Annotated in this window: 55 protein-coding genes (1 of these 55 running past the window's edge); 27 read left to right on the top strand and 28 right to left on the bottom strand. The window is 35.7% G+C overall.

Going from position 1 to position 57,671, the window contains the following annotated elements; translation table 11 throughout:
- Window positions 1–456: 456 nt before the first annotated feature.
- The 4 genes from GQN54_RS11310 to GQN54_RS11325 all read right to left on the bottom strand — a co-directional run bounded on the left by GQN54_RS11310 (window position 457) and on the right by GQN54_RS11325 (window position 6,054).
- The gene (locus tag GQN54_RS11310; RefSeq protein ID WP_160633662.1) at window positions 457–1,167 is read right to left on the bottom strand and encodes an SDR family NAD(P)-dependent oxidoreductase; all 711 of its coding nucleotides are present in this window, start codon (window positions 1,165–1,167) and stop codon (window positions 457–459) included.
- A complete protein-coding gene (locus tag GQN54_RS11315) occupies window positions 1,167–2,924 on the bottom strand; it encodes an aromatic amino acid hydroxylase (RefSeq protein ID WP_160633663.1) in 1,758 nt (585 codons plus the stop codon). The genes GQN54_RS11310 and GQN54_RS11315 overlap by 1 nt, the downstream gene beginning before the upstream one ends.
- 389 nt (window positions 2,925–3,313) lie before the next feature.
- A complete protein-coding gene (locus tag GQN54_RS11320; RefSeq protein ID WP_160633664.1) occupies window positions 3,314–3,949 on the bottom strand; it encodes an NUDIX hydrolase in 636 nt (211 codons plus the stop codon).
- A complete protein-coding gene (locus tag GQN54_RS11325) occupies window positions 3,940–6,054 on the bottom strand; it encodes a WG repeat-containing protein (RefSeq protein WP_160633665.1) in 2,115 nt (704 codons plus the stop codon). Before GQN54_RS11325 ends, GQN54_RS11320 begins: the two co-directional genes overlap by 10 nt.
- A 70-nt stretch (window positions 6,055–6,124) precedes the next feature.
- Between GQN54_RS11325 and GQN54_RS11330 the strand changes: the two genes are divergently transcribed.
- The 4 genes from GQN54_RS11330 (at window position 6,125) to meaB (ending at window position 10,748) form a co-directional block, all read left to right on the top strand.
- Window positions 6,125–7,582: an MltF family protein gene (locus GQN54_RS11330; RefSeq protein WP_160633666.1), complete on the top strand. Its 1,458-nt coding sequence runs from the start codon at window positions 6,125–6,127 to the stop codon at window positions 7,580–7,582.
- Between the two features lie 269 nt (window positions 7,583–7,851).
- Complete coding sequence (locus GQN54_RS11335; protein ID WP_160633667.1) at window positions 7,852–9,081, top strand: M16 family metallopeptidase; 1,230 nt, start codon at window positions 7,852–7,854, stop codon at window positions 9,079–9,081.
- 2 nt (window positions 9,082–9,083) lie between these two features.
- Complete coding sequence (locus tag GQN54_RS11340; RefSeq protein WP_160633668.1) at window positions 9,084–9,725, top strand: O-methyltransferase; 642 nt, start codon at window positions 9,084–9,086, stop codon at window positions 9,723–9,725.
- 3 nt (window positions 9,726–9,728) lie between these two features.
- A complete protein-coding gene (meaB, locus tag GQN54_RS11345; RefSeq protein WP_160633669.1) occupies window positions 9,729–10,748 on the top strand; it encodes a methylmalonyl Co-A mutase-associated GTPase MeaB in 1,020 nt (339 codons plus the stop codon).
- Between the two features lie 91 nt (window positions 10,749–10,839).
- Here the strand turns inward: meaB and nqrF are convergent, their stop codons facing one another.
- From nqrF to GQN54_RS11375, 6 genes are read right to left on the bottom strand one after another with little or no spacing between them, the layout of a single operon-like run.
- Window positions 10,840–12,150 carry an NADH:ubiquinone reductase (Na(+)-transporting) subunit F gene (gene nqrF, locus GQN54_RS11350; RefSeq protein WP_160633670.1) on the bottom strand — a complete coding sequence of 437 codons (1,311 nt, stop codon included), beginning with the start codon at window positions 12,148–12,150 and terminating at the stop codon, window positions 10,840–10,842.
- Window positions 12,151–12,176: 26 nt separating this feature from the next.
- Window positions 12,177–12,791: an NADH:ubiquinone reductase (Na(+)-transporting) subunit E gene (gene nqrE / locus GQN54_RS11355; RefSeq protein ID WP_160633671.1), complete on the bottom strand. Its 615-nt coding sequence runs from the start codon at window positions 12,789–12,791 to the stop codon at window positions 12,177–12,179.
- 14 nt (window positions 12,792–12,805) lie between these two features.
- The gene (locus GQN54_RS11360; RefSeq protein WP_160633672.1) at window positions 12,806–13,468 is read right to left on the bottom strand and encodes an NADH:ubiquinone reductase (Na(+)-transporting) subunit D; all 663 of its coding nucleotides are present in this window, start codon (window positions 13,466–13,468) and stop codon (window positions 12,806–12,808) included.
- A 23-nt stretch (window positions 13,469–13,491) separates the two neighbouring features.
- Window positions 13,492–14,214: an NADH:ubiquinone reductase (Na(+)-transporting) subunit C gene (gene nqrC / locus GQN54_RS11365; protein ID WP_160633673.1), complete on the bottom strand. Its 723-nt coding sequence runs from the start codon at window positions 14,212–14,214 to the stop codon at window positions 13,492–13,494.
- Between the two features lie 20 nt (window positions 14,215–14,234).
- Window positions 14,235–15,425: an NADH:ubiquinone reductase (Na(+)-transporting) subunit B gene (locus GQN54_RS11370; protein ID WP_160633674.1), complete on the bottom strand. Its 1,191-nt coding sequence runs from the start codon at window positions 15,423–15,425 to the stop codon at window positions 14,235–14,237.
- A 24-nt stretch (window positions 15,426–15,449) separates the two neighbouring features.
- Entirely contained in the window at window positions 15,450–16,796 is a 1,347-nt protein-coding gene (locus tag GQN54_RS11375; protein WP_160633675.1) for a Na(+)-translocating NADH-quinone reductase subunit A, read from the bottom strand.
- Window positions 16,797–17,010: 214 nt separating this feature from the next.
- Here GQN54_RS11375 and GQN54_RS11380 point away from each other — a divergent pair, with 214 nt between their 5' ends.
- Window positions 17,011–18,351: a type IX secretion system plug protein gene (locus GQN54_RS11380; protein ID WP_160633676.1), complete on the top strand. Its 1,341-nt coding sequence runs from the start codon at window positions 17,011–17,013 to the stop codon at window positions 18,349–18,351.
- A gap of 43 nt (window positions 18,352–18,394) precedes the next feature.
- Window positions 18,395–18,781 carry a Co2+/Mg2+ efflux protein ApaG gene (apaG, locus tag GQN54_RS11385; protein WP_160633677.1) on the top strand — a complete coding sequence of 129 codons (387 nt, stop codon included), beginning with the start codon at window positions 18,395–18,397 and terminating at the stop codon, window positions 18,779–18,781.
- Window positions 18,782–18,861: 80 nt separating this feature from the next.
- Here the strand turns inward: apaG and GQN54_RS11390 are convergent, their stop codons facing one another.
- From GQN54_RS11390 to GQN54_RS11420, 7 genes are all read right to left on the bottom strand, one after another.
- Entirely contained in the window at window positions 18,862–20,391 is a 1,530-nt protein-coding gene (locus GQN54_RS11390; RefSeq protein WP_160633678.1) for a T9SS type A sorting domain-containing protein, read from the bottom strand.
- Window positions 20,392–20,403: 12 nt separating this feature from the next.
- The gene (locus tag GQN54_RS11395) at window positions 20,404–21,471 is read right to left on the bottom strand and encodes a hypothetical protein (protein WP_160633679.1); all 1,068 of its coding nucleotides are present in this window, start codon (window positions 21,469–21,471) and stop codon (window positions 20,404–20,406) included.
- Window positions 21,472–21,777: 306 nt separating this feature from the next.
- Window positions 21,778–21,945 carry a type II toxin-antitoxin system RelE/ParE family toxin gene (locus GQN54_RS15485; RefSeq protein WP_235933068.1) on the bottom strand — a complete coding sequence of 56 codons (168 nt, stop codon included), beginning with the start codon at window positions 21,943–21,945 and terminating at the stop codon, window positions 21,778–21,780.
- Between the two features lie 151 nt (window positions 21,946–22,096).
- Complete coding sequence (locus tag GQN54_RS11405) at window positions 22,097–22,315, bottom strand: hypothetical protein (RefSeq protein ID WP_160633680.1); 219 nt, start codon at window positions 22,313–22,315, stop codon at window positions 22,097–22,099.
- A gap of 241 nt (window positions 22,316–22,556) precedes the next feature.
- Window positions 22,557–23,966 (bottom strand): phosphohexomutase domain-containing protein, encoded by a 1,410-nt coding sequence (locus GQN54_RS11410; RefSeq protein WP_160633681.1) that lies wholly within the window; start codon window positions 23,964–23,966, stop codon window positions 22,557–22,559.
- Between the two features lie 61 nt (window positions 23,967–24,027).
- Window positions 24,028–25,080 carry an endolytic transglycosylase MltG gene (mltG, locus tag GQN54_RS11415; RefSeq protein WP_160633682.1) on the bottom strand — a complete coding sequence of 351 codons (1,053 nt, stop codon included), beginning with the start codon at window positions 25,078–25,080 and terminating at the stop codon, window positions 24,028–24,030.
- On the bottom strand, window positions 25,077–25,592 hold the full coding sequence (locus tag GQN54_RS11420; protein ID WP_160633683.1) for a GNAT family N-acetyltransferase: 516 nt from the start codon (window positions 25,590–25,592) through the stop codon (window positions 25,077–25,079). The genes mltG and GQN54_RS11420 overlap by 4 nt, the downstream gene beginning before the upstream one ends.
- Window positions 25,593–25,879: 287 nt before the next feature.
- Between GQN54_RS11420 and trmD the strand changes: the two genes are divergently transcribed.
- The 4 genes from trmD (at window position 25,880) to GQN54_RS11440 (ending at window position 30,386) form a co-directional block, all read left to right on the top strand.
- The gene (trmD, locus tag GQN54_RS11425; RefSeq protein WP_160633684.1) at window positions 25,880–26,569 is read left to right on the top strand and encodes a tRNA (guanosine(37)-N1)-methyltransferase TrmD; all 690 of its coding nucleotides are present in this window, start codon (window positions 25,880–25,882) and stop codon (window positions 26,567–26,569) included.
- 66 nt (window positions 26,570–26,635) lie between these two features.
- A complete protein-coding gene (gene rplS, locus GQN54_RS11430) occupies window positions 26,636–26,992 on the top strand; it encodes a 50S ribosomal protein L19 (RefSeq protein ID WP_160633685.1) in 357 nt (118 codons plus the stop codon).
- 163 nt (window positions 26,993–27,155) lie between these two features.
- Window positions 27,156–29,504 carry a TonB-dependent receptor gene (locus GQN54_RS11435; RefSeq protein WP_160633686.1) on the top strand — a complete coding sequence of 783 codons (2,349 nt, stop codon included), beginning with the start codon at window positions 27,156–27,158 and terminating at the stop codon, window positions 29,502–29,504.
- 3 nt (window positions 29,505–29,507) lie between these two features.
- On the top strand, window positions 29,508–30,386 hold the full coding sequence (locus tag GQN54_RS11440) for a DUF4249 domain-containing protein (RefSeq protein ID WP_160633687.1): 879 nt from the start codon (window positions 29,508–29,510) through the stop codon (window positions 30,384–30,386).
- 11 nt (window positions 30,387–30,397) lie between these two features.
- Here GQN54_RS11440 and GQN54_RS11445 read toward each other — a convergent pair whose 3' ends face one another.
- Genes GQN54_RS11445 through GQN54_RS11455 form a run of 3 tightly spaced genes read right to left on the bottom strand, consistent with a single transcriptional unit; the run spans window position 30,398 to window position 33,084 of the window.
- The gene (locus GQN54_RS11445; RefSeq protein ID WP_160633688.1) at window positions 30,398–30,862 is read right to left on the bottom strand and encodes a peroxiredoxin; all 465 of its coding nucleotides are present in this window, start codon (window positions 30,860–30,862) and stop codon (window positions 30,398–30,400) included.
- Between the two features lie 12 nt (window positions 30,863–30,874).
- On the bottom strand, window positions 30,875–32,125 hold the full coding sequence (locus GQN54_RS11450) for a competence/damage-inducible protein A (RefSeq protein ID WP_160633689.1): 1,251 nt from the start codon (window positions 32,123–32,125) through the stop codon (window positions 30,875–30,877).
- Window positions 32,126–32,175: 50 nt separating this feature from the next.
- The gene (locus tag GQN54_RS11455) at window positions 32,176–33,084 is read right to left on the bottom strand and encodes a universal stress protein (protein WP_160633690.1); all 909 of its coding nucleotides are present in this window, start codon (window positions 33,082–33,084) and stop codon (window positions 32,176–32,178) included.
- A gap of 117 nt (window positions 33,085–33,201) precedes the next feature.
- Between GQN54_RS11455 and GQN54_RS11460 the strand changes: the two genes are divergently transcribed.
- Together GQN54_RS11460 and GQN54_RS11465 are read left to right on the top strand one after the other, a co-directional pair.
- On the top strand, window positions 33,202–34,080 hold the full coding sequence (locus GQN54_RS11460) for a nucleoside phosphorylase (protein WP_160633691.1): 879 nt from the start codon (window positions 33,202–33,204) through the stop codon (window positions 34,078–34,080).
- Window positions 34,081–34,134: 54 nt separating this feature from the next.
- A complete protein-coding gene (locus GQN54_RS11465) occupies window positions 34,135–35,004 on the top strand; it encodes a transglutaminase-like domain-containing protein (protein WP_160633692.1) in 870 nt (289 codons plus the stop codon).
- On the opposite strand, the gene GQN54_RS11470 is transcribed toward GQN54_RS11465, so the two are convergent.
- Both GQN54_RS11470 and GQN54_RS11475 read right to left on the bottom strand, forming a co-directional pair.
- Window positions 35,001–35,663, bottom strand: a complete 663-nt coding sequence (locus GQN54_RS11470) for a response regulator (RefSeq protein WP_160633693.1) — start codon at window positions 35,661–35,663, stop codon at window positions 35,001–35,003. The genes GQN54_RS11465 and GQN54_RS11470 overlap by 4 nt on opposite strands.
- Window positions 35,647–37,383 (bottom strand): PAS domain-containing sensor histidine kinase, encoded by a 1,737-nt coding sequence (locus GQN54_RS11475; RefSeq protein ID WP_160633694.1) that lies wholly within the window; start codon window positions 37,381–37,383, stop codon window positions 35,647–35,649. The genes GQN54_RS11470 and GQN54_RS11475 overlap by 17 nt, the downstream gene beginning before the upstream one ends.
- A gap of 120 nt (window positions 37,384–37,503) precedes the next feature.
- On the opposite strand from GQN54_RS11475, the gene GQN54_RS11480 reads away from it, so the two are divergent.
- The 7 genes from GQN54_RS11480 to GQN54_RS11510 all read left to right on the top strand — a co-directional run bounded on the left by GQN54_RS11480 (window position 37,504) and on the right by GQN54_RS11510 (window position 43,588).
- The gene (locus GQN54_RS11480; protein WP_160633695.1) at window positions 37,504–38,760 is read left to right on the top strand and encodes a DUF819 family protein; all 1,257 of its coding nucleotides are present in this window, start codon (window positions 37,504–37,506) and stop codon (window positions 38,758–38,760) included.
- A gap of 11 nt (window positions 38,761–38,771) precedes the next feature.
- A complete protein-coding gene (locus GQN54_RS11485) occupies window positions 38,772–39,116 on the top strand; it encodes a phage holin family protein (RefSeq protein ID WP_160633696.1) in 345 nt (114 codons plus the stop codon).
- Window positions 39,117–39,118: 2 nt separating this feature from the next.
- Window positions 39,119–39,991, top strand: coding sequence for an SDR family oxidoreductase (locus tag GQN54_RS11490; RefSeq protein ID WP_394350986.1), 873 nt, complete (start codon window positions 39,119–39,121; stop codon window positions 39,989–39,991).
- A 156-nt stretch (window positions 39,992–40,147) separates the two neighbouring features.
- Window positions 40,148–40,786, top strand: coding sequence for a MarC family protein (locus tag GQN54_RS11495; protein WP_160633697.1), 639 nt, complete (start codon window positions 40,148–40,150; stop codon window positions 40,784–40,786).
- A gap of 13 nt (window positions 40,787–40,799) precedes the next feature.
- A complete protein-coding gene (locus tag GQN54_RS11500; protein WP_160633698.1) occupies window positions 40,800–41,810 on the top strand; it encodes an aminopeptidase in 1,011 nt (336 codons plus the stop codon).
- A gap of 1 nt (window position 41,811) precedes the next feature.
- Entirely contained in the window at window positions 41,812–42,612 is an 801-nt protein-coding gene (gene murQ / locus GQN54_RS11505) for an N-acetylmuramic acid 6-phosphate etherase (RefSeq protein ID WP_160633699.1), read from the top strand.
- Window positions 42,613–43,021: 409 nt separating this feature from the next.
- A complete protein-coding gene (locus GQN54_RS11510; protein WP_160633700.1) occupies window positions 43,022–43,588 on the top strand; it encodes a hypothetical protein in 567 nt (188 codons plus the stop codon).
- Window positions 43,589–43,590: 2 nt separating this feature from the next.
- On the opposite strand, the gene GQN54_RS11515 is transcribed toward GQN54_RS11510, so the two are convergent.
- The 5 genes from GQN54_RS11515 to porX all read right to left on the bottom strand — a co-directional run bounded on the left by GQN54_RS11515 (window position 43,591) and on the right by porX (window position 48,754).
- Window positions 43,591–43,980: a hypothetical protein gene (locus GQN54_RS11515; protein WP_160633701.1), complete on the bottom strand. Its 390-nt coding sequence runs from the start codon at window positions 43,978–43,980 to the stop codon at window positions 43,591–43,593.
- A 556-nt stretch (window positions 43,981–44,536) separates the two neighbouring features.
- On the bottom strand, window positions 44,537–45,310 hold the full coding sequence (locus GQN54_RS11520; RefSeq protein ID WP_160633702.1) for a hypothetical protein: 774 nt from the start codon (window positions 45,308–45,310) through the stop codon (window positions 44,537–44,539).
- 257 nt (window positions 45,311–45,567) lie between these two features.
- Entirely contained in the window at window positions 45,568–46,785 is a 1,218-nt protein-coding gene (locus tag GQN54_RS11525; RefSeq protein ID WP_160633703.1) for an alanine dehydrogenase, read from the bottom strand.
- 2 nt (window positions 46,786–46,787) lie between these two features.
- Window positions 46,788–47,201 (bottom strand): tRNA (adenosine(37)-N6)-threonylcarbamoyltransferase complex ATPase subunit type 1 TsaE, encoded by a 414-nt coding sequence (tsaE, locus tag GQN54_RS11530; protein ID WP_160633704.1) that lies wholly within the window; start codon window positions 47,199–47,201, stop codon window positions 46,788–46,790.
- A complete protein-coding gene (gene porX / locus GQN54_RS11535) occupies window positions 47,198–48,754 on the bottom strand; it encodes a T9SS response regulator signal transducer PorX (protein WP_160633705.1) in 1,557 nt (518 codons plus the stop codon). The genes tsaE and porX overlap by 4 nt, the downstream gene beginning before the upstream one ends.
- Window positions 48,755–48,858: 104 nt before the next feature.
- Between porX and GQN54_RS11540 the strand changes: the two genes are divergently transcribed.
- The 8 genes from GQN54_RS11540 to GQN54_RS11575 are packed head-to-tail and all read left to right on the top strand — an operon-like array spanning window position 48,859 to window position 56,792.
- Complete coding sequence (locus GQN54_RS11540; RefSeq protein ID WP_160633706.1) at window positions 48,859–50,127, top strand: HD domain-containing protein; 1,269 nt, start codon at window positions 48,859–48,861, stop codon at window positions 50,125–50,127.
- Between the two features lie 30 nt (window positions 50,128–50,157).
- Window positions 50,158–51,195, top strand: a complete 1,038-nt coding sequence (gene lpxD, locus GQN54_RS11545) for a UDP-3-O-(3-hydroxymyristoyl)glucosamine N-acyltransferase (protein ID WP_160633707.1) — start codon at window positions 50,158–50,160, stop codon at window positions 51,193–51,195.
- 13 nt (window positions 51,196–51,208) lie between these two features.
- Complete coding sequence (locus GQN54_RS11550) at window positions 51,209–52,597, top strand: bifunctional UDP-3-O-[3-hydroxymyristoyl] N-acetylglucosamine deacetylase/3-hydroxyacyl-ACP dehydratase (protein WP_160633708.1); 1,389 nt, start codon at window positions 51,209–51,211, stop codon at window positions 52,595–52,597.
- A gap of 3 nt (window positions 52,598–52,600) precedes the next feature.
- Window positions 52,601–53,377: an acyl-ACP--UDP-N-acetylglucosamine O-acyltransferase gene (gene lpxA, locus GQN54_RS11555; RefSeq protein WP_160633709.1), complete on the top strand. Its 777-nt coding sequence runs from the start codon at window positions 52,601–52,603 to the stop codon at window positions 53,375–53,377.
- Window positions 53,378–53,380: 3 nt separating this feature from the next.
- Window positions 53,381–54,001, top strand: coding sequence for an ABC transporter ATP-binding protein (locus tag GQN54_RS11560; RefSeq protein ID WP_160633710.1), 621 nt, complete (start codon window positions 53,381–53,383; stop codon window positions 53,999–54,001).
- A 58-nt stretch (window positions 54,002–54,059) separates the two neighbouring features.
- Window positions 54,060–54,626 carry an elongation factor P gene (efp, locus tag GQN54_RS11565; protein WP_160633711.1) on the top strand — a complete coding sequence of 189 codons (567 nt, stop codon included), beginning with the start codon at window positions 54,060–54,062 and terminating at the stop codon, window positions 54,624–54,626.
- Between the two features lie 4 nt (window positions 54,627–54,630).
- Window positions 54,631–55,572: a UDP-3-O-(3-hydroxymyristoyl)glucosamine N-acyltransferase gene (locus GQN54_RS11570; RefSeq protein WP_160633712.1), complete on the top strand. Its 942-nt coding sequence runs from the start codon at window positions 54,631–54,633 to the stop codon at window positions 55,570–55,572.
- On the top strand, window positions 55,569–56,792 hold the full coding sequence (locus GQN54_RS11575; RefSeq protein ID WP_160633713.1) for a PP2C family protein-serine/threonine phosphatase: 1,224 nt from the start codon (window positions 55,569–55,571) through the stop codon (window positions 56,790–56,792). Before GQN54_RS11570 ends, GQN54_RS11575 begins: the two co-directional genes overlap by 4 nt.
- Here GQN54_RS11575 and GQN54_RS11580 read toward each other — a convergent pair.
- Window positions 56,769–57,671, bottom strand: the 3' portion of a protein-coding gene (locus GQN54_RS11580) for an O-antigen ligase family protein (RefSeq protein ID WP_160633714.1). 537 nt of this gene lie beyond the right edge of the window; only the last 903 of its 1,440 coding nucleotides appear in the window; its start codon lies beyond the right edge, outside the window; its stop codon occupies window positions 56,769–56,771. The genes GQN54_RS11575 and GQN54_RS11580 overlap by 24 nt on opposite strands.

Raw genomic sequence — 57,671 nt, forward strand, 5'->3', positions numbered from 1 at the left:
AAATTGACTAAAGTATTTACTATACTTTTACTTATACTTCAATATTTTCAAAGAACTTTCGTGCCGTTTCCAACACTTACATCCTATTTATCTCGTAGCTACTTAAAGCTCACTCAATCTTATTTAGAACTCCCGTTTTTAAGGGGCTGCAAATGTAATAATTCATTTTAATTACCACAAGCTTTTTTCAAAACTTTTATTCGCAACTTTTCAAACCTTTCAATTCCCGTTTTTCGGGTCGACAAAAGTAATACTATTTTTTAATTCGTAGTAGCACTTTTAAGAAAAAAATAACTTTTTTTTCAACCATAAAAACTCGAATATTAAATGAACGTTTCCTTGAACGGGAGGCCAAAATTAAAACTAAATATTGATTCTGCAAGCATTTTTTTAATTTAATTTAAAACAAATTTAAAGCTCCCTTAATATCAACTATTTAATTTTTATCAATCATTCCTATGGTGTAGAATTGGATACGGGAAGAACTTTTCCATTGTAAACACTTCCCGCATTAACTGCAAAATCACAAATATAACTTGCCATATCAGCAGGTGAATTTGGTGAAATATAACCTGGAAAAGCATTCCTTAGCATTTCAGTATTAATAGAACCAAGAGCTAACGCATTAACATTAATAGAAGTATCTAGTAGTTCTTCTGCTAGACATTCCGTTATATTGGACAATGCAGCCTTCGAAGAACTGTATAACGAAAGACCCGGAAATTTTGAACTCCCTTGAAACCCACCCATACTGCTAATATTTACAACATGTGCTCTGACTGATTTTTTAAGTAAGGGTAGTAGTGCTTGAGTCAAAAAATAAGGCGCGAGTGTGTTTACCTTATATATGGTAAGAGCATCATAGTAGGTATTTTCAGGAAATGCCTTATTGAATAAGATAGCCGAATTATTAATCAATATATCAACTGAGTCAAATTGCTTTGAAAACTTCTCCTTTATATTCAAATGGAAGTTCTCACTATTAAAATCAATTTTTTCAGTTGTTATGTCAATTCCATACTTATTCTTACAAATCGACTTTAGATTATTTAGTTTATCAACAGATCTAGCAATAGCCATCATATTCACTTCTGGGTAAAGGCTACAAAAGCGTAAAACTAACTCAAACCCGAGACCTTGACTTGCACCTGTTATTATAACATTCATTAGACTTTTGTTGGAGTTTGGTTAAGGTATGCATTCAAACCATTATTAATCAATGTAGCAATCTCAGGACGTTTATCACTTAGTTGGTATAAATGTCTTGTTATTTCATCTACAACTTCAGGACTTGATTTTTCCTTTGAAAGTAACTCAGCAATTTCTAATGGCAACAACCATTCGTTAAAATAATCTTTTTTAAGAATTGACCAAATTTCAAGCAAGGCCTCTTCAGAAAAAACATCTTCACGTATTTGCCTTACTTTACGATATAATGCATGTAACTTTTTTTCCTTATCGTTAAATATAATTTTCTGAGTTTTCTCTTCAGGAACCTTAAACTCAAGCTTAAATGCTTCCGCATCAGAAGGCCCATTGAAGACTGACTTAATTTGCGCACCAACAGCCATATCGTATAACCCCCAATCAGGACTGAAAAGAATTCGATCTCCATAGGTGACCGTACACTCTTTTAATGTCATGAGGATAACGTTTCCGTAGCGATTTTTTCTTAGCAAGTACAAATAGCCTTCTATTTTGACTCCACTTTCAAACTCCATTTTAATGGTTCGACCTGTTTCAATACCTTTTTCTTTTAATTCCGCATAAGACATTTTTTCGATGGGTTTTGTATAACCCAATAACATTCCGACGGGAGAGCCAAATCCATCACCATGCGCGTCTTTTCCATGTCCCACTAAAGCTTGATCGTAATATGCGAGCATTGTGGGACCAGTAGTTTGGACATATGCTAACTCTTCATTTTCATCAGTTATATAGTCAGTAAAAACCCCACATATCTGTAATCCTGAAGAATACTCGGCAGTAGCAACAGCCTTGGACTCAACTGCTAATTTAAGCCCATAAGCTCCTCCTCTCCTTAAGGCCATGGTATCGGCAAATTCATTCAGAACCCTAGTTAAGGTATTGAATGAGGGTGTAACATACAATTGAGGCTGAGGCTTAGTTATGTCAAAAGCCTGATCAGCCGCTGCTATTGAATATGGAATCTTCTTAACATCATCTTGCATGCAGGAATAACTCTCTCCAATAGAAGAAAGCAAACCTGCCCCATAAATCTTTGGATCTTCAAGAGTTCCTATTAAGCCATATTCAACCGTCCACCAGTGCAGATTTCTAATTCTGCTCATTTCAGAAGGCTCACCCATATTTGCAGAAATTTCGTCTACCCATTTTTCTGCTTTTACGATGTCTTCTTCTTTCGTATTTGGGTTTTCTTTAATAATAGAAAGGTGACGAATTGCCTCATATAATTCATAGTCTTTGGCTGAGGACATTGCCTTCGCTCCTATTTCTCCAAAAAATCTCAAATACTCTGCATATTGAGGATCCGCTATAATTGGAGCATGACCTGCAGATTCGTGAATAATATCTGGTGCAGGTGTATATTCAATATGATCTATAGTACGAATATCTGCAGCAATAACTAAAACTTTATAAGCTTGAAATTCCATAAATGCTGATGGAGGGATAAATCCATCTACAGCAACTGCGGCCCAACCAATTTCTTTAAGAATCCTGTTCATGCCATACATTTCAGGAATTTCTTCAATATCGATACCAGTTTTCGCTAGCCCTTCTAAGTATGATCCATGGGCCACCTTAGAAAGGTAGTTTACGTTTTGTCTCATCACATACCTCCATACAGCTTGGTCTTGCGCCGTATAATCAGCGCTACTTTGCTCCACAATAAATTGCTTCAAATGCGATGGCAATCTATCTATCAACGGGTTACTTTCCATAATCTTACTTTTACAACGATAAAATTAAGCAATTGAGTAGTCAGATTCAATAATAACCATGAAAACAAAAGCATTTTAGAAGATGAGGGTTCAATAATTTCTTAATGAATAAAAATTACATTCAACATAAATAATGAGCTAAATTACTTCTGCATTTTTAAAACTAAAATCAACACCTTTTGACTAATTTTACCGCCATTAAATAATATTCTATGTTCAGTAGTGGTCAGTTTTACTTCGCAATATTCTTTTTAGTCGCTTTTGTCATTGGAATGATTTTCGCTTACCGAAAAGATATTCAGAAAAATCCAAAGTATTTCAAAGGCTCGTTCAAAATTCTGATCAGTTTCCTTATCATATACGGAATCTATTTTATTCTCACTCGAGTGTTAGTCTAATAAATCGATTAACTCTTGCACAATCATTGCTGTTGCTCCCCAAACAATTCGGTTATTGAATTGAAAACAGGGAACTTTTAACTTTGCTCCATTTGGAAGTGATATGGTAGTAGTCGTTAAATATTCATTTCCTAAAATATCATGAATAGGCACCTCTATAATTTCTGCCACTTCATACTCATCTTTGACGAAAGTAGGTCTTGTATTTGTATAGCCGATAAAAGGCGAAATGAGAAAATTACTTGGAGGAACATACAATTCTGAAAGTTCTCCAATTATGAAGACTTCTTTATCTAATATTTTCAGTTCCTCATTAGCTTCTCTTAATGCTGTTTGGACTAAGTCTCTATCCGTTTCTTCCTTTTTCCCGCCAGGAAACCCGACTTGAGCTGAATGAACGCCATCATAACTTTGTCTCAGAATAAAAACAACATGAGGAATTTCGTTTATGGGATAGAATAAAATTAATACCGCACTTTCGCGATATGCCTTGTTCTTTTTGACTTCTGATGCCAATGGTCGATTGTAAGACATCATCTTCTGATGCGCCAAATCTCCAGGCAACTCATTATTCAAACGATTCTTTAAATCGGTAATAAAAAATTCAAATTTTGAGTTTACTTCCACACGATTTGTCCCTTTATTCTATTATAAACTTCAACTGAGTTTAATGTAGCACATTTAATTAAATTCTCGTCGATCACTTCAATAGACTGATAATATTTCGGCAAAATAGGAACGAAATCCATGGATAATAGATTCTTCTCCATACCCTTTTCAACCAAATACCCTAACTTGTCTATCCATTTTATCGAATTGTATTCAAATGGCAGCAATTGTTTACCATCTTCATTTATGATGCCGAAGCCCATATCATTTCTTACAATTGCTTTTCCATTGATAAATTCACCTGCAAATTCATAATCATAAGAAATTACCAATCTAGTTTCCGGGTTCATATATCCCCATTTACCTTTTTTCTTAACAGCAGTTAAGCCTTTTGGGAGGTAAGCTCCAATGGCGTCGAATATGGCTGGAACAACTTTCTCTCCTGTAGTATCAATTATCCCAATCTTACCCTTAGTTATTACCTTGGCAAATCCTTCTTTCGAAAATTTACTAAAACTTAGGGCTTCAGGAATAAAGTCAAAACTCATGGTTGAAATCAATTTACCTTTCTCGTTAATAAAAGAATATTTGTTAGTAGAATCGGCAACCAAAGCATATCCATTGGAAAATTCAGATATATTTTCGAATTGAAAATCTACAATCATAGAGCCATTATTGGCAAAAACTCCATATTTCGACCCAACTCTAGCCCTTGCTAAACCATCAACATTAAAAGGTTCTATCCAATCCGCAATAAAATCAATAACAGCCTCACCTTTTAAATTAATAATCCCCTTCTTACCGTTCATTTCAGCATAAGCATATCCATTTTGGAATGCCCCAGCTGATTGATAAATAAGTGGTATTTCTATCACTCCATTTTTACCAATATATCCAAAGTAATTATTTTTTGAAATTAAAGCCAAACCGTCATTAAAAATCCCAATTTCATCGTATTCTAAAGGTAAAATCAATTGATTGAGTTTGTTGATCAATCCAAATTTCCCTTGTTTGCTTACCACCGCTATTCCATTATTGAAACGCTCTATTTCTGAATATTCAAATGGAATGATTACGGTTCCTTGCTTATTAATAGCTCCTACAAAGTCATCCTTTTCAACAATAGCAATCCCTTCAGAGAAAAAATCTGCCCAATCAAACTCAAAAGGTAACATTTCAGAACCTTCTTTATCAATAAACCCATACTTATTATCTCGTTTAATGGGGTAAAATTTCTTTGCAGCTAATTCAAAATCAACCATCAACTCATCCATGAAAGGATAATTGGGGTAATCCAAACGGAACTCTGCAATTTTCTCTGCGGTATACTCACGGGTATACAATTTATAGATATTCCGCCAAGCAATATTAACATTCCTATTGGACGGATAATTTTTAACGAACTCTACATAATCTTTGACTTGCCCCTTTGCAGTTGTTCTCTTATAGATTTCATCTTGTGCCTTATTTGCAAACGGGCTTTCTGGATATTGTTCTAAAAAAGTGGAATAGCTTTCTATTGATTGACTATGTGTAATGGATTCATACAAACTTAACTCATAATTAGCTCTAGCTTCAGACAGTTGAGAAGCGTTGGGGTATCTTTCCATAAACATAAAATAAGCTTCTGGTGTACCGATTTCTTTAGTTTGCTCAAATGCTAACTCATTTCTTAAGGAAACAACCACTTCTAATTGTTTTGCATCAGAATAGTTTGAGATAAAGTGATTGTATCCCTTAATGCTATTTTTCTTAAGTACTTCTTTAAACTTTTTATGATGAATAGAATCTTTTAATAGCAAAATTGCAGTAGAATCAAATCCATACTCTTTGTACTTTTGCAACTTTCGATCGGACACATTTGGAAAGAACTGTTCAGATAATTGAATGTATTTTTTTGCAGAATCGAGGGCATAAAATGGATTATTATTTGTTGAGTAAATAATAGATAAACCATAAGCTGCAGCAGCATCATGTCGATTTACTTTTTTCTCAAAAAGCTCCTTTGCTTTAAAATAATTATAAATTTCTAATGCTTTAAAAGCACGTTCTACTTTTCCTGCGAAAGAAACTGAAGAGAAAAGTAGTATATTAGTAAATAGAAGTAGTAACTGCTTTTGCATGATTACGTATATAAATTGACTGCGAAATTAATTAAACAAAATAGATGCTACATCTCTCTTAACTTCTTATATGATTAATCGATTTTCATTTTTACTTGGCATATACTCCATTCTTTTAATAGGATTATTACTTGCCTGTGGTGACAAAAAAACACCGAAAATTGAGCAAAAAGAAGCTAAACAAAAATATGACATAGAGACCATCAAAGAAAAGGGAGTCTTACGTGCATTAATCGACTACAGCTCAACAAGCTACTTCGTTTATAAAGGCCAGCCGATGGGGTATGAATACGAGCTACTTGAGACCTTCGCTAATTATATTGATGTAGACTTAGAAGTTATTCCTGTAAAAAACTTAGACGATATTATTACTCTACTCAACACCTACCAAGGAGATGTAATTGCAGCGAATTGGACAGTAACTAAAGAGCGTGCAAAAGAAGTTAAGTTCACCCAACTAAATAATCTAACCGAACAAGTTTTGATTCAGCGAAAACCTGATGGCTATCAGAACATGAGTAAAGCTAAATTAAATTCTCTATTGTTAACTTCTGTAACAGAATTGGCAGGCAAAGAAGTCTATGTTCGTAAAAACTCCTCATTTTACTCTAGATTAGTGAACCTATCAGATGAGATTGGTGCAGAAATAGATATAAAAACCGTGGACGGTGACATTAGTACGGAAACATTAATTGAACAAGTATCTAAAGGAGAAATTGACTATACTATCGCCGATAGGAATATCGCAAGGATTAATACTTCCTTCTTTAATAATATTGATATTAGCTTATCTGTTAGTTTAAAACAACGAATTTCGTGGGCTGTACGAAAAAACTCTCCAGAATTAGCAGCTGCTATTGACGAATGGCTAACAGAGTTTAAAAAAACAGTTGAATTTAAATACCTCTATCAAAAATACTTTAAAAATATCTATTCCTACAGGAATCGTGTGATAAGTGACTTTTATAGTGCCAAAAGTGGAATCATTTCTCCATTTGACGATATTATAAAAGACAAAACCAAGGCGATCAATTGGGATTGGCGTTTAATAGCAGCTTTAATCTATCAAGAATCACAATTTGACCCATCAGTAGTTTCATGGGCTGGAGCATCAGGCCTTATGCAATTAATGCCGACTACTGCCCAACAATTTGGAATAGACAGCAACTCTACCAACGCTGATCAGATTGAAGCAGGAATTAAATATTTAAAATACTTAGACAACGAATTAAAGGAAAAGGTATTTGACCCCAATGAGAGAATTAAATTTGTTTTGGCTGCCTATAATGTGGGGTTAGGTCATATTTGGGATGCTATGCGTTTGGCAGAAAAATACGAGTTAGATCCAATGGTTTGGGATGGAAATGTGGCAGAGATGCTCAAAAATAAATCAAAACCCAAATACTATAAAGATCCAGTAGTAAGGCATGGTTACTGTCGAGGAAGAGAACCTTATTACTATGTGAAAGAAGTGATAGAAAGATTCAAGCACTATGAAAATGTAACTGATTCTATCAATTCAAAGTGAAATAGAAGTATTGAACTATAAAACTTCCATACATTATAATACATTCTCCTAGTATTTATGTTCTTTATTAATAAAATAGAAGTCAATAAATCAAACGAAGACGACTGTACAGCTATAGCTAATAAAGCAAACATTAGAATTAAAAAATTCTCCATTCCTCAATTATTCTAGAGCGCACCCTATCAATGAAATTGATGAGAATCAATTAAGCGTTAAATTTGGTTTATCTTATGAGTTGATTCCGGCGAACTAAACCATATTTTTGCAATATGGAATTTGTAATATTTGAACTAGAGAACGGGATTCGAGTAGTTCACAAACAAGTAAAATCAACAAAAGTTGCCCACCTTGGGCTTTTCATTAATGCAGGTTCAAGAGATGAGCAGGATAGTGAAAAGGGATTGGCACATTTTATAGAACACACCATTTTTAAAGGAACTAAAAAAAGGAAGTCGTTTCACATTTTGAATCGCTTGGATAGTGTAGGTGGAGAATTGGAAGCATACACCACTAAGGAAGAAACGGTGTTTCATGCTTCATTCTTAAAGGAACATTTAAATAGGGCTGCGGAACTCATCGCCGACATCACCTTCAACTCCGTTTTTCCAAAAAAAGAGATTATCAAGGAGAAAGATGTCATTATTGATGAAATTGCATCTTATTTAGATAGTCCTTATGATCAGATTTATGATGACTTCGAAGAGTTAGTTTTTGGAAAACATCCTTTAGGAAGTAATATTCTTGGAACAGAAAAGCATTTAAAATCTTTTACTCAACAAAGTATCCATAATTTTATGAATCGATTGTATGCCACTGAAGAAATGGTGATCAGTTCAGTTGGTGCTTTTTCGGAGAAGAGATTAAAGGAAACTTTGGAAAAACATTTCAATGCTCCTATACAGAGAAAAAGAAATCATCAACGTGAAACTTTTGAAACCTATCGAAAAGTAGAACAATCTATTCAAAAAGACCATTACCAAAGTCATTACATCTGCGGAAATATGGCTTATAGCACAGTCGAAGACAAAAAGAATGGGATGATTCTTTTGAATAATCTGATTGGAGGTCCTGCAATGAATAGTATACTAAACATGGAAGTTAGGGAACGATTAGGTTATACGTATAATATAGAATCCAATTATTCCATTTATTCAGATTGTGGGCTATTCTCCATTTATTTAGGGACGGATCAACAGTATTTGGATAAAACAATCGCCGTTGTGAATAAAGCATTAAAGAAATTGAGAGAAAATGAGCTAAGTGTTAGAAAGCTATCACAAGCTAAAAAGCAAATTATAGGACAAATGGCCTTAGGAAGAGAAAATAATCAAGCCTTGATGTTGTCTTATGGAAAAAGTTTGATGGTACACAATAGAATTTCTACTTTAGAGGAAATCATTGCCAAAGTAGAATCAATTACGGCACAAGAAGTATTAACGATAGCGAATGAAATTTTAAATACCAACAACTTTAGTCATTTGGCTTATATCAATAAATAAAAATGGATTTTTTACCAGAAAACATATCAAATTACTCAGACCAACACACCTCTAATGAATCCGACCTTCTGTATCGATTAAATAGAGAAACACATCTGAATGTTTTACAACCACGAATGTTGAGTGGACATCTTCAAGGAAGAACATTGAGTATGCTTTCAAAAATGATGCGTCCAAAAAATATTCTTGAAATAGGAACCTACACAGGATACTCTGCATTATGTTTAGCTGAAGGACTAGCTCCGGATGGCACTTTACACACCATCGATATCAATGAAGAGTTAGAAACAATCTCCAATAAGTACTTTAAAGATTCTCCATACTCAGATCAGATACAGCAGCACATTGGAAATGCACTAGAAATCATTCCAGGTCTTAGCGTAGATTTTGATTTAATATTCATAGATGCTGATAAAGAGAATTACCTCAATTACTATAAGCTATTGATCGAAAAAGTAAAACCAGGTACAGTTCTCATTGCAGACAATGTACTTTGGAGTGGAAAAGTAACGGAAAAAGCGAAACCAAAGGACATAGAAACTATTGCACTGCAGGAATTTAATACTGCCATTCAAAATGATGAGCGTGTAGAGAATATATTATTCCCAATTCGTGATGGCTTAATGATCATCAGAAAAATATAAGATTTGAGCATCAACAAAAACATAAGACAATTAACTAAAGTCCGTAAAGAATACTCAACTTCAGAAATACTAAAAGGGATTCTTTCAAGGGACATTACCTTCTTGAGTATAGCTATTACTTTGGTTGAAAGCAGTCGCTTTGACGATAAGCAAAAAGCTCATGAAATAATAGATGCTTGTTTGCCCTATTCTGGAAAATCTAAAAGAATCGGAATTACTGGAGTGCCAGGTGTAGGAAAAAGTACATTCATTGAAAGTTTTGGTCAGTATTTAATCAAAGAAAAAAACAAAAAAGTAGCAGTTTTAGCTGTGGACCCAAGTAGCAACCGTAATAAGGGTAGTATTCTTGGAGATAAAACCCGAATGGAAACACTTTCTAATTTGGAAGGAGCATTTATACGACCATCTCCATCAATGGGGTCATTGGGAGGAGTAAGTAAAGCCACTAGAGAAACTATCATTTTATGTGAAGCCGCAGGATTTGATACGATACTTATCGAAACTGTAGGAGTTGGGCAAAGTGAAGTTGAAGTAAAAAGCATGGTAGACTTCTTTCTATTGTTAATGTTAGCCGGTGCAGGCGATGAACTTCAAGGAATAAAAAGGGGAATTATGGAAATGGCAGACCTTTTAGTGATCAATAAGGCGGAAGGAGAAAATCTAAAACCAGCAAGAAGAGCTCGGACGGAATATAAAAATGCGTTGCATTTGTTTCCGGCTACTACTAGTGGTTGGATTCCTAAAGTAGAAACTTGTTCCGCTTTAGAAGCATCCAATATTGATTTAGTCTACAATATAACATTACAATATTTCAATTTAATCGAAAAAAACGGTTTTTTTGAAAAACAGCGAAAAGGCCAAGCTCTTGAATGGTTTCGTAAAGCATTAGAACATGAAATCATTCAACAATTCATGCAAAACGAATCCAATAAGATTCGATCTAAGGCACTAGAGAAATTAGTTATCGAAGGGAAAAGAAGTCCATTTTCTGCAGTAGACGAGTTAATCAAGAATGCAAACTAAATAGATATCTAAATTTAAAAATGGCATTAACAAAAAAGGTCTCTAGCAGAAGCTAGAGACCTTTTTATAGGTGTTAAAATCCGATTTTGGATTAACCTCCAAAATCATCAAATGATACATTTTCTTCAGGTACACCCCAGTCATCACACATTTTGATAACTGCAGCATTCATCATAGGTGGTCCACAGAAATAAAACTCTATTTCATCTGGAGCTTCATGCTTTGATAAATAATTATCAATAAATGCCTGGTGAACAAATCCTGTAAACCCATCACCTTCATCTTCCATACTGCTCTTTGCTTTCCAGTTATCTTCTGGTAGTGGCTCAGACAATACAATGTGAAATTTAAAGTTTGGGAATTCCTTTTCAATTTTTCTAAAATGATCAATGTAGAATAGCTCTCTTTTAGAACGTCCACCATACCAATACGAAACTTTTCTACCGGTTTTCAATGTATGGAATAAGTGGAAAATATGAGCTCTTAATGGAGCCATTCCAGCACCACCACCAACATACACCATTTCTGCGTCAGTTTCCTTGATAAAGAATTCTCCATAAGGACCTGACACCACTACTTTATCTCCAGGCTTTCTACTAAATACGTAAGAAGAACAAACTCCAGGATTAACATTCATCCATGCATTGTTCGCTCTATCCCATGGTGGAGTAGCGATACGAATATTCAACATGACAATATTACCTTCAGCTGGGTGGTTGGCCATTGAGTAAGCTCTAAAAATTGGCTCAGGGTTAACCATTTTTAGATCCCATAATCCAAATTTATCCCAATCCTCTTGGTACTTATTTGGACCTGCAGGATCATCTGGAAGTGGCTTAATATCGATATCTTTAAAGTCAACTGTGATAGCAGGTACATCTAGCTGAATATAACCTCCTGCTTCGAAATCCAACGTTTCTCCTTCTGGTAATTTTACAACAAACTCTTTAATAAAAGTGGCAACATTATAGTTAGAAACAACCTCACATTCCCATTTCTTAATTCCAAAAATCTCTTCAGGAATTTTAATTTCCATGTCTTGTTTTACCTTCACTTGACAACCTAATCTCCAGTTATCAGCAATTTCTTTTCTCGAGAAGTAAGGTTTTTCTGTAGGAAGGATCTCACCGCCGCCAGAAATTACTTGACACTTACACATGGCACAAGTACCACCACCACCACAAGCAGATGGAAGGAAAATCTTCTCATTACCTAATGTTGCTAGTATTGTGCTACCGGCATTCACTTCTACTGTTTTTTCTCCATTGATTACCAACTTTACAGGTCCAGAAGCTGTTAATTTTGCTTTAGCCCATAACAATAAGGAAACCAAAAGTAGAACAACAATAAATACTACGACGATTGCCGTAAAGATTGTGGTTGTATTAATCGCTAAAAACATATTTTCTGTTTTTCTTTAAATGACTATTATAATTCGATTCCCATAAACGACATGAAGGCAATACCCATCAAACCTGTTATGATAAAAGTGATTCCAAGACCTCTTAATGGAGCAGGAACATTTGAATATCTAATTTTTTCTCTAATGGCTGCAATTGCAACAATAGCTAAAAACCAACCCACTCCTGAACCTAATCCAAAAACAGTAGCTTCACCTAAACTAGAATATTGTCTTTCTTGCATAAATAAAGAACCTCCCAAGATAGAACAGTTTACAGCGATCAAAGGCAAGAAAATACCTAAAGCACCATATAATGCAGGAGCAAATTTTTCTACCACCATCTCTACTAACTGAACAATAGATGCAATAACAGCAATAAACATAATAAAACTCAAAAAGCTTAAGTCTACAGAAGCAAACTCCTCACCCATCCAAGTCATAGCACCTTCTTTCAAAATGTAATTTTCCAATAAGAAGTTGATTGGAACAGTAATTCCCAATACAAAAATAACTGCTGCTCCAAGACCTACACCTGTTTTCACTGTTTTAGAAACAGCCAAATAAGAGCACATGCCTAAGAAATAGGCGAAAATCATATTCTCAACGAATATTGATTTGACGAATATATTAATGTAATCCATGATAATATTATTTCTTAGTTAGACTCGATTAATTTTGTATTTCTTGAACGCTGAACCCAAATAATGATTCCAACTGTGATCAATGCCATTGGAGGTAAAATCATCAAACCATTATTAAAGTATCCAAAATCATAAAATGATTGAGGGATAACTTGAATTCCCCATAGTTTTCCACTTCCAAAGAACTCTCTAAAAACAGCTACAACAATTAGAATCCATCCGTAACCTGCAGCGTTACCAATCGCATCTAAAATAGATGGAAAAGGTTTATTAGCTAATGCAAATGCTTCCAAACGACCCATGATAATACAGTTGGTAATAATCAAACCAACAAATACTGAAAGTTGTTTTGAAACATCGTATACAAATGCCTTTAACACCTGGTCTACCAGAATTACTAAAGCTGCTACAATAACCAATTGTACAATAATTCGAACTCTTGAAGGAATCAAGTTTCTCATTAAAGAAACGATAAGGTTAGAAAAAATCATAACGACCAATACAGATAAAGCCATTACGAATGCTTGTTTTACTTGAACGGTAATCGCTAATGCAGAACAGATACCTAATACTTGAATAGTAATCGGGTTATCATCATTTAATGGATCTGTTAATAGCTTTTTATTTTTCTTTGAAAATAAAGGTTCTTTTACTTTCACTTCTGCAGTTTCACTCATGATACTGTATTATTAAATAATAATTATAGACTTGCTTTAGGGTTGCTTTTAAAATAAGGGACATAAACGCTGAGCGTTCTTTCCATCATTTCACCTACACCCACACTTGTGATTGTTCCTCCTGAAATACCATCCACTTTATGCGGAGAATCCCATGGTTGACCACCTTTAACGATTTCAACAGAAACAAATTCGTCGCCTTCAAAAATGGTTTTTCCAATGAATTTCTCTGTAAAGAATTTTTCTTTAATCTCAGCACCTAGACCAGGCGTTTCAGTTTTGTGATCAAATGTTGAACCTGCAATAGTATTCATATCTTCTGCAAAAGCAACATATCCCCAAATTGGCCCCCAAAGACCTTTTCCTGCCATTGGAACAATATATCTTTTTCCTTCTTCATTCTGAAAAGTGAATAGTGGATAATACTTTTCTGAATCCGATAAGTTCTTGTCTTTATATTGTTTTACTGCGTCTATATCAAATGCAGATAAACCATCTTTTTCAACCACTTTACCTTCATGGTTCAATAACTTTTGGTCCACAATGTATTGATCAAATAATTTTCCAGCTTCCTTTGGAGTTGCTTCAACACCAACAGAAGCCAAGATATTTTGCATTTTTTCTATTCTTACATTTTCAGTTTGCATCGGCTTCAAGCTCTCTGCAGCAAATGAAAGGATAGCAGCTACTACAATTACCAAAATTGCGGAGAAGCCGAAAATATAACTGTTCTTATTTACATCCATGTCTTTTATTTTTTATGAGCTTATGCAGCTACTTTAACTCTTTTTAAACGCTTGCTAACATTTCCTCTAATTACATAATGATCGATAAGCGGAGCCATTACATTCATGAATAAAATTGCTAACATTACTCCTTCTGGATACGCTGGGTTAAATACTCGAATCATAATTGCAAATATTCCAATTAGGAATCCGTAGATCCACTTCCCTCTGGTAGTCTGCGCTGCTGTAACAGGATCTGTTGCCATAAACACAATTCCAAATGCAAACCCACCAAAAACTAGTTGATTGATAGCAGGCACTTCCATGAATGGGTTTACAGCAAATGCATTAAATATTAATGACATTACTAATCCACCAATCACGCCTGACAACATAATTCTCCAACTTCCAATACCTGTGTAGATTAAAATTGCAGCACCAATTAAGATCGCTAAAACTGAAGTCTCTCCGATAGAACCGGGAATAGTCCCCATAAACGCCGCTGAGAAAACATCAGTAAATTGAACGCCGGCTGCATTTACATAGTTGGTAGCGCTCTCAGTAGACTGAGCCAATAAAGTTGCTCCTGTATAACCATCAGCTAGTGTTTCTCCAGCTGCAGTAGTGGTATCTATCCACACTTTATCTCCTGACATTAATGTTGGATAAGCGAAGAACAAAAATGCACGTGCTGTTAAAGCAACGTTCAAAATGTTCATTCCTGTTCCTCCAAAAACTTCTTTTCCAATTACAACTGCAAATAATGTAGCAACAGCAACCATCCACAATGGAATACCTACTGGCAAACATAGAGGAATTAACATACCAGTCACCAAGAAGCCCTCATTAATGCTATGACCATTTATGATACCGAATACGAATTCAACACCAAGTCCTACTGCATAAGAAACGATAACAATTGGAAGTACTTTCATAGCTCCAAAAGCAATCATGTCCATAAAGGCAGTATCAGGCTGACCCAATGCTAAAAAGTGTTGGTAACCGGTATTCCATATCCCGAATAGTAATGCAGGAATCATGGCGATCACCACAGTAATCATCGTTCTCTTCAAATCTATTGCGTCACGAATGTGAGCACCTGTATTAGCCGTATGTCCTGGAACGAACAAAAATGTTTCGAATGCATCGTATGCTGGATAAAACTTCTCCAACTTACCACCTTTCTCAAAGTTTGGCTTTACAGAATCTAATAACTTTCTAAATATATTCACTTTGTATATCTTTTAGATAATAATTTATAACGATTCAATTCTTAATTTTTCAAGACCTTTTCTTACAGTTGACTGCAACGGCAATTTAGAAGTACAAACTACTTCACATAGCGCAAAGTCCTCAGGAGCCACTTCGTATATTCCTAATTCTTCCATTGCTTCTATGTCATCTATCATTATTGATTTAATCAACTGTTGTGGGTAGATGTCGAACGGAAACACTTCTTCGTATTGCCCCGTTACAACGAACGCTCTTTCTTCGCCGTTCATTTTGGAGTCCAACTTATACTCTTTATTAGGCATTAGCCAAGAAAATAAAGCTCTTGAATTACTCCATTTACCGAAATTAGGCATGATCCAACCGAATAACTCTGGCTCATGATTTTCAGGAATAACAGTAAACTGATGATCGTAAAAACCTAAATATCCATCCATTTCAATTCTAGTTCCAGTCAATACATTTCCTGAAATGTATCTATTAGAACCTTCCTTTACATTGTTGGTAAAGATACTCTTTGCGGATGCTCCAATAACAGTTCTGTAATACTTGGCATTAGTTACCTCAGAACCAGCCAATGCAACAATTCTACTAGCGTCGTACTGCCCTGATATAAAAAACTTTCCAATTGTTACTACGTCTTGCGGATTCACAAACCAAATGGTTTCCCCTTTAGACAATGGCTCTAATTGATGAATCTGAACACCTACATTTCCAGCAGGGTGTGGTCCAACAAATTTGTTCAACTGAACACCTTTGGCCGCAGTAAAAGCTTCATCAGCTCTAGTTGCTCCGTTGATATTCAAATGCACTTTCCCAGTTGTTAACTTAGCGATAGCATCAATTCCTGCTTGAAAAGCTGCCGACTGACCATGTAATATAAAGTCGTAATCTGGAGCCAAAGGACTTGAATCAAAAGCAGAGATAAAAATTGCTTTTGGCGCTTCCTTCGGATTGGCAATTACATCGAATGGACGTTGTCTAACCATTGGCCAAAGACCTGAAGATAGCATCAATTCTTTTACTTTATCACTTGATAAGCTAGTACCTACTTCGTATTTCTCGTAAGCAATCTCTGAATCTGCAGTAATAATCACTTCTAAAATAACGCGCTTAGCACCTCTTTTAATTTCAGCAATTTTCCCACTAACTGGCGAAACGAATTTCACTTCTTCATTATTCTTATCGAAGAAAATAGGAGTTCCTGCCTTAACAACATCACCTTCTTTAACCAACATTTTAGGTCTAATTCCAATAAAATCTGAAGGTTTAAGGGCTACCGTTTCTGAACGTAAACCATTGGCGTGTATCTTCTCTGCAGAACCTACAAGCTTAATGTCTTTACCGCGTTTGATTTTTATCTCTCTTGACATAGTAATTGTTTCAATATACAAATCGGGCGCAAATTTAATTATTACTAAACTATAGGCAAGTTTTTTTGTAAAACTTTTATACAAGATTTTTAACCTAAACTTAATGTTTCATAAAAATTATTAAACTATGACATCGATGGAGTCCAATAATAAAGGAAACAAATCGTTTTCAAATTGGTTTGAATATATTTGTTTCGTACTCAAACAAGACTAAATGCGAAAAATCCAACTAAGTATATTGTGTGTAATTCTACTTGCCTGTAACCCATCAAAAAACGCAAGCAAGCCACCAAAAGAGATAACATCAAATGACAATGTTAGCAGCACAACTAACGATAATACGGATTATTACGAAGAAAATTTCTTGCGATATGAAGACCATATTTACAAGGAAAATGTCAAAACGGTAAAGTTGTTTCAGAAAGACTTTCCGATGACCTATCCTTTATTGTTTATGCGAGACAATGGCCAATTGACTTTGAGTTTTGATGTTATGGGCAAAAAGTTTGAAACGTATAATTACAGTTTCGTGCATTGCGATGCCAACTGGGAGCCATCTATTCTTATTCAACCGGAATATATGAGTGGTTTTGCTAATGGTTTTGTAGAGGATTATAAATTTTCATTCAACACCACTCAGCCTTACATTAATTACCAACTAAACTTTCCAACAAACGATTTTAAATTCATAAAGTCAGGTAATTACCTTTTGAAGGTTTACTCCAATGGTAACGAAGAAGACTTGTTACTAACCAAACAATTTTATGTTGTGGACAACAAGGTAGAAGTTGTTGCCAATGTTAAGGCTGCCACTTTAGCTCGTTACAGGGATTTTAAGCATGAAGTAGACTTTTCAATACTCCATCCGGACTACACCATCAATGACCCCTTTCAAGAGTTGAATGTTGTGATTCGTCAAAACTTTAGATGGGATAATGCCATAACGGGATTGAAACCATTATACATGAAAGGCGGAGAATTAGATTATAACTATGAGGACAAAAATCTTTTTTGGGCAGGAAATGAATTTCGAAATTTTGACATCAAAGACCTGAGATACCAATCGATGAATGTAGGGAGCATAGCCTACGAAGAAGATAATAAATACCACGTTTATTTATTCCCTGAAAACTCTAGAGCCCATATTCGTTATTTGACTCAACAAGATTTAAATGGTCAATTTTTAGTAAAAAGAGACGACAGTCGTGATAGTTTCAATGAGGCCGACTATGCCAATGTGCACTTCAACTTAAAAATGGAACAACCATTAGCAAATGGCGACTTATATGTATTTGGTCGATTGACCAATTGGGAATTTAATGAAGAGTTTAAAATGCAATACGACTATGAAAACAAAGCCTATACCGCTTCCCCCTATTTAAAACAAGGCTATTATAATTATATATATGCCTTTCTGCCAGATGGAGAAAAGGAAGGTGATTTATTCACTGTTGAAGGCTCCCATTTTGAAACACAAAACGAATATTACATATTTGTCTATCACCGGCCAATGGGCACGGTTTACGACCAATTAATTAGTGTCTCGTTTAATTAATGATTAATTCTCTATATTTGAGTGTCATCCAAAACAATGAGTTATGGTAAGCAAACTAACAAACAATATTAAAATAAGTACGATAACTAGGTTCAACTCTAGAGAATCAAAACCATTGAATGGAATCTATTATTTTGATTATTTTATTACGATAGAAAACAATTCTGACAAACCCTTTCAGCTTTTGAGGAGACACTGGGACATTTTAGATTCTATAGGGCACAAATACTCTGTGGATGGTGAAGGTGTAGTAGGTCAACAGCCCACGATTTTACCCAATGAAAAGTACGCTTATCAATCTGCTTGTCGATTAAAATCAGACATTGGTTTGATGAAAGGAAAATACCTATTCAAAAACTTAGAAGAAGAGAAACTATTTGAAGTTGACATCGATCCATTTCGATTCATAACGCCTTATCGATTGAATTGAGGAAAAAAACACATCAACACAAAAAAGCCGATGAATCATTGAAATAGATTCATCGGCTTTTTTAATATTGGTTAAACGTTCTATTGTTTTATGAACACATTAGCTCGATACGTTTGTTGTTGACTGCCCAACTGCAGAATGTAGCTTCCTTGTTTTAGAGCTGCTACATTAATCGATTTCTCATTGGTAAGAATACCTTCTTGCATCAGTTGACCTGAAATAGAAACTACTCGATAAGAATCACCGTTTTCTGCTCCATCTACTTTTAATAAATCCATTGTAGGATTTGGAAATACTCGAACAGAAGTGATTTGGGGATTATTCTCTTTAATTCCAATTAAAAACGAATTTGGAATCTTAGTGACCACTGTAAAAATGCTGTCATCAGTCCATGCGTTGGAATATTGGCTTAATGCAAAGACGTCATCATTATTGTTTACTACGACGCTGTAACCAATATGATTTTTATTACCATAAAGAATTATACTATCCCGACTTAGAGTTGTTTGCTTACATAAAAATAAACCTCTGAAATCTTGTGCGTATCTGGAAACTAGGTCAAAACTAGAAGAACCAATGTAGTAATGAGCATTGCCTTTTAAAAAATTATTAGTAATTATCTCATTAATAGTATCATTACCATACTCGCTAGTTGACAATATCGTGCCATTATAATCGAGCCTAATTGAAAACCCACCTCGATCTAATTGAAAATTAAAATCTTTCAAAAAAGGAGTTTGAAACAACTCTCCACTAATTTCATAATACAATGGAAAGAAAGTATATCTATTATTATTATGACCAGACCATTGGTTTTGGTTCGTTAATGAAATAGTTTGAGCTTGTGTTAAGCTATTTACTTTTTGGACTTGAAAATTAAATCGATTAATAAAAATAAGATTAAGAAGTGTTTCATTTCCCATTAACAATAATGAATCATTTAAAGGAGAAATAGCGAGTGGTCCTTTACTTGAGGCAAAATTTGGAAAGATAGCGTTATCAGCAAATGATCCGTTACCGACATAGCTCCCATTCACATTAACCGCTTCGAGAAAAACGGTATCATTCGCTAAGTTTAAACAGCGCAAATAAATAGTGCTATCATAAATTAGTGGATAATGTAACAATACTCGATTTTTTAGAGAGAAACTACTTACAATGCCATTTCTCAATCCTAATTGATTAATCGAATACACTTCTATGTGCAAACTTTTATCAATTTGTGAAGCGACTGCTTTAAAATTATAAAAATTGTTATTTTTTTCATCAACAGTATTGAACACAACTGGTAAATAGCTAAATGTGCTAGGAGAATCTGTCAACAATGGAACATCTACCTGATAATTATAAACAGTATCTACATACCTTGTTGTTAAGTTATTAGAATTTATAAAAACGCGAACAAGGTATTGCAAGCGATGACCAGATTGTTTAGTTCTATGATTAAAATAAACAGTTGAGTCATTCAATTCAAACAAGCGCTCAGGAATCAACCATGTTGAATCCTGAGCATTAAAACCACTTGAAAATATTCTAGTTTGTATGTTTGTTTGTGATTTTAAACTTAAAAAGCAAAAACACATATTTAGAATAAATAAAAACTCTTTCATTCCCTAGTTTTTTTATTGATCGCAGTATGCTTTCCCAAAAAAGTACCATCCTGGATGGTGAAAATTTCTCCCATTTGCATTTGCAAAGTTGTTTCCAGAACTATATGCAAATAATTGTGCGTATAGAAACTCCATATCTTGAAAGCCTGTTTGAGCAGTAAAATAACTCTTCACAGCAGGTAAATTTTGAGTTGATTTATTATACCAATTCATCCATTGTGCTTCGTTATCATATGTATCAGAATTATTCCCAATACAAGAATTGGTGTAACTTTGCCAATAGTAATTACCAATTTGGAATCCATTCCCGAAAATAGTTGTATTTTGATTAATATCTTCTAATTTCCAGGTTCCTTTTAATATTAAAGCTTTAGTCTCATTTGCATTACATACCAAATTAGCTGTTGTAGACAACCCATTTAAATAACTTGAAATAAAGTTCATTGCATCAACTCCCTGAGTATTTGAAGCGCCACACCAACCTGCTTTATTTGAACCATGAACTTCCCCTCCAGGAGTGTATGTGAAGTTCATTGAAGAGGAAGCTGCTGTACCAACACCTAACATTACATTAATTGTTGCTGAATTAGAACTCACATTTGTTAATGATAAATCAGCCAGAATAAGGTACTGATTCGAATCAACATTAATTTCAGTATCTATATTATCCAGAATTTCAGAATAAAAAGAATTATAGTCTGAAGTTTCTATGAAGTATTTGCCGTCTTCTTCAAAAATTGGAACTTCAAAAGTTGAAAAATAGCTATCTATTTCATCATTTGGATCAAGAATATGAGCATGAATTGCATTTATTGTCCCTTCATAAAAAAAGAAAATATCACCTAAAGGAATAGCCTCTCCAGATTTGTCCGTATTAAGCTGCTTATTCTCTACAAGTTGATTTTTTATCGGATTTATGACATTAAAAAAATCCTTATCAGTCATTTCTGAATACTTTGCATATGTTTCATTAACAATCCTACTTGCAAGTAATTCATTATTAAATCCATTTGAATAATTCCCAGGCATAACGGGATCTGATTCAATTGCCTCCTTTTCGCAAGCCATTAGCCCAATCATTGCAGCTGCAATTAAGTAAAAGCTAGCTTTTCTAGAGAGAGAGAGAGAGATTCTTTAAGTTTTTCATTTGTTTAAGTATTAAATTAGTAATTCCACAAACATAAATAAAAAATCAATACACAAAACGCTTTTTATCAATGCCTTACAAAGGTAAAAATTCTCGAACTTTTAAAAATGTGTGAAATACTAATATCCATAAGGCATTCAGGGGTTCTTCATTACAACCTAACAATCAAAAATTTAACATTTTGATTATCAATTTCTGAGAATAAAAAAAGGCTGCATCAAATGAAGCAGCCGTAATAATTATAACCCAACAATTTTTAGGAGTTGATCCAATTTCCTATCAGAAATAGTGGCCTTATCGCTTTTATCGAAAATGGAGAGCAAGAAAATTGAATCATTCTCATTTTTAACGCAAATGATTATGCGGCTGCCTCCACTCTTCCCTTTCCCTTTAGATGAAATGGCCATTCGAACTTCAAAACAATCCTTACCGAGAGCTTGTCCCTGTATTGGCTCTTATTTTAATTCAATAACTAATTTCTTAAAATCATTCTTCAAAGATGGGTACTTCTTAGAAAGCTTTTTTAATTCTTTTGTAAAAAAATCAGTGGTATAAATATTATAGCTCATCTATCAATTGGTCGGCTGTTTTCAAAACGACTTCCCCTTTTAAGTGCTGATCAACTTGTTTTATTGATTTCTTTGTCCCTTCAATAAACTCTTGTTCATTTTTAGATAACGTATGCTCTTCTTTAATTTTCACAAATGGTAAGCTTTTAACCAACTCCAAAAAAAACTGATACTTATTATCGGGTACATTTAAAACTATTTGCTTCATAATTGGATTGTTTTGTGGAAAACCCAGTTTTTACTTTCAGAATATAAAGTTACTGAATATTAAAATATCTCGTAATTCCAATTGCGATATAGAATCCTCCATACCGATGGACATGGTCCTTATTAGGCAGACAGGTTGTAACATACGTCATTTTACTTCACTTCGGCTGCGCTATTAGATTAGCAAAATAAAAAAAGGCTGCATCAACTAATGCAGCCTTTCATATTTATATAGTTCTCTACTATTTCTTAAACGCTTCATGCGTTGCTTTCAAAATAGCGAAAGCTCCTTCAGTTGTTTTCGATTCGGCATAGGTTCTCAATACCGGTTCTGTACCTGAAGGACGTATCATTACCCATTCGTCATTCGCGAAGTAAAATTTAAACCCATCAACATCTTCTACTTTTTCTACTTTGTATTCACCAAAGCTTTTGTATTTTCCATCGATGCAGTTTTGCATGATTCTTAATTTGTCGCTTTCCTCTAGATGCAAATCAATTCGTTCAAATTTGAAAGCACCCACGATTTTATAAACTTCGTCAATTAAATCATCTAATGATTTACCTGATTTTACCATGTATTCCCAAATCACCAATCCCATCCAAATACCATCTCTCTCAGGAATGTGTCCTTTTATAGCAATACCACCCGACTCTTCTCCACCAACTAATACATCTTCATTCACCATATGACCTGCAATGTATTTAAAACCGATTTTAGTCACTTGGTATTCTAAACCTAGAGCATCACATAACTTTTTTACTTTTGGAGAAACCGAAAACGCATTGACCACTTTACCTGTCATTTTCTTTTCTTTTGCCAAGTAATACGTTAGCAACAAAATGATGTGATGAGAATCAATAAACTCTCCTCTTGAATTGTATAATCCAATTCTATCTGCATCTCCATCTACTGCTAAACCACAATCTAAGTCCCCCTCAGATAGCTTCAGTAATTCCGAGAACTCCGTTAAGTTTCTGTGAATTGGCTCTGGTGCTTGGCCTTCAAATCCTGGATTATGTTCACAATGTAAGAAGGTAATGTCTGGCAATAATCGTCGCATTACATCTTGACCTGCCCCAAACATCGCATCAAAAGCAAAGTGCATATCCGAATTACGGATTGCCTCCATGTCGAAGTTTGCTTCTACATGCTCCACATACATGGTTTCCAAATCAATATACTCCACTTTCCCCTTCTTCTCCAATTCGTCCCAGCGAATGGCATCTAAGTCGATTGTATTTTCATCAGGAATTAAATCTTCTACTTCCTGAACTTGAGCGGGCAACAATGGTCCACCAAAATGGCCCTTTAATTTAAATCCATTGTAGGAAGGTGGGTTATGAGATGCAGTTATAACAATTCCTAAACTAGATTGGGTTTTCAAGGTTCCTAAAGAAACCATTGGAGTGGAAACAAATCCTTTAGCAATATAAACCTTTACACCAGAGTCGGCTAACACTTTTGCTGCTGTTTCTGCGAACATCTCCCCTGCATATCTACAGTCGTGACCTATTACTACAGAAGGATTTTCAAAATTTAATTTCAACCAATTGGCTGTACCTATGCTCACTCGAGCTACATTTTCTACAGTATAATCTTTAGCAATAATTGCTCTCCAACCATCTGTCCCAAACTTAATTTTTGTCATAATAATATATCTAAATATCTAATTTTCATCTATTTTCTCAAACGGCGACAAATATACAAAATTATCGATTTATCCGTCTACGGCTAAGCTCTCTCTGGTATTCTCGTGCATACACATTATGTTGACTCAGATTGGTTGCAAAATTGTGATAGGCTGAGAAGTCTGCTTTCGCGCACATGTATAAGTATTTATGCTTTTCCGCATTGAGTACTGCATCAATTGAAGAAATCTCTGGAACGTTAATAGGTCCAGGCGGAAGACCAGCATACTTATAAGTATTGTATTTAGAATCTATCTCCATGTCCTTATTCAACACTCTTTTAATAGTAAAATCTCCGATGGCAAAAATCAAAGTGGGATCCGATTGCAACCGCATCCCTAATCTTAATCGGTTTAAATATAATCCTGCAATTTTTGGTCGCTCGTCAGGACGCATCAATTGCTCTGCTTGAACAATAGAAGCTAAAGTTGATACTTCTGACTGCTTCATTCCCAATGCTCCTGCTTTAGCAACTCGACTTTCATTCCAAAAGTTCTTGTATTCCTTTGCCATTCTTTTTATAAATCCTTCCGCAGTAGTATTCCAATAAAATTCATAGGAATTAGGTATAAACATGCTAATAAAGGTTTGGCTATTGAACCCATAACTTCTAGCTACTTCGTCATTTTTCAATAAGGCTAAAATCTCCTCTTCAGTAGCCTCTATATATGTGCTTACTTTAGCTGCTAGCTCTTTTTTTGTCCTCACATTATTAAATGTCAACTGAATAGGCTCTTGGATTCCCGAACGCAATAAGTCAACCAATGCGTTATTGCTCATTTTTTTTTCAATCTTGTATCGGCCTGGATACACATGATTATGGTAATTCTTTTTTTGGGCTACCCATCCAAAACTGGCGGTATCCTTTATAATTTCTTTTTCGGCAAGGGCCCTTTTGACATCTTGTAAATTGGCTCCAGTTTTAATATATAAGTAAGTTGTTTCATTGATTTTTACATTAGGCATATACACTTTCTCGTAAACAATCATACCAATAACCAGACCTATCACAGTAAAAATCGCAAAAGCAATCAGTATCGCTTTCTTCGTTGCGCTTCCTTTTTTTTTCTTCATAGTTTCTTTTGATACATAGCTTCATCCGTCCATTTACCATGGATAAACTGCCAATCCTTCTTCACTCCTATTAATTCAAAACCTGACTGCTCAAACAATTTAAGGCTCGCTTTATTATCTATCATAATATTGCAAAACAACTGATGTAGATTCAACGTATTTTTTGCATAAGAAGCCAATGCAGCCAAAGCACTCGTGCCATACCCTTTACCTTTATCATTTTCATCAGCTATCAATATTCCAACTCCAGCTCTTCTGCTCAATGCATCGTATTCAAATAAATCAACACAACCAACACAACGGTTCGAATCTTCTAATGAAATCATCAATCGCAACTGCTTATTGGTAAAAATATCTTGAGGTGATGCAATAAACTGGGACAACATATACTTAGAAAATGGAGCAAGAGTACCACTTACAGGCCAATTGTCAGGATTATTCTCCCAACTGAATAGCAACTCCAAATCTTGGGGCTCCATAGCTCTTAAAATAACTTTGGGATGTTCTTGCATGCTGCAAAAGTATTAAAATACAATCACCGTCTATTTATTTTGTAACCATTAATACTGATTGCACTATCAAATATCGTATACTTTTCTTCATTTACTTAAAGCCTTTATTGAGCATGATTGTATTGATCAATGTGTATTTCTGTACAGAGAATAAACGTTCCTATTCTCATTAGTTAGTAGCTCGGCATTTACCAATTATACTTATCTAATCAAAATGTTTTAGAGTTTAGACAGAGTTTAAAAGGTTAATTGGTATAACTTTGTTCACTTCAATTAATGAAAGCAAAATGAGAATTGACATCATCACCGTTTTACCTGAGTTAGTAGAAAGCCCATTTTCTGCATCCATATTGAAGCGAGCACAAGAAAAAGGGTTAGTAGAGATTCACTTACATAACTTAAGAGACTACTCTGAGAAAAAATTCAAGCAAGTTGATGATTATGCATATGGTGGCGGAGCAGGAATGGTGATGTCTATTGTTCCATTCTCAAAATGCATCGAGCAGCTGAAATCGGAAAGGAGTTATGATGAAATTATATTTATGACCCCTGATGGTGTTCGATTAAACCAACAAATTGCCAACAATCTTTCTTTAAAAGGAAACATAATGATATTGGCCGGTCACTATAAGGGAATCGACCAACGAATTAGAGATCATTACGTTACTTTAGAAATTTCAATTGGCGATTATGTACTTTCTGGTGGTGAGTTACCCGCTGCAGTATTGTCAGACGCTATTATTCGATTATTACCCGGAGTTTTGAACGACGAAACCTCAGCTTTGAGCGATTCATTCCAAGATAATTTGTTGGCTCCTCCAGTTTATACACGTCCTGCAGACTTTAAAGGTTTAAAAGTTCCTGAAATTTTACGCTCAGGAGATGATAAAAAGATAGAAGAATGGCGCCATGAGCAAGCCATGGAGCGAACTTTGGCGCGCCGACCAGATTTATTAAAAAATAATTCATCAGAGTAGTTTGCAGATTTAATTTTAATAGCTACTTTTGCAGACCAATTTTATTAGAGGTAAAGTTTACAAGATATGAACGCAATACAATTTGTTGAAAACGATTTAAGCAGCAACAACAACATTCCTGATTTTAAAGCAGGTGATACAATTGCTGTAGACTATAAGATTAAAGAAGGAAACAAAGAAAGAATTCAAACTTTCCAAGGAGTAGTTCTTCAAAGAAGAAGCAGCGGTAACACTGAGACTTTTACAGTTAGAAAAATGTCAGGAAGTGTTGGCGTAGAAAGAATTTTTGCTTGTAACTCTCCTTTTATTGAAGGAATAAAGGTTACTAAGAAGGGTCATGTTAGAAGAGCACGTATTTTCTATTTGAGAGACTTAACAGGAAAATCTGCAAGAATCAAAGAAAAGATTGTTGTAAAAAAATAATAAGATCAAATTGCTTGATTAAAAAAACCTTCGCTCTTCGCGAAGGTTTTTTTTTGGAATATACTGAACTCTCTTACCGTTCATCTGTTCTTCAAGCAGTTCATAAAAATTAATGTTTCATTTACAAGTGAAGCATTACATTTGCGCTTTTAAAAATAATCCCATGAAACACATTACTTTCATTTCTCTTTCTCTCCTATTTTTCAGCTCTATCGCTCAACAAAACTTTACGATAAGCGGAACGATAAAATCAGCAAGCAATGGGGAAGAACTTATTGGAGCTTCGGTCTACTGTAAAGCACTTTCTCTCGGAACCACTGCAAATGTATACGGTTTCTATTCTTTAACATTACCAAAAGGCACTTATGAAATCACTTATTCTTTTATTGGTTTTGAAGATCAAGTTAAAACCATTAATGTTACCTCTAATGGCCAGTATAATATTGAGCTAGCTGAAACTGCAAATGAAATTGGAGAAGTGATAGTAACGGGTGAACGTAGCGATGCCAATGTAAAAGAGATTGAAATGAGCGTTGCCAAAATGGACTCCAAACAAATCAAAAAGATTCCGGCATTATTAGGTGAAGCTGATGTCATCAAAAGTATTCAACTATTACCAGGTGTAAGCACCGTTGGTGAAGGAAGTACTGGTTTTAATGTGAGAGGAGGAGGAATAGATCAGAACCTTGTGATTTTAGATGAAGCTCCTGTGTTTAATTCTTCTCATTTATTGGGTTTTTTCTCCGTTTTTAATCCTGATGCTGTGAAAAATGTGACCCTTATAAAGGGAGGCATTCCTTCTGAATATGGTGGCCGCTTATCTTCGATATTGGACGTAAGAATGAATGAAGGAAATTCTAAAGAATTTGAGGGCTCCGGTGGTGTTGGTGTTATATTTAGTCGATTGGCGCTACAAGGTCCAATCAAAAAAGATAAGGCTTCTTTTTTAATTGCAGGAAGGAGATCTTACGCTGACATTTTAGCGAAACCATTTTTAAGGGATGACTTAAAGGACAGCAAGTTCTACTTTTATGATTTAACCGCGAAAGTTAATTACCAGATTAACGACAAAAACAGATTATTCCTTTCGGGCTTTTTTGGACGAGATGTATTTGGAAGCGGTTTCTTTTTTGACTGGGGAAATGCGACCTCAACCCTTAGGTGGAATCATATCTTTAACGAGAAATTATTCTTAAACCTGTCCGCATATTACAGTAATTATGACTACAAATTAGGTGTCAACATTCCAGAAGAGCCATTGGACAATTTTGACTGGAATTCAAAAATTATCAATTACAGTATTAAACCAGACTTCACCTATTTTCTGAATAATAACAATACTCTGAAATTTGGAGGACAATCTATTTATTACATTTTTAAACCTGCAGATGCCTCCTTTACTACAGGTGGAGATGGTAGCTCTGTTACTCTTCCAGAAAAATATGCAGTTGAAAATGCCGTATACCTTCAGAATGAACAAAAAATTGGTTCAAGAATCACATTGCAATATGGTATCCGACTTTCGAATTTCGCTCAACTTGGAAAAGGAGAAGCAAGGTATTATCGAGACACCGTTCCAGGTGTTAGAAAAGAGCTAGATCGTATAGAAAATTATGATGATAATGAAGTCATCGCTTCCTACATTAATCCAGAACCGCGCTTTTCTATTAATTATTCCTTAGATGAAGTAAGCTCTTTAAAAGGAAGTTATAATCGAATGGCTCAATATTTACACCTAATTTCCAATACGGTAGCCTCGACACCAGTGGATATATGGTTGCCTACCAACAACAATTTAAAACCTCAACTCGTAGACCAGGTTGCAATTGGATACTTTAGAAACTTACAAAAGAACACTTATGAAACCTCAGCAGAAGTTTTTTATAAGGACTTCCAGAATCAAATTGATTATATTGACAATGCAAATATTTTCTTCAATCAAGACCTAGATGCTGACCTACTAAGTGGGGACGGTAGAGCCTACGGATTGGAACTATATGTCAAAAAAGTTAAAGGCCAACTCAATGGGTTTGTTAGCTACACTTTATCCAGAAGTGAACGCAAAGTAGACGGAATCAATAAAAACGAATGGTACGCTACCCGATTTGATAAGACACATATTCTTAATGTCGTAGCTAGTTATGATTGGACTAAAAAGTGGAGTTTTTCAGCAAACTTTGTGTTATCATCAGGCACACCAACGACTTTTCCTACAAGCCGATATGAAGTTCAAGGAGCAGTAGTGCCTCACAACTCAGAAGAAAGCAGAAATAATGTTCGTATCCCTGCTTATCATCGTCTAGATGTTTCTGCCACCCTTAATTTGAACCCTGACAAAACAAAAAAGTGGGATTCAGAGTTGGTTTTTTCTGTCTATAACCTATATGCTAGAAAAAATCCTTTTAGTATTTATTTCCAGCAAAATGAAGACGATAGAAGAGTAACCGAAGCTATTCAGTACTCTGTAATCGGCACTCTAGTTCCTGCTATTTCCTATAACTTTAACTTTTAGAAGATGAAATATACATACCTTACCCTCCTTCTACTTTCTCTTTCACTAATTGCTTGTGAAGATGTAGTGGATATAGAATTACAAAATGGAGAAACCTTATACGTTGCAGACGCTTTCCTTACTAATGAAAGTACGGAGCAATTAATTCGTTTAACTACAACCGCCTCCTACTTTGACAATAGCGCTCCTCCAGCAATAAAAGGCGCGACTGTTACAGTGACCGGTAGTGATGGCACGCTCTACAATTTTACAGAAAGTTTAAATGGCTATTATGTTTGGTCTCCCGCTTTCCCAGGTGATAAAATTGATAGCTTAGGCGAAACATACACCTTAAATATAACTATTGGAAATGAATTCTTTCAAGCTACTTCCGTTTTAAATCCGGTGCCTCCAATTGATAGTATTGCATTCGAATTTGATGATGACCCCAAAGATGAAGACGATGAAGGATATACTGCTGAATTTTTTGCGACTGATATTCCGAATAGAGCAGATTATTATTGGATAAAAGCCTATAAAAATGGCCAAAGAGTGGGTGGTGAAGGAAACTTTAGTCTAACCGATAAAGATGCAGCTTTTGGAGATGTTGACATCGATGGAAGGTTATTTATTTTCCCACTACGAGTTTTTACTATAAACGAAGACGATTATTATTACCAGATCAATGATACTTTAAGGGTAGAATTGTATAGCATAAATGCTGAAACTCATGAATTTTTAGAGGCAGTAAGTGTTCAAACCAATAATGGAGGCTTATTTGCTACACCTCCTGCAAATGTATACGGCAATATAAGAGATGCTAACAATCAACCCCAAAAGAAAATGTTAGGTGCTTTTAACATATCGTCTGTTTCAAAGAAAACAGCGATTGTTACTCCATAAAAAAGATAGAGTCATTTATTGCCGACTCCTTTAATAATGGCTAATGATTTTGTGACGTGTTCTTGATCTCTAAATAGTGCATTGAAAACCATTTTTACAATACCTTCTGGACTAATCACAAAGGTTACTCTAGAAGGTACAATACCAAAAAGTTGCTTCGCACCATATTTTTGACGGACCAGTTGATTCGGGTCGCTCAACAGAATAAAAGGAAGTCGATACTCCTCAACAAATTGACGATGGCTTTTCTGATCATCAGAGCTGATACCGATTACAACTGCTCCAGCATCTTTAAAATCCTCAAACTGATCTCTAAAAGCGCATGCCTGTTTGGTACAAACGGCAGTATTATCTTTGGGATAAAAATACAGCACCACCCAATCTCCTCTATAGTCAGATAACTGATGAACGACTCCATTATGATCGCTTAAAGAAAAATCAGGTGCTATTACTCCAACTTCTATTTTTTTAGCCATCTAACTTAAGTTCTAATAATTTCTGGTTAATTCTAATCTCAATAAATTTAATGCAGCAATTGCTGATCGCTGTATATTCCTTCCCCTATTTTTCTCTAGCTGAAGTTTTTTAGAAATCACTCTACCATCTGGAGTCGCAAGTGCAATCCATACTGTTCCAACAGGTTTTTCGTCAGTTCCTCCATCAGGACCTGCTACTCCGGAGGTTGATAAAGCGTAATCTACTTTTAATTTCTTCTTTACCCCTTTAGCCATCTGCTCTACAGTCTGTTGACTTACAGCTCCATATTTTAATAAGTCAATCGACTTCACACCCAATTCGTTTATCTTTACTTCATTGGAATATGAAATAACACTTCCTTGATAATAACTAGAACTCCCCGGGATAGAAGTAATTAAGTGAGCCAAATATCCACCGGTACAACTTTCGGCAGTACCAACGGTTACTCCGGCGCTCAAAAGTAAATTCCCAATGGCCTTTTCCAATGGTTCATCATCATATCCATAAACGAACTCTGGAATAATTTGAAGTAGCTCCATCACCTTTCTATCGATACGCTCTTGAGCATTTTCTCTGTCTTCTGAAACAATACTCAATCTTATCTTCACCACACCACTAGAGGGAAGGTAGGCAATATGAATATCTTCTTGATCTAACGTATTCTCCCAATCTTTGATACGGTCCGCCAAAAAAGACTCTCCAGCTCCCGAAGTCATCACTGTTTTATGAATAATAGAAGGGGTCTTAAAGGTAGCCTTGATTTTATCTAACACTCCATTTTGCATCAAATACTCCATCTCATAGGGAACTCCAGGCATAGAAATCACCACCTTTCCATTTCTTTCAAACCACATACCGCTTGCCGTTCCTATTTTATTAGGAATAATAAAACAGTCCTTTGGCAGATTTGCTTGCATGAGGTTGACTTCTAATATGGGTAAGTTACGCCGCTCGAATATTTCTTGAATTGTAGCCCTAATCTCAGGGTAAGTAATTAATTCTGTATTGAAATATTCCGTTAAGGTTAGCTTGGTAATATCATCCCTAGTTGGCCCCAAACCTCCGGTTGCAATTACTAGGTTGGTTCTAGATTGGGCTTCCTGAATAGCGCGTATTATTTCTTCTTTTGTATCACTTATAGATGTGATTCTACTTATGGAAACCCCTATGAGGTTTAGTGCTTTTGCCATATATGCAGAATTAGTGTCAATCGTCTGCCCGATTAAAATTTCATCACCTATGGTAATAATCTCTGCTGTCATGAATGAAAATAAAAAAAGGGGGCGATGCCCCCTTTGAATTTTAAACTATATTAAACTCCAAAAGGACGATAATCTCCTCCTAAATTTCTTTGAGAAAATGACTGTACAATACCTAGTGGCGTAATTGCTAACACTGGAATTCTAGAATGGTTCACAATACGTTGAGCATACTGACCCATAAACAAACCTGTAGAAGCTTCTTGTTCCGTCATGATTATAATCAAATCAATATTTTCCTTTTTTGCTTCTGCTAAAGTCATCTCAGCGATATCGTCTCCGTATATAAAATCCGAAGAATATTTAATTCCTTGGTTTGCGAAAAGTTCTTCTGTCTGCTGTACTTTCAAGTTAAAAATGTTCTTTTCCTCTTCGTGGTTTGGAGTAATCAATGCCCTAATCAATATTTCTGAATCGAACGCTTTTGCCATAGCTACTGCATATCTCACCTTATCTCTTGTATGAGGAGAGCTATCTAGTGGCAATAAAATTCGTTTTGCTCCCAGCTCCTTTGTATTGGATTGAACGGTCAGTACTGGACACATTGCAGCTGTTACTACTCGATAAGCATTACTTCCCATAAAAAACTCCTGAAATCCACTAACCCCGTGAGTTCCCATCATAATTAAGTCGATATCCAATTCATTTGCTGTATCCACAACTTGACTCGCCACATTTCCTTCTGCTAGTACTATTTCGTAATCCACACCAGTGTCTGCCTTGAATTTTGAACCTATCTGATTCATTCTAGAAGAAATCTCATCTCTAAGCTCCACGCTTTCTCCACCAGAAGTTAAGCTTGGCAAAATATTGCTGTAAGAACCTGATTTTAAAACGTGAATCAAAACTACTTTTGAACCCTCAATTTTAGCCAAATGGGTCGCATGATCAAGCGCTAACAAAGAGGTTTCAGAAAAATCTATAGGTATTAATATTTTTTTTATGACAACTTGGTTTTCCATAATTTTCATTTTATTAGGATACAATATGATTACCTACCAAAGATAGTAAGAAGCATTTACCCATAAAACTGTTTATTTCTTTTTCTTTGCAGTAATTAGAAATTTTAATACGATTTAATGAAAAAGTTAGCCCCTTCCGAATTGGTATTGAATCCTGACGGTTCTGTTTACCATTTAAAATTAAAGCCAGAGCATATTGGCCAAAAAATCATTGTTGTTGGTGACCCCGGAAGAGTGGCCTTAATTTCGTCTTATTTTGATACCATTGAATGTAAAATTTCGAATCGAGAATTCGTTACCCATACAGGGATGTATAATGGGGAAAGAGTATCTGCTATTGCTACAGGTATCGGTACAGACAACATCGACATTGTTTTAAATGAACTAGATGCTTTGGTAAATATCGACCTTGAAAGTAGAACAGTCAAAACCGAATTAACTTCACTTGAGATAGTTCGTATTGGCACTTGTGGAGCTATGCAGAAAGACCTACCAGTAGATTCTTTTGTAATGAGTCAATATGGATTTGGAATGGATGGCTTATTGAATTTTTATCAATTCACACCCGACAAGGAAGAAGAAACTCTTCTTCATGAGCTGATGCTGCAAACGGCATACAGCCCAAAAATCACAAAACCTTATTTAGTAAAAGGATCTAGTAAATTGATTGAAAAACTGGGAGAAGGCATTGCAAAAGGAATTACAGCAACGGCACCTGGTTTTTATGGCCCACAAGGTAGAGTTCTGAGGTTAGCTTTAAATGATGGCCAGCTAAATGATAAATTTACTGCCTTTCAATCAGAAGAAAATCGAGTGGTTAATTTTGAAATGGAAACTTCCGCTTTATACGGTCTCAGCAAACTACTTGGTCACGAAGCTTGCACCCTATGTGTAATAGTAGCCAACCGGTTAGCTAATGAATTCAGTAAGGATTACCACCCCGCAATGACCAAACTTATTCAATTGGTATTAGCTCGATTAACATCTAAAGGTTAATAAATCAGAAATCACCAACTGTTTCCACTTTAAAAGCGTTGTATTTTTGTGACAATGCACTCGGAGACTAAAATTAAAGCGTTAATCGAATTATTGGATGATCCTGATGAGTTTGTCTTCTCCCAGGTGGAGCAAGAATTGAAACTGATTGGGAACGATATTGTGCCTATTTTAGAATATGCATGGGGCAATTCATTCAATAATATCCTACAACAACGCATTGAGAATTTGATTCATCAGATTCAATTTGAAAGAGTGCTAAAAGATTTAACCCAGTGGAAAAACAGCCAAGGAAGAGATCTTTTAGATGGCGCCTTAATTATTGCACGTTACCAATATCCAGATCTTGACATTGGAGAAATGGAGCGATTCTTTGAGCAGTTGGTCAAAGAAGTTTGGCTAGAACTCAATCCAAATTATACTGCTCTTGAAAAGGCAAGAATTATAAGCCGTGTATTGTTTGAAATCTATGGATTTTCTGGAAATAAGAAAAACTTTCACTCTCCTCAAAACAGTTTTATTAATCATGTAATAGAAAGTAAAAAAGGGAATCCGATTACTTTATCACTGATTTATTTAATTATTGCGAAAGAGCTTAAACTTCCTATATATGGAGTGAATCTGCCTGAACATTTTGTATTGGCTTATACCATTCTACCAGAAGACTTTGTTGATGAATTCCTCCAAGAGGATGTTTTGTTTTACATCAACCCGTTTAATGGAGGAACTGTTTTTAACGAAGAGGAAATCAAGACCTTTTTAGCCCAACTAAAAATCGAAGAGGAAGATTCTTTTTTTCTTCCATGCTCCAATCTAAAAGTAATTGAACGGATACTCAACAACCTTATTTTCTGTTTTGGTAAAGCCGGAGTAATGGATAAAGTGGAGGAGTTGAAACAACTACTCCACATCATAAAATCTTAGCGCTTTACCAACTTATTATCCATCGCAAACTTTACTAGTGATATGGAGTTTTTAACTCTTGCTTTCTGAAAGAGGTTTCTACGGTGGGTTTCTACTGTTCTTTTTGAAATGTCTAATTCCCTAGAAATATCCTGACTAGTCATGCCTTTTACAATAAAGCCCATTATCTGTAATTCTCTTTTGGTAAAAACTGCATCTACTCCACTGTTAGTACCTTCAGAATCAGAATTACTTGAAATTAAATTATCAATCAATTTCACAGAAACGGAATTATTCAGATACTTTCCTCCTTTATAAACTGTTTCAATTCCTTTTATTAATTCGGACCTACCACTTTCTTTAAGCATGTAACCCTTTGCGCCAATTTGAAGCATATTCAAAATATAAGCTTCTTCATTATGCATAGTCAAAGCAATCACTTTGAGATCGGGTTTTACCTTCAACAACTCTTCAGTTGCCTCAATCCCGTTCATCTCAGGCATCTGAATATCCATTAAAACGACATCGACATCTGAATTTAAAATCATAGGAATACCTTCTTCAGCATTGGAAGCTTCTCCCACAAAATTAATAGGACCTGCAGTTCCAATCAATGCTTTAATTCCATCACGAATAATATCGTGATCGTCTACTAAAAATATATTAATCTTCTTTTTCATCTTGATTTCTATTTATTGGTAGATACAACGTATACAAACAACCTCTATCCTCCGCTGCTTCTATTAAGAACTGTCCTCCTAAAAAGACCACCCTTGATTTTATGTTTTGTATCCCAATACCTGTTTTTTTATTGGCTTCTAGTTTTGCTAAGTTGAACCCTACTCCATTATCCTTGTACAACACAAAAAGTAGGTTTTCTGTTAATTTTTTAATCTTAATTCTAATTTCTGTTGCTTTGGAATGCTTTAGAGTGTTATTAAACAACTCTTGGACAATTCGATAAACACCAATTTCCAAGTCGTGATCGAACCGAATTTTTGACACTTCATTTTCTACTCGTATAGTTACATCACGAAGGTTAACAAAACTCCTAATCATTTCATTTATTGCATCCGAAAGTCCATATCTTTTCAGAGTGTTGGACATTAAACTATGAGAAATCGAACGAGTTTCGTGAATTGCATTCATTAATAAATCAACAGACTTGGTATGCAGCATTCCCACCTTGGTATCCTCATCCAAATCACCTGTCATGGCCAATAGGTTCATCTTAGCGGCTAGGAGTTTCTGCCCGAGTCCATCATGCAAGTCTTGTGCAAACCGACTGCGCTCAGACTCCTGAGTATTAATAATTGCACTCATTAATAACTCATTTGTTTTCCTTCTTTCAGTAACATCTTGGACAATCCCGACAAATATGGTTTTGTTCAGTTCTTCATCATATACAGGAATAGAAACCATGCTATTCCAGTATTCTTCTCCATTCATTCTTCTACATAGAAAAATGCCTTCGAAACGAGTTTTATTCTTAATCGAATCGATGTAAGCCCTTTCCATCTTTTTTTGAGATTCCCCTACAAAAAACAATTCACTATAAGGTTCATCAAACAAGCTGATCTCGCCACCTAAAATTTGTGAAGAACTAAATCCGATGATATCATAGTATGCGTTATTGGCATAAAGAAAATATTGATTTTCATAATCAATAACATAAGTTCCTATCGGAGAATTCTCAATGGCTTTGTTTTTCAGATTCAACTCAAACTCCTTCCCTTGCCGATCTGTATCATCTCTCAAGATTAAAATTAATTCTTGCTGATGATTGAGAAGAAGGGTTCCTTTAAAAAAGAGCACCAAGCCATCGACATCCTTCGCTAAATTTAAATGTTCAATCTCACCACCATTTGATACTCGATTGATAGCTTGCTCGATATGAACCCAATACTCTGAATCGAAAAAACTTAAAAAGTATTCCCCAGACTTATCTTGGGGAGCAATATATTCATTCACCCCAAGTTGTTGAAGCACAAGACCTCTTTTATCTAAAGTAAAAATCACCTCAAATGAAGATTCTGCAGTAAATTGCTTGTCTGAAATTCTGCTTCTCTCTCTTTTCTTTACAACTCTCGTGCTACACACAATGATGTATTTATGAAACTGAACAGGAATAAAAAAGAGATTAATTCCATTTACTTCTGTTACATCAAATACTCCTTCGAATGTAGCATCTATGTATGGCTGAAGAGCCAATTTACATCCTAATAACGAACTTTTTTCCTCATCAGAATCAAAGAAAGCCTTGTAAATTGGGAAATACTCAAACTCCAATTTATTAGTACTTACGATGGACAAGTTTCTATCTACAATAATATAGTTGTAGCCACTTAGCTTAAAAACTAAATCATTCAAGTTGCGATTTTCAATTAATAAACTGTCCATAATTCGTTTATTTGTCCACGAAATTAAACAATCCTTTTTGTTCGATTTAGGTAGAAATACAATTCATATTAAATTTCAAAAAACTTATCTTGGCTGATTGAATTAAATCACAAACCAAATATGGAAAAAACAGTATTGATTACCAATGATGCAGTTATATTAGGAATATTAATGATCATTTTAGCTGTCATTTTTGTTACCTCAAGCAGTCAAAATAAAACACTTAAACGATTTTATACCGTTATACCCGCACTATTGCTGTGCTACTTCGTTCCTAGTCTGCTCAATACTTTTGGAATTGTAGATGCTGAAGCTTCTAACTTGTATTATGTTGCTTCTAGGTATTTATTGCCTGCAAGTTTAGTTTTGCTCTGTTTGAGTATTGACATTAAGGGTATTCTAAAACTGGGTCCCAAAGCGGTCATTATGTTCTTAACAGGTACTTTAGGAATAATTCTAGGAGGACCTATTGCCATTTTAGTACTTTCCCTCTTTTCTCCTGATTTAGTGGGCGGCGCAGGACCTGATGAAGTATGGAGAGGTTTATCTACTGTTGCTGGGAGCTGGATTGGCGGTGGCGCCAACCAAACGGCAATGAAAGAAATTTATGGACCAAGTGATGAGTTATTCTCTGCTATGGTAACAGTAGATGTAATTGTTGCAAACATTTGGATGGCATTCTTATTATATGGTGCAGGAATCTCAGAAAGAGTAGACAAATTTTTAAAAGCTGATTCCTCAGCAATCGCGGAAGTAAAAAAAGGTATTGAAGATTATCGGTCAAGTGTTAATAGAAACCCATCTGTATCGGATATGTTTGCCATTATTGCTATTGGATTTGGAGGTACTGCCTTGGCACACTTTGGTTCAGATTTAATTACTCCCTTTATGGAACAACATCAGGCTACTCTTGATACTTATCGTTTAAGTTCATTAGCTAGTGGATTCTTTTGGCTGGTTATTATAGCTACTATAGCAGGGTTAGCATTAAGTTTCACCAAACTTAAATCTTATGAAGGTGCAGGTGCATCCAAGTTTGGAAGTGTTTTCCTTTATGTTTTGGTTGCCACTATTGGAATGAAAATGGACGTCACCGCAATATTCGATAATTTAGGCTTTTTCGCTATCGGATTAGTGTGGATGTTGGTTCACGTTATTGTTCTTTTGGTGGTTGCAAAATTAATAAAAGCTCCATTTTTCTTTGTGGCTGTAGGTAGCCAAGCTAACGTGGGTGGAGCTGCTTCGGCACCAATTGTTGCTTCAGCTTTTAGCTCTTCCTTGGCTCCCGTTGGAGTTTTACTAGCCGTATTTGGATACGCAGTAGGAACTTTTGGAGCCATTTTCTGTGCTCAATTAATGGAAATTGTTAGTCCTTAAAATTTATAATTATGAAAATAGTAGCCAAAATATTCGCAAGTGCATTAGCCGTTATTTTATCGGCTTATATACTTCCAGGAGTGCATGTAGAGGATTTTATTACTGCCATTATTGTAGCAGTTGTTCTTTCCTTGGTCAATTTCTTTGTTAAACCCTTATTAATTATTATTACAATACCCGTTACAATCCTTACCCTCGGATTATTCTTATTGGCCATAAATGCCTTTATGATTTTAATGGTAGATAGCTTTGTAGACGGATTTGCAGTAGATGGCTTTTGGTGGGCACTAATCTATAGTTTAGTACTATCCATTGTCAGCTCAATTTTTGGTATTAACGATAAAAAAGAAGATTGATGATAAAGTATACAGACCCAATGTTTAAAGCCAATGAATTGGCAGGAAAAACAATAATTGTAACAGGTGGCGGAACCGGCTTAGGCCGATCAATGACCACTTACTTTCTTACTTTAGGTGCAAATGTGGTCATCTGTAGTCGAAAAGATGAAGTGATTCAGCAAACGGCAAAAGAACTAAAAGATGAAACAGGTGGAAATATTCTAGCTGTCGCTTGTGATGTTAGAAAGCCATTGGAAGTTGATGAAGTATTGAAACAAGCCGTTGCTGAATTTGGAAGTGTAGATGGTTTGGTGAATAATGCTGCAGGAAACTTCATCAGTCCTACAGAACGACTTTCACCAAAAGCTTTTGATGTGATTGTTGATATTGTTCTCAAAGGAAGTTACAACTTCTCTTTAGCTCTTGGTAAATATTGGATTGAGAAAAAAATAAAAGGAGTAATGCTAAACATTGTTACCACTTATGCTTGGACAGGTTCTGCCTACGTAGTGCCGTCTGCTTGTGCGAAAGCTGGCGTTTTAGCATTAACTAGATCTTTGGCTGCAGAGTGGTCGAAATATGGAATTCGTGCCAACGCCATTGCGCCGGGTCCATTTCCAACGGAAGGTGCTTTTTCGAGATTATTTCCAGAAAGTGTTTTGAAAGACATCGACCCATTGCAACGAATTCCTGCAAAGCGATTTGGAGAACACCAAGAATTAGCCAACTTAGCCGGATATTTAATGTCCGAGTATTCAGCCTATGTAAATGGAGAAGTAATGACGATAGATGCCGGAGAATGGCTGTATAATGCAGGCGAATTCACATTAATGGATAAAGTGCCAGCTGAGGCCTGGGATGAAGTAGAAAAACACGTGAGGGGTAAAAAGTAGAAGGCTCTGCTACCAACAGAGCCTTCCTCAAACAAAAAACAAAGAAAAAACGAAATCCTAAAACATCCCAATCTATGAGACTTCGTCTTTTTCTTCAGTTAACCTTAACTGCTCTAACTACGAAGTACAAACCAATTTGGATTTAAAAAAGTTTATATGTCTACAGAAATTTCCTTTTTTCTACTTTGCTTTACCTCTTTCATTACTCTGATGAACCCGATTGGAATCATGCCAGTATTCTTGACCATGACCAGCCAATTAGATCAGCAACAACGAACTAAAACTGCATTAAAGGCAGTAATTGTCGCATTTCTGAGTTTGGTGTTGTTCGCATTTAGTGGCCAGGTTTTATTCAAGTTTTTTGGTATTTCTGTCAATAGTTTTCGTGTAGTGGGTGGCATTATCTTCTTTATGATGGGTTACGACATGCTTCAGGCTCGATTGACGAAGATAAAAGTTCATAAAAACGAAATCAGCGAATATGTAGATGATATTTCAGTGACACCACTAGCTATTCCAATGATTTGCGGCCCCGGAGCAATTACCAATGCCATTGTATTGATGGAAGATGCCGTTCAGTTTCAAAACAAAGCAATTTTGATAGGTACCATGCTATTGATTTGTATTATCATTTTTGTTGTATTATGGGGTGCTTCTCAAATCACTAAATTTATCGGCCCCACAGGAAATAAAATCCTCATGCGATTGATGGGATTGATTGTGATGGTGATTGCTGTAGAGTTTTTCTTTAGTGGATTGAAACCAATCTTAATCGACATACTTAGAAGTGTATAAATGGGCTACCATATTGAGATTCATTGGAATCTTCTTTTATGCCTTAACAGGATTATTGGCTTCTGAAATTCATTATGGCCTTCTTCAATTGGATGGGCAATTTAAAGTTATTCGCGAGTCTAAACCGATTACTGATTTTCTAGCCGACCCTCACTTTTCTGAAGAGTACAAACAAAAAATAAAGTTCATTCAGGAAGTTCGAGAGTTCGGAATCCAAGAGCTAGGAATGACTGATTCTGAGAACTACACCACACTTTACGATCAGAAAGGAGAACCAACTTTATGGGTGGTTACAGCCGCTCCAGCATTTGACCTCACTCCATATCAATGGAAATTTCCTATTGTTGGCGGATTCCCTTACAAGGGATACTTCAAGAAAGAACTGGTGCAGGCCGAAGCAAAAAAGATAAAAAACTTAGGTTACGATATTGAAATAGATGTAGTTGCTGCATGGTCTACTTTGGGTTGGTTTCCCGATCCAATTTTATCCACCAACTTGGAGAAAAGCGAAGGCGATTTAGCCAACCTCATCCTGCACGAATTAACACATACCACTATCTACGTAAAAGACAGTGCCGAAATGAATGAAAATTTGGCTTCATTCATTGGCCATCAAGGAGCTATTTTATTTTTAGAACAATACCCAGGAGGAGATACTCTTCTGCGTCAGTACCTCGACCAACGAAAAGACCGAGAACGCTTCATCGATTTTATGAAGCAAAAAGTAGAAGAATTGGCCATCCTCTATGAAGAGAATAAAGAAATGCCACCGAATTTGAAAAGGACTTTAAAAACAAACAAGATACAGTCCATTCGAAAAGAATTAAGTGTACTCACTTTTCAAACGCCCAATGCATTCAAAAGTATAAAAGACGGCTCGCACCCCTTAAACAATGCCTATTTTTCAGGATTCAACACGTATAACAAGCAACAATCCAACTTTCAGTCTATTTTTATTCATCAATTTGATGGAGACCTAACCTCTTTTTTAAAATCATTTAAAGAAAAATACCCTACTTTGTAATATGACAAAATCTACCGAAGCCGATTCAAAATACACTCATTTAGAACAAATGAGCGTAAAGGAACTTTTGACCAACATTAATAAGGAGGACAAAATTGTGCCATATGCCATCGAAAAGGTAATGGACAAAATTGAGTTGGTCGTTCTTGCAGCTGCTGAACGAATGAAAAAAGGGGGACGTTTATTTTATATTGGGGCCGGTACTAGCGGTCGATTGGGAATTGTAGATGCATCGGAATGCCCTCCTACTTTTGGCGTTTCACATGATCGTGTAATCGGAATTATTGCAGGCGGCGATTCCGCAATCAGGAAAGCGGTGGAGTTTGCTGAAGACGATATCAATCAAGCATGGATTGATCTATCAGCATACGAAATTACGGAAGATGATGTAGTTATAGGAATAGCTGCGTCAGGAACTACGCCTTATGTAATCGGAGGTGTAAAAAGTGCTAAAGCCAATGGCATTTTTACGGCGTGTATTGTCTGCAATTCAGACTCCCCATTATCGGCAGAAGTGGATGTTCCCATTGAAGTAATCGTAGGTCCGGAGTTTGTCACTGGAAGCACACGTATGAAAGCCGGAACTGCTCAGAAATTGGTTTTGAATATGATTTCTACCTCTGTGATGATACAACTAGGAAGAGTAAAAGGAAACAAAATGGTGGACATGCAGCTGAGTAATAATAAGCTCGTAAAAAGAGGCATTCAAATGCTTATGGGTGAACTGTCTATTACCTATGAAGAAGCCAAAGAATTGTTAGATAAATATGGGAATGTTCGGAATGCAATTAATAATTTTTGAGTTTAATGATTAATTGTTAATGGTTAATTATTAATGTAGCTACTAGTGGCCTTTGCGGTTGAAACAGAATAGTTTAATGAGTGAATCAATCAATAAGTCAATTTTAATATAATTAGTTCTGCAATATCTTCTCGAGGGAAAACCAATGTGACCTTTGCGAGATTCTTTGCGCTCTTTGTGGTTATTTTTTTTAAGAAGAAGCTAGAGGAGAGATGGTAGAAAAGTAAATTTTATCAGTGTATTGAACGATTATGTTAGTATCAAATGAATATCAATAAATTCAAACAAGTCTAACAGCTAGCTTCTAACAGCGAAGCGATCTAACACCGAAGCGGTCTAATTTCTTTTTCCCCGAACAAATTCCTCATCCAATAGTTGTATTCCCTAATTTTGAATAAAAAAGACCACATTGCACACCATTGAGCCACATTACAACTGGAGAGATTACTATATCGCTTCTGAAGACGACCGCTCTCCTTTCTACGAAAGAGAATACAGCGAATTCGAATTCATAGATGCAGTTTATGACCATTACATTCATCCGCAGTGGGACAATATCGAATCGCCAACCTTATACATCAAAATACTTTTTACTGATTACGACCATGGATACACCATCATTGAGATGATAGGAGAATGGAATGACCTTTTGCACAACGACATCATGTTTTTAAAGCGAAATGTAATAGATGTATTGGTGGATGAAGGAATCAATCGCTTTGTACTAATTGGAGAAAATGTCTTGAATTTTCATACTTCAGATGACTCCTACTACGAAGAATGGTTTGAAGATATAGAAGAAGGTTGGATTGCATTCATCAACTTCCATGAGCACGTACTTCGAGATTTTGCAGATGCCAACATTGATTATTACATCACAAGTGGTGGCGAACTAAACGACCTCAACTGGAGAACGTATTTGCCTGCTCAACTTATCGAGAAAGTAGACAAAATGGTAATGAAGCGGATTGGGTGATTTTAACAATCACACTCTATTCCTACTTTGTCGATAGAAAGTAAGTTGACCAAACTATCGCGCTCGCACATTTCTAATTTATAATGCAATTGTGCGTCCGCAATGGTGATATCATATATCGGACAAGGTTTCTTTTGCGTTTCACTGTTTTTGAAATCCACATCAGCGCCTTTTATTAAAATTTTAGAGATACTATCACGCTCTAAACCAATACAGGCAATTTGACATTCAGCCTTATCTGATGCTTTAAATTCAGCCTGTTTGATGGTGATCAAAACCCTTCCTTGTGGCGTCCAAGAAGTTAAATCCCTTGAGCCAAAAATAACATAAACTACTAGGGTACCTAAAGTTAAACCTACCGCAAAAAATTTAAATCGTCTCCAAAAATTCATGATGCGAAATTAGGAATAAAAGAAGGTGCAGGCTTAATAATGGTGGGGATTATTTGTGAGGTTAGAAAATTCTCGTGGGTTTGGTTTATGGAGGAAGAAGTGACTCTAAAGGAATGAAAACAATTTATTTAAGACAGTCGGTCCACCTTATTTTGGGTAAAATTGAAATGCAACTAATGAATTAATTATAAATATGATAATCCAACTAGCGGTACTCGATTTAAAGTCCAACCTCCTAGTTAAGAATATTCCCAAAATGATAACTACAGAACAGATCCCATATATAATCGGAAACGAAACAATTACATTGAAGCCTGGATGAGGGAATAAAATGTCAAGTATTTCCATTTCAATTAACAACAATACAATCATTAAAATGGCTGGGCGATTATTATATGAGACTTTTTTTGAAGTATTATTCATTCTATTTTCAGTCATCGTGATTTTTAAATAACAGGGATACAACGAACTCTATGTTTGATTATGCTCAATTGAAGTTAATGGAGGATAAGTCCTATTGAGTTTAGGTCACGGATGAAGACTTACTACCGGAAAATTAACACATCCAATATTTTTTGTATTTAAAGTCTATAATTGCAGGATCGCCTGTACAACCTCCAATTTCTTCGACCTCTTTGTCACTTGGGTTTGTTCCAATAATCCACTGCCCTGATTTATGTTTCATTATTACTCCTTGATCTATAATTTCTCCGATCTCTGCTGTCAGTGCACCGTGACCTTCATAAACAACTTTAGCTGAATTTCCTTTGATAATTATGGTCATTTTAACTCCCATTGATTTCCCTTGCCATTCCGCGAATGCCACTTCAAATTGGTATGTTCCATTAGGAGGAATTTCATTTTCATTACTGTCTAATTGAGCGTATTTTGACCAAAGAATTAATGAGTCAATTTGCAAGTCATATTCGTAAATTTCTTTAGATAAACTATCAATAAAAATCCATTGATCTGTAACAAATCTATTTTCAAAACTGTGTCCAATTTTTACTGTTACATATTTCATTCCTTGTCTAGTCAAAGTATCTTTTATAAATGAAACGAGGATATCATCAACCTTTGTCAACCTTTCGGAATTATGCTCTAAATATTCAAATATTAAATCATCTGCCCAAACTGCCACCTCAATTAAACTATCATTTACTTGTTCAACTTTAGGTGTTTGATTTTCTTCATAATTGTCTACCCAAATAACATTCGAAAACACGTAATAAATGCCAATAAATGGTAATGCAATAAATGCAAAAACAAATGCACCTGAAATTGCGGCAACAACAATGGCTAATATATCAAGAGAATCTTTTTGTTTCATTTGATTTGTAGGCTAACAAGTGAATATGAATTACTTTATGTATCCTACCCACATTATTAACCCACCCAAATTAACTAAATAATTAGAAACTATCACATTATAAAAACTGTATTAAAAAAATATTATTCAGAAAAAGCACTAAAACTAAGAATTGAGTTCGGCTAGCCAATCCCAAAAAAAGGGATTGGAACCAATTCTATCCAGTCGGGACTGGATTAATTCAGCCAACTAATCTCGAGTACGAGATTCGGGCTTCATTAATACGCTGCCATCAGCAAATCCAAATCTTTATAAGGCAACTTGAAGGTATCTGCCAAGTACTTATTCGTCAAAATTCCTTTGTACAAATAAATGCCATTTCGAACAGAATAAATATTTCGCATGGTGTTCTCGACGCCGCCTTGTTCGCCCATGTCCATAATAACAGGTGTAAACACATTGCTCAAGGCATAAGAAGCGGTTCGCGCTACTCTAGAAGCTATATTAGGAACACAATAATGAATCACACCGTGCTTCGTGAAAGTTGGGTTAGAGTGAGTCGTCACTTCTGATGTTTCTATACAACCTCCTTGGTCGATACTTACATCAACGATGATGCTTCCTTCCTTCATCTTCTCCACCATCTCTTCCGTTACCACAATAGGCGCCCTACCAACTTCTGAACGCAAAGCACCTATCACCACATCAGCCGTTCGCAAAGCTGATTTTAACTCCTGAGGTTGAATATTGGACGTATATACCCTTTGCCCAATATCATTTTGTAATCGTCGCAACTTAAAAATATTGTTGCTGAATAATTTTACAGAAGCACCTAATCCCAACGCAGCTCTGGTGGCAAATTCCGCCACAGTTCCTGCCCCAATAATTACCACTTCTGTTGGTTTTACTCCTGTTATTCCACCCATCATCAAGCCTTGTCCTTTGTTGACATTGCTTAAATACTCGGCGGCTATTAAAATGGAAGTGTTACCTGCAATCTCACTCATGGCTCTAATCACAGGAAAAATTCCTTCTCTGTCTTTGATGTAATCGTAAGCAATAGCGGTCACTTTTTTGGCCATCATCTTTTCTAGAAAATTCTTGGGTTGTACCGGCAATTGAATCGCCGAAATCAACGTTTGCCCATGTTGCATATAATCAATCTCTGCATGCGACAAGGGTTCTACTTTCAGAATTATATCCGCTTTGTAGACTTCCTGCGCCGACATGGCAATTTGTGCTCCTGCCTCGCTAAAATCATTGTCCGTAAAGTTGGCTTTCTCCCCTGCTTTAGATTCTATTACTACTTGGTGTCCATTATTAACCAGTGTACAAACATCATTGGGCACTAATGGAATTCGTTTTTCTTGTAAGGAGGTTTCTTTTGGAATTCCGATGAATAAATGACACTTTTTGCGTTTCACTTCTAGCATTTCCTCTTGAGGCAAATACCCTGCTGCTGACTTTGCCAGCGATTGTAATAAATCTTTAGACATCCCTATTGTATCGTATAAATTCGCTCTTCTGCTTTTTGTTCAACCCTGACTGTTACGTAAGATTCAGGCAATAGGTTAGGAATTTTTTCAGGCCACTCTACTAAGCAATAACTATCGCTGTAAAAATAGTCTTCCACTCCCATGTCCATCGCCTCCTCTTCTTCATCAACTCTATAAAAGTCAAAATGATAAACCGACTCTTCCAATAATGGTGAATAATATTCATTCACTAAAGAAAAAGTTGGACTACTCGTCAAATCTTCAACTTTAAGCAATTTACAAATTATCTTGATTAAAGTTGTCTTCCCGGCACCCATTTCTCCATAAAAAAGAATAACTTTCTTCTCTTTAGAGCAATCAATTATACGTTTCGCAATTTCATCCAGTTCTGCAAGACTAGAAGCTTTCAACATCATACTTTTGGCAATAAAGTAACAATAGGCACCATCATTTCTTCTAGTGAAATTCCTCCATGTTGGAAAGTATCTCGGTAATACTGAACATAATGGTTGTAATTGTTAGGATAAGCAAAAAACAAATCATTCTTTGCAAAAATATAAGATTGGCTCATATTTACACGCGGTAAAAAAGCATCAATTGGCTCTTTTATCAACATCACATCTCCTTTGTCGAAACTTAAATTCTTTCCTTGCTTATATCTTAGGTTGGTGTTTACATTTTTATCACCAATCACTTTAGAAGGATTTTTTACTTTTATAGATCCGTGATCGGTCGTTAAAATTACTTTAGCCTTCTTACTTGCCAATACTTTTATGGCCTCCATAAAGGAGGAATGTTCAAACCAACTTAAGGTCAACGAACGGTAGGCTGCCTCGTCTTCAGCCAATTCTTTAATCACATTGGTGTCCGTGCGTGCATGCGACAACATGTCTATAAAATTGTACACAATGGTATTGAACTTATTTTTCATCATGTTCGGTATCTCATCTACTACTTTCCGACCGAAGCTCTGATTCAATACTTTGTAGTAATTGTAACGCATATCTTTTTTGCCCAATCGCTTTAAATTCAAGCCTAGCAATTCCTCTTCATGCAGGTTTTTCCCCCCTTCTTCTTCATCATTCAGCCATAACTTAGGATACATTTTTTCAATTTCGGAAGGCATTAACCCCGCAAACAAAGAATTTCTAGCATACTGGGTGGTCGTGGGCAAAATACTCAAGTAAGTATCTTCATCGTCTATCCAAAAATATTCCCGAATCTTCGGCTTTAAAATTTCCCATTGATCGTATCTTAAATTGTCTACTACAATTAAAAAAGTTGTGGAATCGTCATTAATGTGTGGAATTACCTTTTCTTTAATTACTCTTGGAGACATCAAAGGAGCCTCTTCCCTGCCGTGCAACCAATCGATGTAATTATCTTCTATAAATCTAGAAAACAAATGACTGGCCTCGTCTTTTTGCATTTGCAGTATTTCATTGAGCCCAGTTTCTTCGATTCGATCTAACTCTAGTTCCCAATAAACCAATTTTTTATACACTTCCTGCCACTCTTCAAAAGTCATGCGATTGTGCATGCTTGTTCCAATATTCCGAAACTCTTGTTGGTAGTTTATCGTTGTTTTCTCACTCACCAATCTAGATGTGTCTAAGTTTTTCTTGATGGTCAATAAGATTTGTTTAGGATTGACAGGTTTTATCAAATAATCGGATATTTTGGAACCAATGGCCTCCTCCATAATGAACTCTTCTTCACTCTTAGTGATCATCACAACTGGAAGCGATGAATGTGTGCTCTTAATTCTGCTCAATACCTCCAGACCAGAGATCCCAGGCATATTTTCATCTAAAAAAACTAAATCGTATCTGTTATCATCTACCATCTCTAAAGCCTCAGCTCCTGATGTGGTTGTACTAACATCATATCCCTTCTCTTCTAAAAAAATTATATGTGGTTTGAGTAAATGAATTTCATCATCTGCCCAAAGAATTTTTATCTTCGCCATTAATTATTAGTTTTAATTTTCAACTCTCAATATAAGCTCAACAACGCGAGAATATTGTTGAGTGTGAATTTAAATTTTCATAAAATTAGTTAAAAGGAAAATCCTTGGAAACAACTCAGCCCAATAAAAAGAAAATTTTTAATGATCCCATTTATGGATTTATTTCTATTCCACACGATATCATTTATGATTTAATAGAGCATTCTTATTTTCAGCGCCTAAGAAGAATCAACCAATTGGGCTTAACACACTTGGTATATCCAGGAGCTTTACACACTCGATTTCATCATGCAATGGGTGCCATGCATCTCATGCAGCGAGCAATAGATGTTATCCGCTCTAAAGGTCATGAAATAACATATGAAGAAGCCAAAGGGGTAACTATTGCCATACTTTTACATGATATTGGTCATGGGCCGTTTTCACATGCTTTGGAATATTGCATTGTAAAAAATGTCACACACGAAACCATTTCCGCCTTATTGATGGATCGACTAAACGATCACTTCAATGGAGAATTAGACTTGGCCATTAGAATATTTAAAAATCAATACCACAAAAAGTTTCTACACCAGTTGGTTTCATCACAATTGGACATGGATAGACTGGATTATTTAAAAAGGGACAGTTTTTATACCGGAGTTTCTGAAGGTGTAATTTCTGCAGATAGAATCATTTCTATGCTCAACGTAAAAGACGACGCTTTATGTGTAGAAGCCAAAGGAATCTACTCCATCGAGAAGTTTATTATCGCGAGAAGACTGATGTATTGGCAAGTGTATTTACACAAAACCGTTCTATCTGCTGAACAATTATTAGTTCATATTTTAAAACGTGCTAAAGAGTTAGCAAGAAATAAAGTAGAGCTTTTCTCTACACCTACTTTCCGTCGATTTTTATACCATGATTTCGATACAGAATCTTTTGCTAAAGACAAATCCTTGTTGAATGATTTTGCTGCATTAGATGACTTCGATATTACAGCCTCTATTAAGGCTTGGCAACAGCATGAAGATGCCATTTTGTCCATGTTGTGCAGAAGCATGTTGAATCGGAATTTATATAAAATTGAATTATCTAATGAGCCAATTTCATCCGATAGGTTTGATGAAATGAAACAAACGGTAATGGATAACTTAAATATTTCTGAACACGAGACGGAGTACCTGGTGTTTTCAGGCACCATTGCCAACAACGCCTACAATCCTAAAAATGATAAAATTAACCTCCTGTACAAAGACGGCACTATATTAGACATAGCGGCAGCGGCAGACCAATTAAATATCTCGATGCTATCGAAATCTGTCACAAAATATTACACCTGCTTTCCTAAACAAAACATGGTTAATAACTTCAAAAAAAAGGTGGGATAAGAACGGTTAAATAATTACTATTTTTGAAACATGGAATTTTCTGCGCATCAAATTGCCCAAATGTTAGGCGGAACAGTAGAAGGAAACCCCGATGCAACTGTAAACACGCTTTCTAAAATCGAGGAAGGAACTAAGAATTCTCTTTCCTTTTTAGCCAATCCAAAATACACACATCATATCTATACAACTGACGCTACCATTGTTATTGTCAACAATACATTTGTAGCTGAAGAGTCCCTTAAAGAGGGGTGCACCTTAATACGTGTAGAAGATGCCTATGGGAGTTTTGGTAAGCTATTGGAAGCTTACAATCAAATTAAAAATAACAAGGTCGGTATCGACAAGCAGACTTCTATTTCAGATTCTGCACAATTGGGCGAAAACCTATACATTGGTGCATTTACTTCAATCGGAGACAATGTAAAAATTGGAGATAATGTAAAAATATATCCAGGCTGTTACATTGGTGACAATGTCACTATCGGAGCTAACACCACACTTTTTGCAGATGTTAAAATTTATACCGATTGCGTAATTGGAGCAGAATGCATGATTCACGCAGGTGTTGTGATTGGTGCGGATGGTTTTGGATTTGTTCCTAATTCAGAGAACCAATATAATAAAGTACCTCAAATCGGAAATGTAATTATAGAAGACCACGTTGAAGTGGGTGCCAATACTTCCATTGATCGAGCGACTTTAGGCTCTACCATCATTAGAAAAGGAGTTAAATTAGACAACCTTGTGCAAATTGCTCACAACGTAGAAGTTGGAAATAATACAGTAATCGCTGCTCAAACAGGAGTTGCTGGTTCTACTAAAATAGGTAAAGATTGTATGATTGGCGGTCAAGTTGGATTTGCCGGACATTTAATCATTGGAAATGGGGTAAAAATTGCTGCTCAATCAGGAATTGGGAGCAATATTAAAGATCAAGAAATAGTTCAAGGTTCACCTGCCTTCCCTATAGGAGATTATAAACGCTCATATGTTATGTTCAGAAATTTACCGCAGATGAGTCAAGATTTAAGAGATTTAAAATCGGAGATATCCGAATTGAAAAAATAGAATATTCGCCACTATGAGTGACAAACAAAAAACAATTAAGAATGAAGTAAGCGTATCTGGTGTAGGCTTGCATACAGGAGAAAAAGTAACCTTAACGTTTAAGCCCGCTCCTGATAATCATGGTTACAAATTCCAAAGAATAGACTTGGAAGGAAAACCAATCATTAATGCTGATGTGGACAATGTGGTAGACACTTCAAGAGGAACCACTTTAGAGCAAAATGGAGCAAGAGTCTACACAACAGAACATGCCTTAGCTGCTGTATATGGATTGGGAATTGACAATATCCTAATCGAACTAGATGGCAAAGAAATTCCAATTATGGATGGTAGTTCTCGCTATTTTGTTGAAGCTTTATTGAAAGCAGAAACTGTCGAGCAAACAGAAGAAAAGAACTATTATGTTGTGACGGAAAACTTAGCATTTGAGGATGTTGAGAAAGGAACAGAAATGTTAATGGTTCCTCAAGATGAGTTTAGGTTGACCGTAATGGTTGATTACAATTCTAAAATCTTGGGTACGCAGCATGCCCACATGTATCATATTGGAGAATTCGTAAAAGAGATTTCTGATTGCAGAACATTCGTATTCTTGCGAGAATTAGAGGTTTTAGCTAAACATGGCTTAATTAAAGGTGGAGATTTAGACAATGCAATTGTATTGGTCGACCAAATTTTACCACAAGAAAAAATAGATGAAATTGCTGATCTATTAGGTAAACCAAAAATGGAAATCAAAGAAGCAGGAGTTTTAAACAACTTAGAATTGCATTTCCAAAACGAGCCTGCAAGACACAAACTATTAGATATGGTGGGTGATTTAGCATTAGTGGGACGTCCTATAAAAGGGCACATTTTAGCTGCTAGGCCAGGTCATAAAGGAAACACTGATTTTGCGAAGCTGATTAAGAAGAGAATCAAAGAAGAAACCAAAAAACCTCCCTTCTACGATCAAAACCAACCACCGGTGTTCAATATCGAAGAAATTCAAAAGATGTTACCACATCGCTACCCTTTCCTTTTGGTGGACAAAATTATCGAGTTATCGGATAATCATGTAGTAGGTGTTAAAAACGTGACTATGAACGAGGATTACTTCCAAGGTCACTTCCCTGGTAGTCCAGTAATGCCAGGAGTACTTCAAATTGAAGCCATGGCTCAGACTGGTGGAATCTTAGTATTAAACTCTGTGCCTGATCCTGAAAACTACCTGACCTATTTCATGAAGATTGATAATGTAAAATTTAAGAATAAAGTAGTACCAGGCGATACATTAATTTTTAAATTAGAGCTTCTTTCTCCGATCCGTAGAGGAATATGCCACATGAAAGGAACTACTTATGTGGGAGATAAAATTGCTACAGAAGGTGAGTTAATGGCACAAATTGTAAAAGTAAAATAACTGATGAGCCAAAATTATATACATCCAGATGCTAAAATCGGGAAAGACGTAATCGTTGAGCCCTTTTCTTATATCTCAGGCGACGTTGAAATTGGAGAAGGAACGTGGGTTGGTCCCAATGTAACCATCATGGATGGAGCAAGAATTGGCAAAAACTGTAAGATTTTTCCTGGAGCCGTAATTTCAGCAATTCCGCAAGACTTAAAGTTTGCAGGGGAAGTTACTACTGTTGAAATTGGCGACAATACGACCATTAGAGAATGTGTTACCATCAACCGTGGAACTGTAGACAGAAACAAAACTACCGTTGGAAGCAACTGTTTGTTAATGGCATATGTACATTTAGGTCATGATGTTTCTGTTGGAAACAATTGTATTTTAGCGAATTCCGCAAATATCGCCGGACATGTTACCATCGAAGATTATGTAATACTTGAAGGTATTGTTGCAGTTCAGCAATTTGTGTCAATTGGAGCACACAGTTTTGTTGCAGGCGGTTCTTTGGTAAGAAAGAATGTACCACCTTTTGTAAAAGCAGCCAGAGAGCCTTTGAGTTATGTAGGAGTCAATACTGTTGGTTTAAGACGTCGAGGTTTTTCAAATGAAGCAATCTTGCAAATTGAAGATATTTATAGGACACTTTATGTGAAAGGAAAAAATGTCTCCACCTCATTAGATATTATCTCATTAGAGGCCCCCGAATCTGCAGAAAAAACTTTAATTCTAGATTTTATTCGCAATTCAGAAAAAGGGATTATCAGAGGTCCCTTGGCACTATAATGCATGACAATAACGCTTGATAATTTAGGTAGGCGCTTCAATAAAGAGTGGATTTTTAGAGGTATTTCTAAGGTCATTGATCCGCTTCATCCAACTGTTATTTTTGGAAATAATGGATCTGGGAAAAGCACCCTCATGAAATTAATCACATCGAGTGAAATCCCTTCTGAAGGAAGTATTAAATACCAAATAGGAGATAATGTAATCCCTGAAGACAAGGTGTTTTCTTATATTGGGATGGCAACTCCATATATGGATTTACCGGAAGAGTTTACACTCTCAGAGTTACTCCAATTCAATTTAAAATTTAAGCCATTTAATGATGGTCTAGGTGTCAAAGACATTGCAGAGATAGCTTTCCTCAGTGACTCCTTAAATAAACAAGTCAAGGTTTTCTCTTCAGGGATGAAGCAACGATTAAAATTGGCTCTAGCCTTTTATACAAAAAACGCTATTTTACTTTTGGACGAACCAACCTCCAATTTAGATCAGAAAGGGATCCATTGGTATCAAGAGCAGTTGGTAAAAGTAGGAACTACCAAAACCATCGTTATATGCTCCAATGCAAAAGAAGAAGAACACTTTATTTGTAATCAAATAATCGACATTAATCAATATAAATAGTATTCAATAGATTTCTCAGATTGCGTAAATTTGGGAAAAATTATCAAACAATTAGAACATGGCCAATACATCAGATTTCAGAAACGGACTTTGCATTAAATTTAATCATGACTTGTACTCTATCGTAGAATTTCAACATGTTAAACCTGGAAAAGGTGCTGCATTTGTTCGCACGAAATTAAAAAGTTTAACTTCAGGTAAAGTGATAGACAACACCTTCAACGCTGGTGTAAAAGTAGAAACTGTAAGGATTGAAAGAAGAAAATATCAATTTTTGTTTAAAGATGATAGTGGATACCACTTCATGGATTCAGAAACATTTGAGCAAACCTTTTTACCTGAATCATTAATCACTGCACCACAATTTTTGAAAGAAGGAAATGATGTAGAGGTTATATTTCATGCAGAAGAGGAAAAAGCATTAGAGTGCGAAGTTCCTGCATTTGTTGAATTAGAAATTACTTACACCGAACCTGGCATCAAAGGAGATACTGCTACTAACGCTACAAAAAAAGCAACTGTAGAAACAGGAACAGAAATAAATGTACCATTGTTTATCAACGAAGGTGACAGAGTTAAAATTGATACACGTAGCGGAAGCTATGTAGAACGCGTAAAATCTTAATAAATTGAAACTAGAACGACCATCTACCTTGCAAACCATCGCAGGTTTACTTGACGCTCCATTTAAAGGTGAAGCCAACTTAGAAGTATTAGGAATCAATGAGATTCACCGTGTAGAAGTAGGTGATATCGTTTTTGTAGATCATCCAAAATATTACGATAAGGCATTAAATTCCAATGCTACAATCATCATCATCAACAAAGATGTTCCTTTTCCTTCGGGAAAAGGAATCATCATAACCGATGATCCATTTAAAAGTTTTAATTTCTTAACGAACTTTTTTAAGCCTTTTTCTTTTAATACTGAGCAAGTTTCTGAAAGTGCCACTATTGGAAATAATTGTCGTATTCATAGCACAGTAGTGATTGGAGACCGAGTAAAAATAGGCAACAATTGCATTATTCATCCAAACGTTACTATCTATGACGATTGTGAAATTGGCAACAACGTAATCATTCATGCGAACACCGTAATCGGGGGGCATGCATTTTATTACAAAAGAAGAGCAGATCATTTCGAACGATTGAATAGTTGCGGCACTGTGATTATTGAAGATGATGTTGAAATTGGGGCTTCTTGTACAATCGACCGTGGGGTTACTGCGATTACTCAGATAGGTGCAGGAACTAAAATCGACAATATGGTTCAAATTGGACATGATACAATTGTTGGAAAAATGTGTCTTTTTGCAGCTCACGTAGGGATAGCTGGCTGTGTAATCATAGAAGACAATGTAACCCTTTGGGGACAGGTGGGCATTGTATCAGGAATTACGTTAAAGAAAGGCACTGTAGTTTTAGGACAATCAGGGATTTCAAAAGATACCGTTGAGAACACTGTTTATTTTGGATCTCCAGCTGAAGATAGCCGAACCAAAATGAAAGAAATGGCAGCCTTAAGAAGTATTCCTAGTATAATCGAACAACTGAAGGAAATCAAGAAATGAAAAAAGAAATCAAGCCGAATAGAACTAGCGAGAAATTAGAACTCTCAAAAGTCAAGCTTGATTCATTATTGAAGATTACGATTGGTATCAATGAAAACTTATCGACTGATGAATTACTCTCACTCTTCTTATCTATTCTTTATCAAGACCTAAAGATTGGAAAGATTTGTTTATTTGTTAAAAGAGAAAAGTGGGAGTTAAAACTTAAACAGGGTGTTTCGGAGGAAATTTTAGCATTTGACTGGCAGAAAGTAGAGGAAGAAGTTAAAGGAATAAAAGTAATCAGTAGTGGGGATGAAACGTTCCTGCACCCTTTTGATGTTATTATTCCAATCCAACATAAAAACCATCCAATAGCTTTTCTACTGTTGGGAGATTTTGACGGTGAGAAATTAGAGGTTAGTCCAATTATAAAACACCTTCATTACATACAAACACTCAGCAACATAATAGTAGTAGCTTTTGAAAATAAACGGCTGTATCAAGACAGTTTAAAGAAAGCAGCTTTACAGAAAGAACTAGACGTTGCAAGAGATATGCAACGACTACTTATTCCTAATCGTTTAATCGGAAATCAATTTTATCAATTTAACTCCCTCTATTTACCGTATGAAGAAGTTGGTGGAGATTATTTTGACGTGATTCCATTGGATAATGATAAAGTTGCCTTTTGCATTGCTGATGTTTCGGGCAAAGGAGTTTCAGCAGCTTTATTGATGGCTAATTTTCAAGCTAACCTAAGAGCTTTAATTAATGTCGCGAGCTCATTAGAGGAGTTAATCGTGCGTTTAAACCAAAAAGTAATTGATAGTGGAGGCAGGGAAAAGTTTATCACTTTTTTTGTCGGAATTTTTGATCCTATTTCTAGGACTTTAACATCCATAAATGCTGGACATAATCCTCCATTATTATATCACAATAATCAAATTCTAGAACTCACAAAAGGTTGTACCATATTGGGTATGTTTGACGAATTACCTGAAATTTTAGTGGATACCCATCAATTACAGAGTGGGGATAAGATTTTATGTTACACAGATGGAATTACAGAAATAACTAATTATGAAGGGGTAGAAATGGGTGTTGGACCATTAATCAACGTACTTAGAAGTTCTACTATTGAGAAGCTAGCTGACGATTTGAAAAATAAAGCTGATCAATTTAGAGGAGCAAGTCCATTGCCTGACGACATTACCTTATTGGCTGCTCTCTTCAAGTAAATTTCCTTTGTGGTAGACATCCATTGCCACTATAATGGCAATAAACCCCCAAAACGGAACTGCAACCTTATCAGTATCTAGGAAGTTATTCAAAAATCCGTGAACCACGTAGGTTGTTAGGCCTAACAAAATAGCCAAGAGTAATGATTTGGCTTCTCCTTTTGGTAAACTGTGGTAAAGTTTAGAGCCTCGAGAATAAACCACAATTATAATAATGACATAAGTCAAACTACCGAACAATCCCATTTCAGCAAGTGGCCCTATATACTCACTATGTGCGTTTCCTACATCTCCGGAATTGGTAGATATAATTGTTAAATCTTCAGCAGACTGAAATGGAGCATATTGAAACTGATAAGTTCCTGGACCGAACCCAAAAACAGGACGTTCTTCAAACATTCTGAATGCGGACTTCCATCTATTTATCCGCTCAAGATTGGATGCATCTGTAGAAATGTTAGATATGGATTGTATATGCTCTGTCAAATTAGTACCAGTAGAATCTTGATTATTTCGCTCTAATGTTTTAATGATTTGCGTCCAGAACAAAGACAAAAACAAAGCGAAGAAAACCACAATCGAAAGTATTGCACTGAATCTAATCTTTAATTTGTATACAAAATACAAGACAAAAGCCACCACCACACTTATCCAAGCCGCCCTTCCATAGGAAAGAATTAGTCCTGTGGTATAAACCGCAATCAATAAAAAGGATGTGATTTGATAACGCTTGTACCGCGGGTTAAACGCTAAGTAAAACAAAATGGGATAAACCAATGCTAATACCGCTCCATATACGGTATGATCCTTCAGGAATGGCTGCATTACCCAGTGACCAGAACGCTCACTAAAGCCATTCATGCTATGGTGAATAGAAGT

The sequence above is a fragment of the Acidiluteibacter ferrifornacis genome, from assembly GCF_009909615.1.
Taxonomy (GTDB): Bacteria; Bacteroidota; Bacteroidia; order Flavobacteriales_E; family Vicingaceae; genus Acidiluteibacter; species Acidiluteibacter ferrifornacis.

Bases quoted from the DNA above. Each gene is read 5' to 3' on its own strand.
- GQN54_RS11560 (WP_160633710.1), top strand. From the start codon at position 53,381: ATGACAATAACGCTTGATAATTTAGGTAGGCGCTTCAATAAAGAGTGG.
- GQN54_RS11315 (WP_160633663.1), bottom strand. From the start codon at position 2,924: ATGGAAAGTAACCCGTTGATAGATAGATTGCCATCGCATTTGAAGCAA.
- GQN54_RS11480 (WP_160633695.1), top strand. From the start codon at position 37,504: ATGGAAAAAACAGTATTGATTACCAATGATGCAGTTATATTAGGAATA.
- GQN54_RS11335 (WP_160633667.1), top strand. From the start codon at position 7,852: ATGGAATTTGTAATATTTGAACTAGAGAACGGGATTCGAGTAGTTCAC.
- GQN54_RS11515 (WP_160633701.1), bottom strand. From the start codon at position 43,980: ATGAATTTTTGGAGACGATTTAAATTTTTTGCGGTAGGTTTAACTTTA.
- GQN54_RS11330 (WP_160633666.1), top strand. From the start codon at position 6,125: ATGATTAATCGATTTTCATTTTTACTTGGCATATACTCCATTCTTTTA.
- apaG (WP_160633677.1), top strand. From the start codon at position 18,395: ATGGTAAGCAAACTAACAAACAATATTAAAATAAGTACGATAACTAGG.
- GQN54_RS11375 (WP_160633675.1), bottom strand. From the start codon at position 16,796: ATGTCAAGAGAGATAAAAATCAAACGCGGTAAAGACATTAAGCTTGTA.
- GQN54_RS11380 (WP_160633676.1), top strand. From the start codon at position 17,011: ATGCGAAAAATCCAACTAAGTATATTGTGTGTAATTCTACTTGCCTGT.
- GQN54_RS11395 (WP_160633679.1), bottom strand. From the start codon at position 21,471: ATGATTGGGCTAATGGCTTGCGAAAAGGAGGCAATTGAATCAGATCCC.
- GQN54_RS11420 (WP_160633683.1), bottom strand. From the start codon at position 25,592: ATGCAAGAACATCCCAAAGTTATTTTAAGAGCTATGGAGCCCCAAGAT.
- GQN54_RS11465 (WP_160633692.1), top strand. From the start codon at position 34,135: ATGCACTCGGAGACTAAAATTAAAGCGTTAATCGAATTATTGGATGAT.
- GQN54_RS11450 (WP_160633689.1), bottom strand. From the start codon at position 32,125: ATGACAGCAGAGATTATTACCATAGGTGATGAAATTTTAATCGGGCAG.
- GQN54_RS11495 (WP_160633697.1), top strand. From the start codon at position 40,148: ATGTCTACAGAAATTTCCTTTTTTCTACTTTGCTTTACCTCTTTCATT.
- rplS (WP_160633685.1), top strand. From the start codon at position 26,636: ATGAACGCAATACAATTTGTTGAAAACGATTTAAGCAGCAACAACAAC.
- nqrE (WP_160633671.1), bottom strand. From the start codon at position 12,791: ATGGATTACATTAATATATTCGTCAAATCAATATTCGTTGAGAATATG.
- GQN54_RS11340 (WP_160633668.1), top strand. From the start codon at position 9,084: ATGGATTTTTTACCAGAAAACATATCAAATTACTCAGACCAACACACC.
- GQN54_RS11310 (WP_160633662.1), bottom strand. From the start codon at position 1,167: ATGAATGTTATAATAACAGGTGCAAGTCAAGGTCTCGGGTTTGAGTTA.
- GQN54_RS15485 (WP_235933068.1), bottom strand. From the start codon at position 21,945: ATGGCCATTTCATCTAAAGGGAAAGGGAAGAGTGGAGGCAGCCGCATA.
- nqrF (WP_160633670.1), bottom strand. From the start codon at position 12,150: ATGTTTTTAGCGATTAATACAACCACAATCTTTACGGCAATCGTCGTA.
- GQN54_RS11445 (WP_160633688.1), bottom strand. From the start codon at position 30,862: ATGGCTAAAAAAATAGAAGTTGGAGTAATAGCACCTGATTTTTCTTTA.
- trmD (WP_160633684.1), top strand. From the start codon at position 25,880: ATGAGAATTGACATCATCACCGTTTTACCTGAGTTAGTAGAAAGCCCA.
- GQN54_RS11455 (WP_160633690.1), bottom strand. From the start codon at position 33,084: ATGGAAAACCAAGTTGTCATAAAAAAAATATTAATACCTATAGATTTT.
- mltG (WP_160633682.1), bottom strand. From the start codon at position 25,080: ATGAAGAAAAAAAAAGGAAGCGCAACGAAGAAAGCGATACTGATTGCT.
- GQN54_RS11550 (WP_160633708.1), top strand. From the start codon at position 51,209: ATGAGTGACAAACAAAAAACAATTAAGAATGAAGTAAGCGTATCTGGT.
- GQN54_RS11485 (WP_160633696.1), top strand. From the start codon at position 38,772: ATGAAAATAGTAGCCAAAATATTCGCAAGTGCATTAGCCGTTATTTTA.
- efp (WP_160633711.1), top strand. From the start codon at position 54,060: ATGGCCAATACATCAGATTTCAGAAACGGACTTTGCATTAAATTTAAT.
- GQN54_RS11405 (WP_160633680.1), bottom strand. From the start codon at position 22,315: ATGAAGCAAATAGTTTTAAATGTACCCGATAATAAGTATCAGTTTTTT.
- GQN54_RS11475 (WP_160633694.1), bottom strand. From the start codon at position 37,383: ATGGACAGTTTATTAATTGAAAATCGCAACTTGAATGATTTAGTTTTT.
- lpxA (WP_160633709.1), top strand. From the start codon at position 52,601: ATGAGCCAAAATTATATACATCCAGATGCTAAAATCGGGAAAGACGTA.
- nqrC (WP_160633673.1), bottom strand. From the start codon at position 14,214: ATGGATGTAAATAAGAACAGTTATATTTTCGGCTTCTCCGCAATTTTG.
- GQN54_RS11410 (WP_160633681.1), bottom strand. From the start codon at position 23,966: ATGACAAAAATTAAGTTTGGGACAGATGGTTGGAGAGCAATTATTGCT.
- tsaE (WP_160633704.1), bottom strand. From the start codon at position 47,201: ATGATGTTGAAAGCTTCTAGTCTTGCAGAACTGGATGAAATTGCGAAA.
- GQN54_RS11460 (WP_160633691.1), top strand. From the start codon at position 33,202: ATGAAAAAGTTAGCCCCTTCCGAATTGGTATTGAATCCTGACGGTTCT.
- porX (WP_160633705.1), bottom strand. From the start codon at position 48,754: ATGGCGAAGATAAAAATTCTTTGGGCAGATGATGAAATTCATTTACTC.
- GQN54_RS11325 (WP_160633665.1), bottom strand. From the start codon at position 6,054: ATGCAAAAGCAGTTACTACTTCTATTTACTAATATACTACTTTTCTCT.
- GQN54_RS11470 (WP_160633693.1), bottom strand. From the start codon at position 35,663: ATGAAAAAGAAGATTAATATATTTTTAGTAGACGATCACGATATTATT.
- GQN54_RS11390 (WP_160633678.1), bottom strand. From the start codon at position 20,391: ATGAAAGAGTTTTTATTTATTCTAAATATGTGTTTTTGCTTTTTAAGT.
- GQN54_RS11360 (WP_160633672.1), bottom strand. From the start codon at position 13,468: ATGAGTGAAACTGCAGAAGTGAAAGTAAAAGAACCTTTATTTTCAAAG.
- GQN54_RS11435 (WP_160633686.1), top strand. From the start codon at position 27,156: ATGAAACACATTACTTTCATTTCTCTTTCTCTCCTATTTTTCAGCTCT.
- GQN54_RS11520 (WP_160633702.1), bottom strand. From the start codon at position 45,310: ATGAAACAAAAAGATTCTCTTGATATATTAGCCATTGTTGTTGCCGCA.
- murQ (WP_160633699.1), top strand. From the start codon at position 41,812: ATGACAAAATCTACCGAAGCCGATTCAAAATACACTCATTTAGAACAA.
- GQN54_RS11525 (WP_160633703.1), bottom strand. From the start codon at position 46,785: ATGTCTAAAGATTTATTACAATCGCTGGCAAAGTCAGCAGCAGGGTAT.
- lpxD (WP_160633707.1), top strand. From the start codon at position 50,158: ATGGAATTTTCTGCGCATCAAATTGCCCAAATGTTAGGCGGAACAGTA.
- GQN54_RS11440 (WP_160633687.1), top strand. From the start codon at position 29,508: ATGAAATATACATACCTTACCCTCCTTCTACTTTCTCTTTCACTAATT.
- GQN54_RS11575 (WP_160633713.1), top strand. From the start codon at position 55,569: ATGAAAAAAGAAATCAAGCCGAATAGAACTAGCGAGAAATTAGAACTC.